The organism is Chryseolinea sp. H1M3-3, assembly GCF_029360725.1.
Classification (GTDB): domain Bacteria; phylum Bacteroidota; class Bacteroidia; order Cytophagales; family Cyclobacteriaceae; genus Chryseolinea.
Genome location: NZ_JARKMY010000018.1, coordinates 692,059 through 749,729 on the forward strand (window position 1 = coordinate 692,059; position 57,671 = coordinate 749,729).

Here is a 57,671-nt window from a genome sequence, read left to right on the forward strand (position 1 = left end):
TCTATCGAATTGGCGGTAAGCCGGCTTAAAACAAATGATGTTGTTACGTTTTGTGGCTTTATTACAGACATCACCGAACGCAAGCGTGCTGAAGAAGAAATTAAACTGTTCAGTCAAAAACTTGAGCAAATGGTGGCGGACCGAACCAAGGAATTAGAACTTGTGAATAAAGAGTTAGAGTCGTTCTCGTATTCCGTTTCGCACGATCTGCGGGCACCATTACGCGCGATTCATGGATATGTAAACATATTTGCAGAAGAGTATGCAAACAAATTTGATGACGAGGCAAAAAGGCTAACGAACATCATCATGAGTAACACCCAAAAGATGGGTCGGCTGATCGACGATTTGCTTGCGTTCTCACAGTTGGGACGTAAGGAGCTTGTAAAAACACAAACTTCGATGACGCAAATGGTGAAGAGTATCTGTGAGGAACAAAAGCGATCGGAAACCGACCGATCGATTGAATTCACTATTCATGAATTGCCCTTTGCTTTTGTTGACACCGTCACCATCCGGCAAGTTTGGGTGAATCTCATCTCGAATGCGGTTAAGTACACCCGGCACAAACCCCACGCGACTATTGAAATCGGCGCTAATGAAGAAGGTGATTACCAAGTTTACTATGTCCGGGATAACGGCGCTGGGTTCGACATGCTTTATTATGATAAGCTTTTCGGGGTTTTCCAGCGGCTTCATTCACAAAAAGAATTCGAAGGCACTGGTGTTGGCCTTGCGATCGTTCAGCGTATTGTACTCAGGCATGGTGGCAAGGTTTGGGCTGAGGCGGAGCCGAATGTCGGCGCAACATTTTATTTCTCATTACAACAATACGTTGAATAGTTATTTGCAGGCTAATGCGAACTTTTGGATTTTTTTTCTAAATGCCCTAATTTTAATGAGCCCATCTACCTAGATCACACACAACGTCATGCAATAGTGTGCATGTTGACAAACTGCGCGTGGAATTCCTCAGGGAATTGAACCAGGCAGTAGTATTATTAAACGAATGAAGTTAAATAGTTAGATGGACATTCTTGATTCCATATTAGATAACATCGATCAATCCGTTATTATCACTAATCGCGAGGGCAAATTGTTGTTTTTTAACAATGAGGCCGCTCACACGCTTAGCACATTAACCGATAAAACGCTTAAGCTGGGAGAAAATCTACTTTCCTATGTCAGTAAGGACCGTAAAAAAATCGTAAATCAGATTTTTAACGACCTGGCTACCAAAAAGCAATCCATAAAGTCGTGGGCGGAGTATACCCAATTGAATGGCCTTACGATGCACCTGGAAGTGAATTATATTCCCGTATTTGGTGAGCAGGAAGACCTCTCCTACATCAGTGTATTGGCACGGGATATTACGGCCGCTAAAATTTTTGAAAAAAAAATTCGCGCACAAGCGGCTAACGTCGAAAATTTAATCAAGAAAGCCAATGCTTTGATTATAGGCACCGATAGCCGGGGATATATAACAAATTGGAACGATCACTGTTCAATTATTACCGGCTTCGAAAGAAATGAGGTGTATGCCAAGAGGCTGACAGAAGTGGTTCTTCATGAGAGCTCCCGCCATGGATTTAATGACGTAATTACCCGGACCCTGGCGATGGAGCCGATCTCCAATTACGAAACAAAAATGAAGACAAAAAATGGTCGAACCTTAACTTGTTTGCTGAGTGCCACTCCGCAGCTCACGACCACTGGCCAGGCCGTTGGAATAACCTTTGTAGGGCAGGACATAACCGAGTTGGTTGAATATAAGCGATCTTTGGAAGACAAGATAGAGGAGCGTACTGTAGAGTTGCGCTTCGCATTGCAAAAAGAAAAAGAACTGGTAGAAATGAAGTCTCGATTTGTTTCGATTGCCTCGCACGAATTTCGGACGCCATTATCTTCCATTCAATTTGCCGCGAATTTTTTAAAACAATACAGTCATAGGATCGACGAGCCTGAGCGACATCAAAAGCTTGACAACATTGTGACGCAGGTAGAGCACATGGTTTCTTTATTGGATGACGTGCTGACCTATGGGAAAAGTGATGCGGGGAAAATCAGTCTTATCCTTTCAACGGTCAACCTGGCCGACTTCATTAACAAAATCGCTGAAGAAGCCGGTTATTCAACAAAGAATACCCATAAAATCCTGGTCGAATTTTATGATACCCCACTGGACATTGAAACCGACGAAAAATTGCTTCGAAGTATCATTTCCAATCTCCTGACGAACGCCATTAAATTTTCGCCCCACCGTGAACGCGTTTATGTGTCGATCACGGGGATGGGGAATAAGCTTAGGATCTCCGTTCGGGACGAAGGTATTGGTATACCTCCTGAAGAGATGGAGAAAGTATTTGAGCCCTTTTTACGTGGTAAAGGCGTATCGTCCATTCCCGGAACCGGTCTCGGCTTATCGATCACAAAAAAGTCAGTAGAATTGCTTGGCGGGTCTCTTAAGGTTGAAAGTGAAGTGCAAAAAGGAACTACATTTACAGTGGTAATACCTTATAAAACTTTGTAACATCATGTCAGAAAAAATTAAAGTGTTATTGGTCGATGATCATAAGTTAATTCGTGACGGATTATCATCGATGTTGCAAAAGTTACCAGATATCACCATTGCGGGCTCTGTATCGTCGGGTGAAGAAGCCATTAATGAATCAAGAAAAAACAGGCCCGATGTTATTCTCATGGATATTCTAATGGGCGGAATGAACGGTATCGAAGCCACCCGATGGATAAAAGAATTTGATCCAGCCATCAAAGTATTATTAGTAACAAAGGAAGTTAGTAAAGAGTACGTGTCGGCAGGAATAAAATCCGGTGTGGACGGTTACCTTCCCAAAGATATTACAAGTGAAACGCTGATTGAAGCGATCAGGAGTGTGTATAGCGGCAACAAATATTTTAATGACGCAATTATGAAATTGGTTTTTGAAGATTTTTATACGCAGGAAAAAGCAAAACCCAATGTAAAAAAATTGCCGAACGAACTGACGAATCGAGAGTATGAAGTTTTATGTTGGGCTGCATCCGGAAAAACAAATAAAGAAGTGGCTGAAGGTCTCTTTATCAGTGTGAAGACTGTTGAAACGCACAAGACAAAAATTCTTGAAAAATTAGGGTTACGAAACACTTCGGAACTGGTGAAGTATGCGATATCGAATAACATCATATCGCTTGACTAAGGGGTTGGCCTACGCAATATGATTGGGTAATTCCATCTCTACGCGTGAACCTTTGCCATAAGTTGAATGAATGGCTATTCTACCGTTTAGCTTGCTGATTGTTTCTTTAACTATATACAAGCCGAGTCCGGCTCCCTTGCTTTTTACAGTGCCTCTAAAAAACATATTAAATATTCGGGATTTAAACTCCTCCGGAATACCTATTCCATTATCCTCAACGGATACTATCGCTTTCTCTTTTGTAATCAGAACACTGATGTTTAAAATGCACTTTTCCTTACTTAAGTCCTTGTAGTTGATGGCATTCGAAATCAGATTATTCATGATAACGGTAAGTCTATACTCATCAGAGTAAAATGCACCATCGGCTTTGATGGTGATGTTATTCTGCATGATCTCAAAACCTTCGAGGTATTTCAGCCTTTCCAGGCTGTTTTCGACAATCCCTCTGAAATCAATTTTCTGATAAACAATTTGTTGTCTTGAATTTCTTGAGTAATCTAAAATTTCCTTTAGCGTATCATCCAGCTTTGCAATGCTATGATTCATCATGGAAAAATATTCCTGAAAGTAACTTCCCCTGTCCATATCCTCGCGGCTTGCTAAGTCCACCAGTCCCAGCACTGACATTAACGGTGCACGAAGATTGTGAGAAACACTGTAGATAAAGCTGTCCATTTCCTGGTTGACCTTCACCAACTCCTCATTTTGAACACGCAACTCGGCTTCGGCTTTTTTTCGCTGTTCCTGAAGTTCTTTTTGCTTTAGTGCATTTTGGATAGCCAACGGCAATCGCACGAGATTGGATTTTAATAAGTAATCATCTGCGCCTTCTTTCAAACATGTTACGGCAAATTCTTCCGATACCGTACCTGTGACAAGGATGAAAGGAATGGATAAGCCTTTTTGTTTACATATCTTTAACGCCTCTAAAGAATTAAACTGAGGCAAGGAATGATCCGAGAGAATAACATCTGGACTAAAACTTTTAATGGCCTCCGCGAAATCTTCTTTTGTATCCACCCGTCTGCTTTCGAAGGACATACCGGATTTGATCATCGACCGGCCAATAAGTTCAGCATCGTCTCGCTCATCTTCCAACATCAAAATTTTAAGTTTATTATTCATAACCTTTTCCTTTAAAGTGGAGCGATACGTCTAAGCCAACGTTTATAAAGATCTCAGGTCATCAATATTAAGATTTTTGAACTTTGATCTATACCTAATTCTACTGAAAAAGTCGAACAATCAACCTTTAAAGTCAACTTATTTATATAAAATTTTAAACTCATGGTAACCGTTTTTTCGTAGTACATAATCGACTCTTCAACGGTACATCCATCCGCTGAAAGGATTAACTTATTTTTTTTTACGGAGAAACCGATTTCTGCTATTGTAATTTAAAAAGCACCGTTGATTTCGTCAATTGAAATATTAAAAAGTTTCTGCACGATAGGGTCTAGCTGCTGGCGTAATCCTTTGATGTGAAAAGTAGTATGCACGTGTATAACCGATTCTTCAGGCTTTAACGCGGCAGCTGGTGATGACGTCTCCAGTTCATAAAACGGTCCTAACGGCTTAGCACCGGGCGCAGGAGGCCCATCGTTGTATGCATTTACAGCGTCTCCCCTGTACGGTTCTTTTTGTATTTCCCACAACGAATTTACATACGCTGTTGCGTTAGTCGGCTTCGTATATTTTACTACTGTTAAGATATTGTTATCAGCGTCATAACTCCCTAACCACTGAGGTGCGTTCTCGGGAGTAAGGCCAATCTTGCTCCGGTAGGCTCCATCTGCTTTAAATAATACAGCTTTTCCAACAAGCTTTAATCTGTCATCAGGAACTTGTCCAAAGTATGTATCATTCACTATGTTTCTCAACATTGTTTCTTTTCCTTGATAGGGCACGATGATTGTGGCTGCAGGAGACGGGTTAAACATTCCTAGTATCCAAATTGATAACAGGCCCGATTCCTTCGTCCACGGTTCTGATCCAATGTTTATCAGTTCATTAATTGACTCAAATGCCACCAGTGAAACATCCGTTGCGGAATCAAGTCCAAGTCTGTTCAACGCATTTTGCTTCTCGATAATTTTCACCGTACGTTTTATGCCGATGTTAAAAATCCTGCCCGTGTAATTTCGGAGTTCTGCTTCTTTTGTAAACACAGCCTCGTTTTGCGTTGATGAAGCAACGGTATACGTATCAAGATCGATGACCCGGGGAACGTGCCAGTTGTCAAGATTAAATTCAGCACCCTTATTAAAGTAGATGGAGAATTGTCCACCTTCCGGACCTAACCAAATCCGATCTTCACCTCCATAGGCGTTCATATGTTCGGATGTATCCCCTGAGATAAATAATTCTTTATTGATCCAGCCATAACTTAACCCGTCATTGCCTTCTGACGTACTGGTCATCGCGCGTCCTTGCAACGCTGCGGATACTGCTAATTTCCCATTTCCCGAAGCGTCCTGCAGGACAATTACGTCAATGTATTTTTTTAAAAATTCTACATCCTCCTGGAACGTGGATATCTTTTTCGTGCTATCGGCTGAAGCCTGATTCTCTGTGACAGTGCTCATTTTTTGAGTGCATCCCAACAGGATTGCGATTAATGCAATTGGAAAAAAAAGTATTTTCATAAGGAATAAATTATTGAGAAGTATTCCAAGTTAACGGTTACAATTTCATTGTCAAAAAATGATGAGTTGTGTTGGATTAAACGGTGGTGCTCTAAATGCGTGTTCACACAGACGTGAACCGCGCATGGGCAAGACGGGCGCATAGCTCAGAGATGTCTTGTTAAAGGGCTCACCTTGCATTGAATAACCGCACAATGAACCGTTGGGCTAAATTCTAGCTTTCAGGGTTACAAAGAAGGTTCGTCCATCAGAAGGCAAAATTCCAGGCCCTGGATAACCCGTTGCTCTCCGCGTGTAATACATGTTGTTAGTTAAATTGTTCACGCTGGTTTCAATTCCAAATTTCTTAAACGTGTAGGAAAGGGTTACATCCATCACGTAATAAGATGGTATTGTACCGCCTACGGCGGCCGAGCTTACCTCCTTTTCTGCGTTGGTGGCGTCGGAATATTGCTGAGATAAGTAGGTGTACTGAAATGAACCTTTCAGATTTTTGTAACCAACGCGCACGCCGGTTTTTAAATTTACCGAGGGCACAAACTCCACCTTCTTCCCTGTGATGCCTGGTGCCTGGCTAGACTTGTATTCAGAGCCAATGAAAGCCACGTTACCAAAAAGTATGCCCGTCCATGGTGTTTCTTTGGAATGAAGTAAACCAATCAGGTCACCCTCGCCATATGCCTCAACGCCCTGGATAACCGCATGTCCGATATTTCCTCTTCTTCTTTTATCCTGCACGAGTATTTCGCCTATGCGGTTGTCATAATTCAGATAGAACAGACTGACATCATAATTAAAAAGCGCTGTCTGTTCACTTCTAACACCAAGGTCAACAGAATATCCTTTTTCATCTTCCAGGTTTGGATCTATTTCCGCAGAGGGATTTGAAATCCGCATATCATTGAAGGTAATGGAGCGATAGTTTTGCGATATGTTGGAATAAATATCAATGAATGGCGTTGCTTTATAACTAACGCCTAAGCCTGCTAAAAGAAACTGACGCCCTTTGTTAAGCTTTTCATCGAAACGGGTTACATCTATTATATTTCCTGCCAAGTCCTTAGAAACCCAGCCATAATATCCTTCTGCAACGGTATTGATATGCTCAAAGCGAATACCTGGTGTTAATGACAATTTATCATTTATGTACAGGATGTTTTCAAGAAATACAGCTGCATTTTTATTAGGAAAACGATAATCGTATGTAATTGCTTCATCAGAAGTTATGTAGTTGAAATCTGCATTGGCGCCTTTGCTTCCAAATCCTTGCGTACTGTGATTAAAGCCATGGTAATATCTCGCCCCTACCAATAATACAGACTGGATTTTGCTGAGCTGATATCTTTTTAAGTAACGAACCTCGGCACCCCAGTTTTCAAAATCACCCTTAATCAAATCTCGTTCGCTGTTATCGTCTTCCATTGCCACGCGGTTGGGCCGGAAGCCAACAGCATAGCGGTTTGCAAACAGGCTGAATACCCGTGCATTAAACTCACTCGTAGCGTTGAACTTATGATCAATATGCAATGCAAACAAATTCCAGTTCACTTTGAACCAATTCCGTTCACGATTTGTCTGGCGTGCATTCTCAAGAAACATCCCGTCTGTCAATCCACCGGGCTGTTGCGCCAGGTATCCCATTTTTGTTACATCAATTCCGATGCTTGTATTCGGGTTTATCGCATAATTGATATTTGCGTAGAATGTATGGTTGTCGAACTGAGAATTTTTACGCCATCCGTCCCCTCTTTTATATTGAAAGAAAGTATAGTAACTGAGTTTGTTTACAGTGCCACTCACGCTTGTAAAAGCATTATAAAATCCGTAGGAACCAACGGTCTGGCTGGCTGACAACTCCAGTTTCTTGTCAGGTACAGGTTTTTTCATACTAAAGTTAATGAGCCCGCCAAACTGGGTTCCATATTGAAGCGATGCAGCCCCTCTTACAATCTGAATTTTGCCAATACCTTCTGTTGGCGGTGTGTAATAACTTTCGGGATACCCCAACGCATCGGCGCTGATGTCGTATCCATTTTGACGCACATTAAAATTAGCGGTACGATTGGGATCCAAACCACGGCCCCCGATACTTAATTGAATACCAGCGCCATCGTTTTCCCAAATGTTGAGCCCGGCCACACGTGAGTACACCTGACGTGCATTATTGGTAGCGAGATTAGCCACCAGTTTTTCGGGCACAATAACTTCTGATTTTTTTCCCTCATAGATTCCGAGGTTCTCAACGGCACGCATACGCGTAACACCAAAATTGTCTGAGGCATCGGTAATCATTACCTCTTGGAGCGTCTCGCGAAAAGGGGTTAAGTAAGAGCGTACGACCGCATCGTTATTTGATATAATGACCTCTTGGTTTGAATATTTATATCCTGGTCCTGTAAAGTGTAACGTGTATTTGCCGTTGGCCAAATCTTCGAAAACAAATCGTCCGGCTTTGTCTGTGGGTGCACTTTTAGTGCCACCATTCAAATAGACGACGCATTCATTTACCACCACGCTATCTTCTTCAGAACGGACCACACCAGACAGCCGATGCTGTGCTGCTGCACTAAATGCGATGAAGCAAAAAAACAGAATACTAGAAACCTTTGATTTCATTTTTAAAAGGTAAAATCCATGCTTTGTGATCAAATGAATCTTCTTGTTTAGCAAGATCTGTTAATGGATCAATCAAGGGCTTTCCAAGGCGACCATTGAGTACTACATACGAATCAACGTATACGGACGGCGAAGACCATCCGGAATTCGAAAAGTGATCACGCAAAATATGAGCATATTGCAAAATCATATCGGGTTGCGTTGCCATCATTTTTTCTTGCAGCGGCGTTAGAAATTCTGTGTTGTCTACCACGGCAATCTTCCCTTTTTCGTCTTTAATGGTGAACTGGGCATGCCCTGCTTTTTCCATCAGCATAACGCGCCAGGAGAACCTGTACCCTTCTTCCGTCCAAAACAATTCGTCAGGATACATCATGTAGCGAAACGGCATGAGTAACTGAATGATGAAGAATACGCTGAAGATCGAAATCAACAGCGATTGTCGCACAGGTTTGAACTTGAAATTATTGTTTGGAAACATCAACTCTTTTGTTTTTCCAAACAACGAGGCGATCAGTACAAGAATCATCTTATGGACGTCTGCGGAAAAGAAAATCAACGCTGTGGCTATCATGATGTAGGGGAACATTCCAATTGGAAAAAGAATCGCCGTAAGGACATGAAAACTGATGACGGCGCAATAAGCAAGCAATCTGGTGGAACGTTTCAACAACAAAAAGGGTATACTTAAATCATACAGACAACCCACCCAACAAAACAGGTAGGCCACCCACGTATAATTAAATATCCATCCGATAATCGGCAGGTCATTTTTAGACGGAAGCCAGATGCGCAACGGTTGGGCTTCCAACAGCCATTCGCTGTTAACTTTTGCCAGCCCAGCGAAAAAATAAATCATACAAACAAAAAGTTTGATGGAATCAATACACCATTGCGGGATGGTATTTGCTGCCAATGACTTATTCCGGTACGCGTCTGCGGAAAAATAAACATGTGCTGGTAAGAATGTCATCAACAGGCAAATCATGCTGATGAAGTAATAATGATTTAGATAAGTGCTTTTGTCGATTAGCTCGATGTATGTAAAACTTAAGAACAATGCGATACTTGAAAAGCGATAGAACAATCCAAGGGAAAACATCAAGGCTGACAACGCACAAATCGCAAAAAGAACGTAGATATATTCTCCAGGCGCAGTGACAAACTCAAACCCATAAAACGGAAAGAAATATTTTGGTTCAATGTAAAGTTCATGGATCCATCCTCTTGCCCAGAAACGAATCAAACTTACAAAAAGCAACAGTCCAAGCGCTATTCTGAAAACAGCTAGCGGCGCGGCGGACGTTGATTTCTGAAGATAATTTTTCACACGCGTTTTTTACATTCTAGTCCCCGTCGTTATCTGTATAGGTGATGGTGATGCTCATGGCAGACGACATATCCACTTTTAGATATCTCACAGCCGTTTGCATATTGGTATAGACGTCAACCATGGCTTCGTTATCAGTTCCGATTTGTTGTGATAAGTCAGGCATCAATTGGGCCAACTTGCCATTGATGGTTGTAAACTGATTGTCAATAATGGTAGATAAAAGTGTTCCGGTATTAGCATCTTTTGCATCCAAAGCATTCAAATAGGATTTAAAGGATGGCCCTTCTGTTCCACCATTAAAGCTTTTTCCATTGAAAAAATCGATCGCTGCCTGATGAGCGATTTGTGCGAGGACTCGTGAAATATCTTTTTTATAAAAGGCTTCAACTTTTTCAGGAAAAGGTGAGCCAACGATTGTTCCAATAACGCCGGCGGGAATTCCAATTTTTCCGGAACGAATGAACCGTTCATAATGTAGAACATAGGCATTTACAACAGCGCCCATAGACGATCCAATATCCAATCCGGTGCTTGCGATGAACGTATCACGGTAGGCTCCATTCCATTCTGTAATTACATTATTGATCAAGGTTTGCATTCTCAAAACAATTCTTTCAATGTATGCCAGTCTTTTAGCAGCATCAGCATCAGTGGTGTATTTTTCAACAATAGCGGCATCATCGTCACCCAAACCATTCAACAAGTAATCCAGGGCAGGAAACCCCTGGCGGGCGTATGACGAGGGCAAATCAAGGTTTGCGGATGGATCGCTGATATTGGATGTAATCCCAGTGACATCGGCAGGATAGATATTGAAAAAGTTACGAATGGTGTATTTATCGGCAGGGCCAAATTCAAACAATTCTGCTTTTTGCCATTCGGTATAAGCATCTATCCAAGCATTTCGAAATTCCTGTAGCGTTGCAACGGTTGGCGTAGCTGTAAATGCCTCTGACCGCGTAATCATTAGATCCAACCGACTGCTAAAGTTGGTATAGGAAGGCTTAATGATGTTATCCGCCCAATGGGTGAGAATTGCTTCCCGGTCTTTTGTATTGTCGACGGGTGTAGGATTATCATCATCGCCTCCACATGCTGAAAGCAAAAGTGCTAAAACAAATACAAAGAGGTGTTTAGATTTTCCGATCATTATCATAATTTAAAAATGACAAATGGATTGACGGAGTATCCATCAATCCATTCAGTGTTGCTGCTGAAAATGTTATTGTATGTTGAATTTATTTTTGATCGCATCAGCTGCAGTGTTGATTTTGTCTGCGTCGAGGTCCCAAAAACCATTGGCAGAACCTATGAGACCATTGATGAGATTATCTGAAAATGCTGCATCGACGTTGTGAATTTTGGCAAAACGCAGCGAGTATATAAAACCGATGCCCTCCCCGATCGCATGTGCGCGGGCGGCGTCCGTTGTACCCGTCTTCCATTTTCCTAAGTAGCCTAGGGCCGCGTTGGCGATGGCCTTTTCAAATTCTGTGCGGATGAAGGTAGCCTGTTCCTGTAACAGTGCGTTGTCATTATTAACAATCGCAGCCCTTCCTTTTAGGAACGCCGGGTAAATGTTTGCGTAGTTTGCTTTGTTGTATTCCCATATATAAGAGCCTGCGCCAAACTCGGTGGTCTTTCTTTCGTCATTGGTAGCACCCTCCAGGTAAATTGGATTCAGCGTTAATAAACCGTAGGCTTCATCCCAATTGTGTTCAAGCTTTGTATAATTTTCGTCGTCAACCAGCGCGTGGTTATCCGCATTTAACCCTGCATCCAATAAGATATTTCCAATGTAATCAAGTTGTAATGCACCGATGAGAGACTTCTGAATGATTTGCGCAATCTCAATTCCTCTTTCATCTACCAAATAATTGCCTAGTTTTCCCGCTACACCTTGCGAAGCTGTATTGGCAACGAAATGACTTGCTTCCTCAATTTCATCAAAGTATTCTTCAATAGTGGTTCGAACTTCTTCGGCCGCGGTGCTGGACAAAGAGGAGGCTACTACATTGCGCAGCTGGACGCTCGATGCATTGAGTTGGTCGCCATCCACATTGATTGTTGTCGTGGAGATGTCCGTGAATGGGTTTCCCACATTTGAGAACATGTTTTTCAGAACAGGCGCATCGATGTGTTCATTGGCACCAATATGAGAAGTAGAATAGTAATTGAGTGCCTGAAACATCTTATGCCGGTCGTTACCTTCCGAGAAATCCACAGTTGTGTTTCCGTCAGCATCAACAAACAAGTCTGAATAGTTTGTTTGGGGGGTAAGAACGTTATAATCAATGGCCGTACGAAGATGTGGTTTTGCATCATCATCATCACAGGCGAATAAACCAACCGCTAATAGCCCTGCAAGAACGGTCCGGGAGGAGATTAAATAGCTTTGCATTAGTAAATTAATAAGTTCGGCTGCAAAGATATTATTTAGACCGGTTCAAAATAAGCTTATTTAGACTTTTTATAAATAATTTATATAGAAGAGCTTCGGTTCAAAGCGGTTGCACGTCCTGAGACGGCCTTTAGCCGGGTAACTAATTGATAAGTAACTATTTGTATTTTTCTTTGAGGTTGTCCACGGACATTTTGATCAGCCTTTCAAGAACATCGGAATTTACATCTGCCAATCGTTTTATATAGAGGCAGCCCTTTCCAGCCTTGTGTTTGCCAAGTTCTTGTAAGAGTTCTTGCTGGGTTGAGGAGCCCGGCATTACATAAAGGGAGATATTCTGCTTGCGAGGTGAAAATCCGGTTAAGCAGGAGAAGCCTTCGTGACCACTATCATATTTATAATGATATATGCCAAATCCGACTATGCTGGTCCCCCACATTTTCGGCTTCGCCCCCGTAATCTTCTTCATCATTTTGACAAGGGCGAAACAATCATCTCTTCTGTTCTCGTCCGGAATGGTCTCCAGGAAACTTTCAACGGATACCTCAGTAGGTTTTGTTTTTTGTTCAGCCATAATATTGATCTTAATATCCTTGAATCCTCAAATAATTTCGAAAATAAATGTCCAATTCGGTGAACCTCATTTGTAAAGGGGGTAGATCAATTTAAAAAAGAAATTTATGAGAAAACTAACTGTATTCAATTTCATGACCTTAAATGGATATTTTAAGGGAGCCAATGAAGATATCACCTGGCACAGACATGGCCAGGAAGAAAGTGAATATGCTGCTGAAGGAGCGAAATCTGAAAGCATCATTCTTTTTGGACGCAAAACCTATGAAATGATGGCGAGCTATTGGCCGACACCGATGGCCATGCAAAACGCTCCGGGGGTGGCCAAGGGTATGAACAAATCCGAAAAAATTGTCTTCTCAACAACATTGAAGAAGACAGATTGGCAGAATACCCGACTGATTAAAACCGATATTATTGGTGAGGTAAAGAAGTTAAAAAAGACGTCCGGAAAAGATATGGTAGTTTTGGGAAGCGGCAGTATCGTTACACAGTTTGCACAGGCAGGAATAATTGACAACTATCAATTTATGATAGACCCTGTGGCATTGGATGACGGCGCCACGATCTTCAAAGGAATTACCACAAAGCTTGACCTTAAATTGACAGACACAAAAATTTTCAAAAGCGGTGTCGTGCTGTTGTGCTACCGACCTTTATAAAAATAAATTCAATTCATAAGAAAGACACATGGACGAATATTTAATATTGATGCGCCTTGATCTTATTACTAAAGACGCACAGCCGTCGCCTGAACAGATGCAAGCTTACATGAAGATGTATAACGACTGGGTTGGCGGCATCGCAGCACAAAACAAATTTCTGGGCGGCAAGGGCCTGGCAACCGAAGGTAAAGTGATAAGGTCAAATAATGTAATTACGGATGGGCCCTACGCAGAAACGAAGGAATCATTAGCCGGTTATATCATGATCAAGGCAAAAGATATCGACGAAGCCGTTAGTATCGCAAAAGGTTGCCCGATTTTAATGGGTGAAGGCAATACTGTGGAAGTAAGAAAAGTTGTATCTGTCCATCATAAATAATCACCTTCTCAATGAAGACTTCTTCGACAGCGTAAAAAAATATTATCATACTAAGGCCTGGAGAATCAAAGTCTCTAACTAACTAGGTACTACGTCTCAGGTTGATGTATGAAATAATGAGTGTAAAGGCTGAACGATGCACAAGGAAGAACTCATCCCTCATTTATTCCGGACGGAATACAGAAAAATTGTATCCGTTCTTGGGAAGCGTTTTGGATTTGCTCAGCTTGAAACAGCCGAAGACATTGCCAGTGATACTTTCCTTACCGCTACCCAATCGTGGGGAATTGAAGGAATTCCGGAAAATCCAACGGCTTGGCTATATAATGTAGCAAAAAACAAGGCGAAGAATTTTCTTCATCGTAAAGCATTGTTTGATACGAAAATATCGTCTGTTGTAAAAGGCCAGACAGATGGACTTTATGAATTTGAAATTGATCTTTCGCCTCAAAACATCAATGACAGTCAACTGCAAATGATGTTTGCGATATGCCACCCTGCTTTGCCACCTGAAGGACAAATCGGATTGGCTCTCCGGATTCTTTGCGGTTTTGGGATTGAAGAGATAGCAGACGCATTTCTCACGAACAAGCAAGTTATCAATAAGCGATTATTTCGGGCAAAGGAAAAATTGCGCGAGGAAAATATCAGCATTGAATTTATCGAAGCCGATATTGACGAAAGATTATGGCCAGTATTGACGACGATCTATTTACTATTTAATGAAGGCTATCATTCGCTCAGTCAAAGTAAAACCATTCGAAAGGAATTATGCCTTGAAGCCATTCGGTTATGCACCATGCTCGTGGAAAATGAGCCAACGAACAAACCACAAGTGAATGCCTTACTTTCTTTAATGTGTTTTCATACCTCCCGGTTTGATTCACGAATATCAACTTCGGGTGAGATTATTTTATATGAAGAACAGGATGCAAGTCTTTGGAACTCTGATTTTATCAGCAAGGGCGTATATTTCTTAAACCGTGCGGCTACGGGTGACAGCATTTCAAAATATCATTTAGAAGCAGGCATCGCTTACTGGAATACAAGGCAATCTGATACTGATGAAAAATGGGAAAACATTTTACAACTCTATAATAAATTACTGCAACTGGAGTATTCGCCTGTTGCTGCTTTGAACCGGACCTACGCGCTCGCAAAAGCAAGAGGTAAAAAGGCAGCGCTTGCAGAAGCTGAAAAGTTAGACTTAGTGGATAATCCATTTTATTTCGGGTTGCTGGGAGAATTATACACAGGCATTGACAATGCCAAAGCCTTATTAAGTTATCAAAAAGCGTTCGACCTGGTAAAAACTGAGTCTGGAAAAAGCGCTGTATTAAAAAAGATTGGACAACTCAACCTATAACCATTCACTTTGCAATCGCCGATTCAATTAATAGTAGATGATTATCCAAATTGATTAGTCGGCTCATCACCATTCAATCCGAAAATCTGCTGGTTCAGTCACACCAACCTCACGGTTCACTCCCGGACGTAAAGCCATACAAGGTTCCCTGTGTTTTAATAAGCGAGAATAAAACAAAACCTCAAGCTTTATGAAACATCATGGTAAAACCGTAAACAGATTATGGATTAGTTCCCGGTTGGGAATGGTCATTCTTTTTTTGACCTCCCTCACATTTTTCGCAAGTTGTGACGATGACGACAATGACAACACCCCTACAGCAGATCAGAATATTGTACAAGTTGCCCAAGGTAATTCGAATTTGTCGACCCTCGTTGCTGCATTGACAAAGTATCCTGACCTTGTTGCAACCTTAAGCGGCAATGGCAGCTTCACCGTATTTGCTCCAACCAATACAGCTTTTAATAATTTATTGTCGGCCATCGGCCAGACAAGCCTGGACGACATTCCTGAAGATGTTTTGAAGAATGTTCTTCAATATCATGTGGTCACAACGGGCGCATTAAAAGCTAGTCAGTTGATGGCTGGTGATGTAGAAACAGCAAACACAGAAGATATTGCGGTAACCACCGCCGGCGGTGTGAAGCTCAATGGTACTGTGAACGTTACAACTGCAGACGTAACGACCTTGAATGGGGTGGTTCATATTGTGGACGCCGTATTGGTACCACCATCCATTGCACCCGTCGTCGGAACCATCGTTGCTCCTGCATATTTCAATAAGGATTTCACAACACTGATTGCCGCAGTGAAAGCTGCAGACCCCAGCATACTCTCAACATTGTTAAGCAATGGGCCATCGAACAAAAAACTAACGCTCTTTGCACCTACTAATGAAGCATTTACAGCAGCGGGCATTACGACGCTACCTGATGAAGCCACATTAAATTCAGTTTTGAAGTATCATGTCATTGATGATGAAGTTTTAGCAGCAGAATTACCTTCAGGCAGTGCAGCTATCCCGACGCTAAATGGGGATTTTTATCTTAGCAACAACGGAGCGGCTGGCGTTTTTATCAACGCAAAATCTAAGGTAGTCGCAACAGACATTACCGGATCAAATGGTGTTGTGCATGTTATTAACAGAACTTTAGTACCACCCTCAAAATCGATCGCACAACTCGCGATAGATCTTTCTACGGGTGCTAATCCGGAGTTTACACAGTTGGTTGCCGCCCTTGGACGGACGGGCGGAACGGCAACGGATCTGCTGGAAGCGGCCAGCAACGGCGAGGCTAACATAACAGTTTTTGCACCGACAGATGCTTCGTTCCAACAATTGTATACTGCTTTGGGTGTAGCGGGTGTTAATGATATTCCACTGGAAACATTAAGCGCCGTCCTTCAACATCACATTGTGGGGGCTCGTGTTTTTTCGACAGATCTCACGAACGGTAACGTAGCAACTTTGAATGGCAATGTAGCAATCAGCGCAACCAATAGTACTGTGACTGATGGCAAAGGAAATGTTGCTAATCTTAGTTCCAACGCACCACTCCTGGATGTATTGGCGACAAACGGTGTCATTCATACGATAGATCGTGTATTATTACCGTAATTGAAAATAGTGTTAATTTTGTTTACCGCCCTGCCTTTGTTACTTCGGCAGGGCGTAACTTTATGTCACCTTCATTGATTCCTGGTTTTTAGTCACCATTCAATTCAATTTCGTGTTTAGCCTTCGGTACCGGTACTTGTTCATTCTTCTCCTAGCCGTTTATTCTTTCCTGAATATTCTTTTCACGGTCGGTACCAAATTGCTTGACGTTGAGATTCCCTATTTCTATTTATTTGGTCTCATCGGAGTAGAGATTTTGCTGGTTTGGGAATTAAACCGCTTCGTAGAACGGCGGCTAACTTTCCTCCATCAATTGCTTGGGAAAAAAATCCATGCTTTAATCATTCTTTTTGTTTGCAGTATGGTGAACGTGGTCATTGCCTCCATCCTTTCATTGGGCGCATTGTATGCCGTGTTACAACATGATATTGTATGGAGTACCAATCACCTTGTGCTGGTACTGGCATTTGGATTCCGTGTCAACTTATTTCTTAATTGCCTCAATGCCATTTATTACTATATGGAACGGTTGAAAAAATCTGAGCTGAAAGCCGAGCGATTGGAAAAAGTTAGCATCGAAGCTCAGTTTGAAGCTTTGCGGAATCAGATCAATCCGCATTTTCTTTTTAATTGTTTCAATGCCCTTTCAACATTGGTTTATAAGGATGCCGATACATCTGCAAAATTTATCGCGCAACTTTCAAAGGTTTACCGATACCTTTTGTATAACCAGGAGAAAAAGATCGTATCACTAAATGAAGAGCTGGAGTTTATGGATTCCTATTTATTTCTTTTAAAAATCAGGTTTGGTGATAATATCTCAATTGAAAAAAATATTTCAGCTGATGCTAATAAATTTTTCATTGCCCCCGCATCCCTTCAAATGTTAATTGAGAATGCGATCAAACACAACGTGGTTTCCACAAAAAATCCATTAAAGATTAAAATCAGTTCACAAAATGGGTCGATAGAAGTTATCAATAATATCCAGGAAAAGGCTGTGAAGGAAGATTCGACTTTTATCGGGTTAAAGAATATTAAGAAGCGTTATGAATTTTTAAGTGACACGCCTGTGGAGATTGTAAAAACTCATGAGGAATTCAGGGTTAAAATTCCTTTACTTCAATTGGAGAACTGAGAAATGAAAGCATTGATTATAGAAGATGAGGTATTGGCCGCTGAACGATTGACAACATTGTTGGCTGAATGCGATTCAAGTATCCAGGTAATAGGTCAACTCGATTCCATCCAGGACGTCATAGCATATTTTCAGTCGGGCAAAAATGCAGACATCGTATTCCTGGATATTCAATTGGCAGACGGAAAGAGCTTCGAAATTTTTGACAAGGTGAGGATTGAGGTGCCTATCATATTTACCACAGCGTTTGATCAATATGCATTGCAAGCTTTTAAGCTACATAGTATTGACTACCTTCTGAAACCTATAGAGGTAAATGATTTGCGCCATGCGATTGAAAAATTTAAAAAATTATCAGCATCCAAAATCAGCCTCAATGAATCTGAGATCAGCGCATTGAAAGATCTTTTATCCCAAAAAAGCCATAGGTATAAGCAGCGCATATTAGTTAAAGCAGGAAACAAGCTACAATACAAACCCACACATTCAGTAGCCTACTTTTTCGCCGAGGGAAAAACCGCGTACATGATTGGAAAAGATGGTCGCAAACATATGATCGATCACACACTGGAGGAACTTGAACAAATGCTTAACCCCGAATATTTTTTCAGGATCAGTCGCAAATTTATCGTGAACTTCGAGGCTGTAACGGAAATTAAAGGACTGATAAGTTCGCGCCTTGAAGTTAAGCTTAATCAAACTTTTGAACATGAACTGTTGGTAAGCCGGGAGCGTGTTCACGAATTTAAAGCCTGGTTGGACCGATAACACTAAGGTCGCTTCTTTGCAGCCCGTCCCAAATATTTAAATGCATCTACCATTAAAATTGTACCCGTAATTCCAATGGCTCCGCCTGACACTAAGAGTATCTTACCCAGGTCATCATTTTTTCTACCTAACATCAGACCTCCTGCAATGGTGACGGAATAACCAAGCGTGGCCATTCCGATACCACGTTTGAATTTGTTCTCCGCTTTTCCCAGGTTCATTTGAATGTTATTTACATCCTTGTTCAAAGCCAGTACGTCCTTTTTCAGCTGTTCGATCTCCATCGATTGTGAAGAAGGGCTCTGCTGACCGAAAAGATGATTTAGAGAAAATGTAGATAGTAAAATAATGATGAGTGCCTTCATAGATTTGATGATTACAAAATTGATTTCGTGAAGATTATTGAGGCTGAAAAAAAGCGTCATTAATGTATCGACATGATTAACTTATAAAGTAATTACTTGTTCTAAGAACGAGTGAAAAAATTCAAGTGTGGCGTATGAATAAAACACTGTTGGCTTACCTATATACTTTATTGTTGCTTTTCTCCGGTAAAGTTGTCTTTTCCCAAACTGGCGTCATTACAGGTGTTATCAAAGATCGCGACACGCAGGCAACGCTTGTGGGAGTGTCTGTTGTTTTGGAAGGCACTGAGCAAGCCGTCGGTGCGGCCTCCGAACTGGACGGGAGTTATAAAATTGTTGCCCCAACGGGAAGCTATACGATAAAAGCATCCTTTGTCGGGTATAAAGACTTAAAAAAATTTAACATTGTTCTTACTTCAGGAAATGCCAGTATTGTGAATTTTGAATTAGAGGAAGAACTGACAACCCTAAATGAAGTTGTCGTACAAGGGGGCCGGACTGCTGCGGTGGCCACACTTGAAAGTCCGCTGTCAATTCAAAAATTATCGACCGAAGAGATCCGCAGCAATCCGGGAGGTAATTTTGATATTTCAAGAGTTATTCAATCGTTGCCCGGCGTAAGTTCCAGTCCCGGTGGCGTTCGAAATGACATTATTATCCGCGGCGGCGCACCGAATGAAAACGTGTATTACCTGGATGGAATCGAAGTGCCCGTCATCAATCATTTTACCACCCAAGGCAGTTCAGGTGGTCCCCAGGGAATTTTAAATGTATCGTTCATTGAAGATGTGACACTGAGTACCAGCGCATTCAATGCCAAGTACGACAACGCACTCTCGTCTGTCTTTCAGTTTGTGCAACGCGATGGTAACAAGGAACGACTTCAAGGGAATATCCGTTTGAGCGGAACAGAACTGGCCACAACCTTTGATGGACCCATATCATCGAAAACAACCTTCTTAGCGTCAGCGCGAAGGTCGTATTTACAATACTTTTTTAAGCTGATCGACTTGCCCATCAGGCCAAGTTACTGGGATTTCCAGTTTAAGATTACCCACCAGTTGAATGCAAAGACCACACTGACAGCAATCGGACTTGGCGCCATCGACGACTTCACTTTTGCCGTACCTAAAGAAAGTACCCCGGAAAAAGAATATGTGTTACGATCCAATCCCTTGATCAACCAAAACAGCTATACAGTAGGCCTTGCGTTAAAGCGGCTTTTAACGAACGGTTATCTTAATATCGCTTTAAGTCGTAACTATTTCTCGAATCAGCTCGATAAATTTGAAGATGGTCAAAACGAGATTGAATCTCTTCGCACGCTTAAATCAACCTCTGACGAAATTGAAAATAAATTGCGCGTTGACGTTAATAAATCAGTGAACGGCTGGAAATATTCTTACGGACTAACATTTCAGTATGTTCAATTCACGAATAATCTCTTCAACAAATTCCGGAAAGAAATCACGGATGAAAATGGGAATATCATTCAACCAGGGTCAATCATTAATTTTAATACTGCCATTGACTTCATAAAATATGGTGCGTTTACACAACTGACCAAAACATTTTTTGATAACCGCTTCAGTGTTTCGGGAGGCGTTCGTACCGATTTAAATTCTTTTACTACGGATGGAGGTGATCCAGTTCAGACAATTTCACCAAGAGTATCATTTTCATATGCCGTCAACGACCAATGGAACATCAATGCATCACTCGGGCAATATTATAAAACACCGATCTACACTGTATTAGGATTTAAAGACAATCAGGGGAATTATGTCAACAAGGACAGTAAGTATATCCGATCTACCCATTATGTAGCAGGAATAGAGTATCTGCCCAATGATGGATTTCGTTTTACTGCCGAAGGTTTTTATAAAAATTATGATCATTATCCAGTATCCATCAATAGAGGGATTTCGCTTGCCAATGAAGGGGCAGAATTTGGCGCTATAGGAAACGAAGCCATCAGCAGTACTGGTAAAGGAAGGTCGTTTGGTGTTGAGCTTTTCATTCAGAAGAAGCTTACAAAAAATACGTTTTATGTCATCTCTTATACCTGGTACAAAAGCGAGTTCACCGGGGCAGATGATGAGCACATAGCCTCTGCGTGGGATAACAGAAACCTTGTATCTGGGTTGCTCGGAAAAAAATTCAAGAAAGGCTGGGAATTTGGGTTGAAATTCCGCTACGCCGGTGGGGCTCCTTATACGCCTTTTGATCTTGAAGCGTCGCAGCGCAATTACTTAAGTTTGGGAACAGGCGTACTGGATCTATCGCGTCTAAATGCTGAACGTCTTGATTCTTTTAATCAGCTCGATTTACGAATAGATAAGAAGTGGAATTATAAAAGGTTAACCCTGGATTTGTATCTCGATATCCAGAACTTATTGGTTTCGAAAACTCCTTCCGCACCAGATTATACTTTTGAGCGGAATGAAGATAGCACCTATAAAACAACTGATGGAGAACCTATAAAGGCTGATGGATCCAACGCTATTCCCATCATTTTAAAAGATGACGATCCGTTTTTTGTACCGACAATAGGCTTTATTCTGGAATTCTAAGAATTGTCCGTCTGGTAATCACGTAAATGATAAACCCTGGCGGAATTAGCGCTATATTACATTACAATGCCTTGTATTTTTAGTTGCTTCTCGTTGTTCGATTTGCATTGATTGACTCTTGCCGTGCTACTGTCGCCCTCCTGCCAGACCTCCGTAACACATAAGAAGTTTGTAAATTTTTAAACCATTTAATATGTGTTTTTCAGCCGGAGCTAGTTTTGGCGCGAGTGCCGTTTTAGGTGCATTGAGCGTTGCCACTCTTAAAAATGTTAAGGGATCAGCGCAAGTACCCTTTGCCATGATTCCGCTTATGTTCGCTGTTCAACAAGCAGCCGAAGGCATGTTATGGATTGGACTCTCAGGAACAGAACACGAATCGTGGCGCCATTTTCCAATATATATTTTTCTCATCTTTGCCCAGCTTATATGGCCCATATGGGTACCGTTATCCATCTGGCGGCTGGAGAAAGACCCGACGCGAAAAAAGATACTTGCCGGGTTATTGTCGATCGGCATTATCATCTCCGTATACCTCTTGTACTGCATGTTTGTTTATGACATTAAGGCGGAAATCCATGAAGGGCATATCCGGTATATTCTTAATTTTCCGTTAGCCTTTGCGGCCATCAGCAGTGTGTTTTATTTTATGCCAACTGTCTTGCCGCTTTTCGTTTCAAGTTTTAAAGGAATGTGGCAACTGGGTCTGGCTATATTGTCTTCCTTTATTGTCACGAAGATCTATTTTGACGAGCATTTAATTTCAGTGTGGTGCTTTTTTGCGGCGATCATCAGTATGTTGATCTTAATTGTGCTCATCCTCTCCCGACGGGAAGCAGATAGGCAACGCAACCTGGAAAATGAAAGCACGCTGTCACAATGATGTAATGCTTATTAAAGCAAAGGAGGTTCGCAAGCCGAGATTATGTCGTATAGGTTTTAAACTCAAAAGGAAGTTCTATAATCTCCGCGTACTCGTGACCCATTGCTTCCATATCATCATCGTCGTCGCGTGCGCACCATATGATTTTGGTTCCTTTAAGTTTTTCCAGCGATAAAAGAATGTCTTGTATAAGTTTGGAAGACGCTGTATTTATATATTCAAGCTTAAGCACTAGTTCCGTAATGGGGTTAGGCTCTTTCTTATACAACTCAATCCATTCAAGCGCGGGTCTAAAAAATTCAACACAATCTTCTGGTAGTGAGCGGCCCTTGATTTCAAATACACCAGTCTCTTTATTGAAGATAATTTCCGGGGTATCATCTGATCCCTCGATGTGCAATGTGTTCATATTAAATGTAGATTAAGCCTTAACTATCAATTTAAGTAATATCTCCATCAAAAACTTCAGTGAGTGTGACGGACGGATGTGAAAAGGCAGCGTTGCTCCGTTGTTGGATGTAATAATCCCAAATCGGTGATGCGCTAATTGGGCATTGTGTTGAATATAGAGATTAATATTACTTACGCTCGCTGCTGTAGATTGAGCAAGAACCCATACCAATTGTTAATTCTTATTAAACCATTGTAAATCAAGGTTATTTTCAGAAAATTTAAGAAGAAGTAATGTCCTACCTTACCTCAACAGATTGATGTTAGATTAATGGAGAAGTCACAAAAATACAAGCACCACGCCTAATCGATAATTTAAGAGTATGGTGTTTTAATCATTTCATTAATTGTATTCTACATCGCCTATACCCTGCATTTTGCCATCCATTTTAACAAGACAAAAACAAAGCTTTCTAATAATCAAATCCTCGTACAAATATTCTCATCTGGCTAATTCCATTTTTCTGGATAATGATCTTGAAGACATTGCTGCGCCCCATGCTAGATCGAACGGGAACAAAAATCGAAAAAATATCCCCGGATTTTATGAAAGTGAAATTGGCGTCTGGGGTTATGACGACTCTCGTTCTCAGGATGGTGCTGGGGATGAATGCAGTGGCGGCGATGATTGATAATTTTTTCGCTGTATTTACTTAGCAAAAGTAAAACTAATGCATTACTTTCACGTTTGTTAAGTAAATATCAAAAAAAAATGAAAGATCATTCCCTAGGTGAATTTGAAGAGCTGGTATTGCTTATGGTTGCTGCCCTTCATCATGATGCTTACGGTGTTTCCATTCTCGAAAACCTGGAGCAGCATTTGCGAAAAAAGCTGAACATCAGCGCGGTCCATGTCGCGTTGAAGCGCATGGAAGACAAGGGGTTTGTTAAGTCAAAGTTCGGAGGTATTACCGAGGAGCGCGGTGGACGGAGGAAAAAGTTTTACGTCCTAACAGCGCTGGGAAAACGCGTCCTTGATTATCAGTATTCACTCCGTACCAGTCTTTATAATCAGATCCCAAAAATTGCTTTCCATTCATGAAACCGCAGCCTCCGAAACATGCGCTAAAGTTTTTTCGCTGGTTCTGCAGAGAGGACTATCTCGAAGAACTGGAAGGAGATCTTACCGAGGTTTTTTACAAAAAGTATGCTGCATCACCTGGTAAGGCGAGACGGGAATTTACTTGGAGCATTATAAAATATTTCAGACCTGGATTTATAAAATCCTTCAAATCAACTCACAATAATTCTTTCGCGATGTATAAAAACCATCTCAAGATCAGCTGGCGAAGTCTACTGAGGCAAAAAATGTATTCTGTTATTAAAGTAGGTGGGCTAGCGCTTGGCCTTGCCGCGTGTTTTTTAATTTCATTATTCATTCTCGATGAGTTACGTTATGACAGTCATTATGCTAATTACGAACGGATCTATCGCGTTGTTGGCGTATTTAATGACAATGGAAATATGTCGAGAGAAGTATGGTTTCCTGCGCCCTTCGCTCCTGCATTGAAACAAGACTATCCAGAAGTAGAACTCTCAGGACGGTATAACGCAAGTGCACTATTTGGCGCGGGGACAGCACAAGTTCGAAAAGACGGCGACATCGAGAATTCCTTTGAAGAGGGAATTGTCTACTTCGATCAATCGCTGCTGGAAATATTTAGCTTGCCTATGGTTTATGGAGACCTAACAACTGCATTAAAAGAGCCGGGGACCATCGTGATCACGCAGCAAATAGCCGAGAAGTATTTTCCGGGAGAAGATCCCACGGGAAAACTTTTAATTGTGAATGATAAAGATACCGAACCGTATAAAATTGGCGGTGTCGTGAGCGACTTTCTTCCTACGTCGCATATTCAGTTTGATTTTCTCATCACTATGACTGGTAGAGAATTTTTTGAGGGAGAACAAAGTACGTGGGATGCTTCCAATTATCCGACGTATGTTTTATTAAGACCGGGGACCGATGCGAAAGCATTGGCGGAAAAAATGATGAAAGGCATCGTCGAGAAATACTATTTACCAGCCATGCTTGCCACCGGACAGATGAGCGAAAAAGATATCCGCGAAATGATGGGGCATGCCCACCTTGAATTGCAGCCCGTCACTGATATTTACCTAGACTCAGACGTAGGTGATTCATTGCAGCATGGCGATATGCGCTTCATCTGGCTATTCGGAACCATCGCCATATTTATTCTCATTATTGCCTGCATTAATTTTATCAATCTCTCAACAGCCAAATCTGCAAACCGGGCGAAAGAAGTAGGACTTCGAAAAGTTGTAGGCTCGTTTCGTGGCAACATCATTACCCAGTTCCTTACGGAGTCATTTCTTTTCAGCTTTCTCTCGTGTGTAATAGCGGTAGCGGTCGCCGTCTTGTTGTTGCCGTATTTTAATATGCTTTCAGGCAAGTCAATCGTCTTGCCCTGGACTGAATGGCAGCTAATGCCTATTCTTTTCATCGTCGTCCTAACGGTAGGAATACTGGCCGGCCTATATCCCGCCTTTTATTTGTCGTCCTTTAAACCGATCCAGGTACTCAAGGGTGACCTGAGCCGGGGAAGCAAAAGTTCCAGCATGCGAAGTACACTGGTTGTGTTTCAATTCACAACCTCCATAGTACTGATCGTAAGCACTTTTATTATTCATCGTCAGATGGATTATATTCTAAACAAGGAATTAGGTTTTGAAAAAGATCAGGTCCTGCTCGTGCAAGGCGCAGGTACTTTGGGCGGACAGATAAACACCTTTAAAAAAGAGTTACTGCAATTACCTCAGGTCAAATATACCTCCGTGAGCGATTATTTACCGATCAGAAATACCAAACGTAATGGGAACAGCTTCTGGAAAGAAGGACGAACAAAAGAAGACAAAGGAATTGGCGGGCAGATATGGCGTGTGGATCACGATTATATTCAAACCATGGGCATGGAGATTGTAGAAGGAAGAAATTTTAATGTCCAAATGGCCACAGATTCGCAGGCTGTTATTGTCAACCAGACGATGGCCAAAAAACTAGGCCTTCAGGTCCCTGTGGGCCAACGCATAACAAATGGCTGGGAAATTCGGAATATTATTGGTGTGGTAAAGGATTTTCATTTTGAATCGCTGAAGGAAAACATTCAACCCCTCTGTCTCGCGATCGGGAACAGTCCCGAGATTGTGTCTGTCAAGACCAGTTCAACGGATATGCATGGTACGCTGGAGGCAGTTGCAAAAGTTTGGAAAAAATTAGTTCCACATCAACCCTTCCGGTACACGTTTCTTGACCAGCGGTACGCTGCCATGTACGATGATGTTAGAAGGATGGAAAGAATCTTTACCAGCTTCGCTGTGTTTGCAATACTTGTTGCCTGCCTTGGTCTCTTTGCTCTTTCGGCATACATGGTTGAGCAACGCGGCAAAGAGATCAGTATCCGGCTCGTACTGGGGGCTTCGATGAACAGTATATTTCATTTGCTTACCGGAAACTTCATCAAGCTTGTAGTCGTGTCGTTTATTATCGCCACGCCTTTGGCCTGGTATATTATGCAGAAATGGCTGGAAGGTTATGTTTACCGGACAGCGATTGGCCTGGACGTGTTTATATTGTCGGGTGCAATAGCAATTCTCATTGCCCTCCTCACGGTAAGTTACCAATCTGTCCGGGCAGCGCTGGTGAAACCCGTGGAGAAATTGAGATCGGAATGATCACGTTATCTTTCAAAGCAGCAGGCAGCGACGTCGCCTCATGTGGGAAAACGACGTAGTGCTATTTTTATCGCATATGGCTAAAATGCGTCAGGATTTGACGCATTTATTATTAGGAGTCTCAAATGACCCTTGTTTTGATCCTGTCGAATACAACACATAACGTTTGCCTATGTTTTTTGTATAATTACCCAAGTGAGGTCATCTTCCTGAGCCCGCTTTTCAGTTCTTTTTTCTTCTTTCGAAAATTTTATCGGCCATTTCCTTTGTAACTCCGAACACCTTACCAGCGGACGCATCTTTCATAAACTGGTCGACATAACGTTGACTAAGTTGCGTATTGTCTTTGTATTTTTTTCTCAGCCTCTCAAGTCTTGCGTGCAGATCTTTTCTCACGTTGGCGTAGGCTGGATCATCGTACACATTTTTTAATTCCATTGGATCTTTTTTTCGATCGATCAATTCCCATTTATCCTCCACAAAATAATAATGGATAAGCTTGTAATCCTTGGTAACAATCGCATAGTGGCGGTTGACCATATGTTCGGCGGGATACTCATAATAGTGATAGTAGACCGCATCTCTTGTCCATTTATCCGATTGACCTGTGAGCACAGGAATAATGCTTTCACCCTGCATATCGGTAGGCGCCGGAATTCCAGCAGCCTCCAGAAACGTCTGAGCGAAATCCAGGTTTTGGACAAGCTCATCGGAACGGCTACCTGCTTTGACTTTTCCAGGCCATGCTACAAGGAGCGGCGTTTTAAAGGATTCATCATAGACAAAACGTTTGTCAAACCAACCGTGTTCTCCCAGGTAAAATCCCTGGTCGGACGTATACACGATGATTGTGTTTTCCATGAGGTTATTGGCTTCAAGGTAGTCCAGCAACCGTCCGACATTTTCGTCAACGGCTTTGATTGTACCGAGGTAGTCTTGCATATAGCGTTGATACTTCCAACGCATTTTATCCCCATCGGTCATGCTTGGATAAGCCTTTTTAAAATCTTCGTTGACCTTGCTGTAGACCTTTTTAAAATTTTCTGCCTGCGTAGGATTCAATCGGCTGAACTCATATTTATATCGTTCTTTGTCAAATCCGATTTCGGGGATTCCAAGCTCATCCATTACCTCGGGAAAAACTTTATTATCGCCAGCCCAACTCATGTGCTTGCGTATATTCATTTCCGCCTCAGCAACGGGAGAAGTTCTGCCTGAATAATCATCAAACAGTGTTGCCGGCTCCGGAAATTTTTTGTTGGTAAATTCCTCTAAATGACGCTCTGCCATTAACCACGAACGATGCGGCGCTTTGTGTAAATACATTAGCATAAACGGCTGATCAGCATTCCGCTCTTTTTTGAGCCAATCTAACGTCATATCCGTAACGATGTCGGTGACATACCCTTCAACCCGGATGTTTCCCTGATGCTTCGTAATAAAATCAGGATTGTAATACGCGCCCTGCCCGGGAAGAATTTTAAACTGATCAAATCCTTTGGGATTGTTTCCAAAATGCAGTTTACCAAACATCGCGGTTTGATAACCTGCCCGCTGAAGCAGTTGTGGGAACGTGATGTTTGTTGTATCAAAGTGAAAATGATTGTCGATTTTTCCGTTAAGATGGGAATGCTTTCCTGTAAGGATAGTTGCACGCGAAGGCGCACATATGGAATTCGTTACACTTGCATTGGTAAAAAGCATACCCATGCTGGCTATTCTATCGATGTTGGGTGTTTGGATCAATCGTTTATCGTATGCCGATATAGCCTGATATGCATGATCATCCGACATGATAAAAATAATATTCGGTCGTTTGGAATTTTGGGTTGCCTGAGAGAATACGCTTTCGATTTGCATCAGAAGCAAAGTGCACAGCGCGACAAAATATTTGACCATGGGGCGTTGGATTGTGTTCAAAAATCAAAATACAGTATTTCCCGATAAAAATTTAAGCAAACCTTCTCAAATCTTTGTTGAGGGCAAGTTATCATCTGAAGGGTTTGATTTCAATAGGCTGCTTCGAAGTCTGTTATCCGGGTGTCTGCGTTTGTTGGCGACGCGTATACTTCGCGAAACGCTAGTTGGGATCTATCAAACTGAAGTTTTTATTTATAAGCGTCTGCATTCAAAGCCTGTTATCCGAGAGCCTGCGGTTGTTGGTGGAGCTCACGCAAGGGGCTCTTCACAACACCAACAACGGCTGGGCGAGTGCTACTTCGAAGTCGGGTTATCCAGATGTCTGCAGTTATTAGTGACGCATACGCTTCGCGCAACAGCGTAGTTGGATCTATTAAATCGAAGTTTCTATTTTTAAGCGTCTGCATTCAAAACCTGTTATCGAGAGCCTGCGGTTGTTGGGGGAGCTCACGCAAGGGGCTCTTCACAACACCAACAACGGCTGGGCGAGTGCTACTTCGAAGTCGGGTTATCCAGATGTCTGCAGTTATTAGTGACGCATACGCTTCGCGCAACAACGTAGTTGGATCTATTAAATCGAAGTTTTTATTTTTAGCGTCTGCATTCAAAGCCTGTTATCCGAGAGCCTGCGGTTGTTGGTGGAGCTCGCGCACCAGGCTCCCGCAACACCAACAACGGCGGGCGCATCGCTTAACAGGGAAGTGTAAGGACAACTATATGGAATAGTAAATCAATACGACTTATCCATGGATTTTTCGAATATTGTTTCGTTACCAGGTCGATTGATCGCCGTAGCAATGATTTTGATTCCCGAGAACGCAGGTAGCGGCTGGGTGGTAACGTATGTCCATTCTTTGGTCCCGGGCTGATATTCAGCATCTCCAGCGTCGATGATACGGTCACCGTCCATGACAGTGATGGTGACCCGAATTGTTTTCAGGTTGTCGAAGACCACCACGGAAATTGTACTTCCGACAGACCCGGCAAATGCGGTTATCCTTACATCTAAAATTTTGGGAGGTATGAGATAGTCGCTTACAGCCTCGGATAATGCACTGCTGAACGGTTTATCGCCAGCCATCTGCTGATATGCAGCCTTTGCTACAGGGTCTTGCATTTTTACTTTCGCATATTCGGTAGCACGACCAAAGCGTTCGCGGTGTGCTATTTGTTTTACAGACAAGACCTGCTCGCTTGTTGACCTTCTTGTTGCTATGGTGACGCCACGTACCACACGAAATACGATTTTCTTTCCAAACTTGCCGCTCATGCCTTCGGTCAAGTCGTTTTCTTTAATAATAGCCATGATAAAATAAAATTTAAGGTTAAGTAATTGATTTGGTATCGCCTCCCGATAGCCGCGGTGTTTCGTAGAAGTGATCCCCAAAAGTATAGCAGCAGGCCGAAACCTATTTTCGGGCTAATTTTTTTCTTAACTATCCCTTCCTTTTTTTAGACTGCCATAATTACAGGTTTGTGAACAAAACCTGACTCTAGCTAAGGGGTAGCTAAGGGTTAGCTCTACTGTCTGTAAACTGACAGGTGGGTTTAGCTAGGTAGGTATTTTGTTCGGGCCACTGGATGGAAGAGATTACTGGCTACGTCGTTGCCTATTATGCATGTTTTATACAATTGGTTAAAGATCCTTCCATCTTAGATTTACGATCAAACCCCTTTTTGATGATCGTTTCGGTAAGGCTAGCTCAAGTATTTTTTGCCATCAGTCTAATATCATGGGCACTTCAGCATTTTATCTTAGGCGAATTTGTTACGGGCAGGCCGCCCCTGTGGCCGGAGGCATTACCCGGCAAATTGCTCTTTGCTTATGCTTGCGGAATTATTTTGCTGGTTGCCGGAATCTCCATCCTTACTCACTGGAAACCTATACTTACCGTAACGTGTGCTGGCATGATAATTTTAGTGTGGGCGGCTTTGAGAAATATCTATGCGTTAATTATCAGCCTTGATTATGGTATTATACTCACGAATACAAACAAAGCGTTAACAATCGGATTTGGTGCGCTACTGGTCGCGTCTACGTTCAGAGATACTGAACCCACAGTGACTAAATCCTTGCTTCAAAGGATCATTGACCGGTTAGCACCTTTGTCGAAGTATTTTATCGGATTGTTTTTACTCGTAAGCGGTATTCAACATTTCCTGTTCGCATCCTTTGTAAAGTTTCTTGTTCCTGCGTGGATTCCCTTTCCGGAGTTCTGGACATACCTGGCTGGGGTGGCCTTAATTGCAGGCGGACTTGGCATCATCACTAATATTCAGCGAAAACTTGCCGCTACGTTATCCGGCTATATGATTTTCATATGGCTGATCGTTCTTCATATTCCACGTGCATTGGGAGCAGAGGGAAATGCGAACGAAGTTACCGCTGTTTTTGAGGCCTTGGCGACGAGTTCGCTTTTGTTTATCATAGCGATGACATCGAATCGGGAGCAAAAGGATGAGGATCTCAGTTCACGTTAGCCTAGGCGGCTAGTACTGATCCTATGGACGGCAAGTTTTACGTTCCTGGATGATCCACACCTCACGGTTTTTGGCCAGCTCGCTTTTTAGGTAATCCGATGGGCCATTGTTTCCACGAATTAATGACTGTTCAAACCACTTTCATATCTCCTGTTCCACTGCTGAAGACAAATTTATCTACGATTTTAGCATCGGTAAATACAGCATTCGCCTTGTCTATTCCTGCCTTCACTGAAATGGTTGTTATCGGTATCGCTTCTTGCATTGGGCGATATTGCTTCGCCGTATCGACGAGCTGATATCCCAATATGTTGTCGAGAAAAACCTCTAATGCTCTTGCGAAAAAATAAACCGGCGTCGTAAAGTTCTTGCCAGAATCTGTGGTGATCACCGTCTTTTTCTTATTGGCAATATTACCGATGGATTGCTGAGAAGAACATGAAGCAATAAGAAAGGCAGTGGCAGCGTATCGTTTATGATTTATCAGCTTAGTGAGTTCCTTATTCCTGATGACGTGGGCCAGGTACTTATTGTCTTTAGTCACCTTGACCCGGCAAGGATTTAACGGTGCCTCTATCAGTTTATTTGTGCGCTTATCAACCAGTGGAATTGTATGCCCGATATAGATCACCAGAGCGTTTTTTGAAAATAATGATGCAGTAAGATCCTTTGTTGCTTTTTTTATATTGCTCCCATCGATGATTACGTGAAGATTGATGCCGAGCATTTCCCATCTGTTTAAAATTGAGTCCTTCACATTTTTTCCGGTAATATACCACTCAATAAAATCGTCGGTTGACTTTCCCGAAGTGATATCGTAGGTACCGAGGTACATATGTAAAAACACATCCGTAATCAGGTTGCTGGCCGGTTGTCCCTGGCCAGTACTTGTTGAACCAGCTTGTTTCGAATAAAGCGGTGCTGGTTTCTGGCTGTTGGTGTAACCACCACCGGGGCTTTGCCCCTGTGCATAGCCGATATCATTTCCCATACGCTACGTCAAGGGATATTCGGGAAGTTTATCAGTCTCATTACGAAGGTAAACCAATTTGGTAGGGATAACGATCTCCCACGGCGTACCGACAAACAGCGCACCTACGGCGTGTTTTAAATTTTGAGTACTCGTCCCTTCGTAATTTCTTTCTACTGTTATATTCCAGGAAGAAGTATTTGTTGCTATAGCCTGTTCGATGCGTACGATGCGATAGATTTCATAGTCAACCAAAATCTCACGGTTGATATCATTTTCGAGGTTCAAGGAATGTATCTCATTGTTAACCAAGTCCCAATAAAAAGTGCTATCGGTTAGTTTAAAAATGTTACTGCCACTTGTAACTTCAATCAAACCAGGTCTGTCTGTGTAATCACATTGCTTCGCTTCCTTTAATTCCTGAATCATGGAAACATATTCGTCATCACCGGACACGGGCGGCATTCCGCTTGAACCCCAAATCTGTCCGGTCTTCAGAAACCAGCTGAAGATTTCTTCCATACCGCGACGCACAGGAACCTGCAGTCTTGCTGCACCGGCCATTAAAAATTTATCAAACAACGGATCGCCTGAGTCTTCGTCTATCAGCTCGGGCCATTTACACTTCCGGGCCCACATACTGTGATAAAACAAATAGGTGAGATAATTCCATTCAAATACCTGTTCGAAAAATTGAATGACAGGCGCATCCTTTTCCAGTTTTTCAAAATTGATCTCCGGATATCCGCAAGGGGACACCCGTTCCATCATCGAACCCATACCATTAAAATAATTGCACATCAGGATGGCAATTACATGGCGTTTTAATTCGTTCCTTTCAATTTCACGGTTCAGAAAGGGATTCCTTCCCTTTATCTGGACCAACGGACTCACCTCACTGTTTGCTGCTTTGAATGCTTCCAGTTTACGATTGTAATCGGCAGCAATCAGGTTATATATTTTCGCCTGCCATTTTTCAAATGCCTCGTCTGTAAGTTTACATTTTAGACTGGCAGTTCCACTCAATGAAAATCCTAACGTGGTAAAGCCGGACAGAGAAAGTGTTACCGCGCCTTGCTCGCCGTTCATAGCAACTGTGCCCGAAGCCGGCCAATTAAAATTAGGTTGACCTCCACCCTGCGAGCGTTCATTCATGAAACGGTGGAATATTAAATCTTTTCCGACGTGTACAGATATTGCTGCTTCGTCGTAAGGGTCGGTACCCTTTGGATGTCCGGTTGAACACAAAATATTATAATCCAGCGCTACAACCTTATATCCATTTGGCACTTCGGGAGACCGAAAATCGTGCGATGAGAATCCAGCAGTTTTCCCCGCATCAGTTTCACTAACGTTTTGACTAAACGCAAATTGAATATAGATCACTTCTTCCGGCGGCTGGATTTCTTCTGTGGTAGCGATGGCGTATTGATTCAAAAAGTCTCCATAGTTAATTCTCGAAATTGCAAGCGGCGTAATAGCCGGCTTTTCGGGTTCATTTTTCTTCTTATCCTGGTCCTTTTTCAGTTGAAACAGTTTTTTAAAAGTTGCAGCGGGCTCGGGAACTATTAAGTCAAACATCATGTGTTTGCTTAGATTGAAAACCTGGGCATGTGTTACCTTGTTGACCCAGTAGTACATTCCAGCCCGATGAGTCGATCCGGCCTGGGTGTTGTCTATGCTATGTTTGTTGACTTCCTCCAGTTCGTTAATGATTTTGCTGATTTGAAGGCGTCTGACCTTTTCTTGTATTTTAGAAACAGAACGATCAATAATTTCTTTTGAATAAGCGCGGGCTATATTTTCTGATTGTGACTTTGCAAAGTCACCTGTAACATTTGCATGTGGATTAATGGTAACAGCCTCGCCATATTTGATTGTCGCTGTCACGCCTGCATCAACATTCACTTTCGAGTCAATGGTGTTTTTAACTTCCGATTGCAATGAAAATTTCTCGCCCACCTGGTGGTCTCTTTCCTCAACCGTAATCGTTTCATTTTCTGATTCAAGTGTATCTTCTGTCCGGTAGAAATTTCTGTGTCTCCGTACCTTTTTTTCACCTGCAAGAATATTTTCAATGTTAGCGATGTCACCAGCTTCGTACCTGGCAAGTTGTTCCTTTACGATAAACAAATCGGCTACATAAGTACGAATGCATATACAATGTCCGTTGGGCGATTGGCACGATTCATTGCATTTGCACTCACAGAGCCGGGCTCCGGCCGCATCGTTGGAAACAGGCGGCTTAGAAATCACAGACCTTGATTTGTCAGGGTTGTTTTCACAACATCTGGATCGTAGTACACCCGTTGGCAGTAATATGGGTAAAACTAATATTTCATTTAAAAGCCTTTCGCCACCTTTAACGCCCCACCCATCCGAAGTGAACGTGATGCAATGTTGATAGACATGACATGTGCGGATGAGGCGTTGATAATCCAACGAATAATTCGAAGGCAGGTCGTTATTGTAGATCGACCAAAGCAAACTGTCTGCTATCCTCCGCCACTCTTTAAGGAGATCAGGTTCCTCGTCTTCCTTGATGCCTTTAACAAATGCTTCAAAATCTATCCACTTGATGGGACGCGCTTTAAATCCGAACCACTCATATAAAGCCAGAAGAATTGGGTGCACCTCACGTGTGCCGTAAATGAAATGCTTTGACTTGTCAAGGCGTTGGAAGATGGCGGCATATGCTGTTTTACCGCATTCAATCTTTTTCAATTCATGTGACAAGTCAGACAAACTGTTGTCGGGGTACAATGGGATACCAACTTTAAACTTTTGTTCCGCGGGAAGTTTTTGAGCTTGTCTTAATTGCTGGAACCGGGTAATTTCTTCCATATACAAATTTTTATGTGCGGTTAAATTATTATTACTAAAGTTGAGCTGGAGGATGTTTACGCGACCTATACAGTAACATGCTTACACCCTTAGTAACGACAACAAAAAGCCCACCCGTGCTAACTTTAAAAAAAGCTGCAACGGATGGGCTCCGTCGCTAAGGTAGAGAATTTAATTTATTTAGGAACTCCCGATGATTAGGGATGTCTTCTGAAACAACAGACCGATTCAAACAGGATTTTGGTTAGTCTGTGTTCGATGTTCTTGATCGATACTTAAAAACTGCATATCGAATATTGACACCCGAACAAGGAATGATGAGCGATCGCAAGTATCCTATACGTTGCAAAAGCACCATCAGTACACATCTGCCAGTGCCAAGGTCGTAAGCATCATCACAATAGACACGGCATACCGGATGCCACCAAACGCTCAAGGCAAAGCAAACGCCATGATGGACCCTGCAGGATTTTCTTTGTCGCCAGCCACTGAGATTGCGACATATTGTTTGCCGTCGCTAAAGTAAGTACTTGGTGTAGCGTTAGCGACGGCAGGCAGGGTAGTTTCCCACAACAGCTCACCGCTGTCTTTATCGTATGCACGAAATTTCTTGTCGTGCGTACCACCGATAAATACAAGTCCACCGGCAGTGACGATAGGGCCACCATAACCTTCGGAGCCCGTCTCAGGCGCACCCTTTTCCTGCAGCTCCGGATGGTTCCCTATAACAACTTTCCACCGATATTCGCCGGTATTCAAGTCGATGGCATTCAACGCACCCCATGGCGGCTTAATCGCAGGTCGACCTTCAACATCATTGAAATGACTAAAGGCGGTAACATTCAAATAAACTGAAGTTGTATCCGCTGCTTTCTCAGGATTGTCACTAACGGCCAGCCTATTCGTATGGACCTCAAACAGGTCAGCTTCTTTTCGTGATGGACGTTGCGAGGTGATATCAAAAAGGTACGCAATGATAGATTCCTCATTTCCGTTGATCAAATTTTCAAATGCCGGCATTCGGCCGCTGCCTTGTTTAATTTTTGATAGTGTAGCCTCCTTTGTCAGTTTGTCTTTAATGTTTTGCAATGAAGGATAATCTGGTTCATTTCCGCGACGATCACGCCCGTGGCATCCGGCACAATGCTTCATGTAAATTGCTTTGCCCTGGTTGAAAGGCGATTGTGCCGAAATATTTTTTTCAGGACTAACTTTTTGCAAATGATCGATTTCGGGAGAGTCGGTTGACTTCACATAAAATGTTCCTGATGCGGGATCGAAGGCACCACCGCCCCAATTGGAGCCGCCGCGTGTTCCGGGAATCATTAATGTACCACGAAGATCGGGTGGCGTAAATAATCCTTCATAGCGCAGCGACCGGAATTTTTTTACGAGAGAATCATGCGCCACAGTCGTATAGCTGGTCAAATCATTTTCAGTCATGTGTTGACGTGAATACGGTGCAGGCTTCAAAGGAAATGGCTGCGTAGGCCACGCTTGCTCCCCAGGTACATATGAAGGGGGCACTTTTCGTTCTTCAATTGGAAATAACGGTATGCCTGTATCACGATTCAGAACAAACAGAAATCCGGTTTTCGTTGTCTGTGCGACTGCGTCGATCTTTTTCCCCTCCTGTTCGACCGTCACGAGATTGGGAGGCGCCGGGAGATCATAATCCCAGAGATCGTGATGGACAGTTTGAAAATGCCATTTGTAAGTGCCCGTTCTTGCATCCAATGCTACAACGGAGTTACCATAAAGATTTTGGCCAATGCGGTCGCCTCCATAAAAATCATAAGAGGGTGAACCGAGCGCTAAAAATACCATACCCCGTTTTTCATCGAGACTCATACCCGCCCAGTCGTTTACCCCACCGACATATTTCCAAGCATCTTCTGGCCAGGTTTCATATCCCGGCTCCCCGGGATGAGGTATGGTATGAAAAGTCCATTCCAGTTTTCCCGTCAATATGTTATAGGCACGAATATACCCCGGTTCAGCTCCATACAGTTCTGAAACTTCTGCGCCGAGTATCAATAAATTTTCAAAAACAACTCCCGGAGAAGTTGGTATTACAGAAATTTTAGTGGGATCACCACGCAATCCGACGTTCATGCTGACCTTGCCGCCTGTTCCGAATGTCTTGATCAATTCTCCCGTCAACGCATTTTGTGCAAAAAGATTATCACCGGCGGTGTAGAGTATGCGTTTGTCATCACCATTTTCCCAATAAGCAACGCTACGGTATACGCCGCCTCCTTCTCCCCCATCAAACGGATCAAACGACCACATTTTTTCACCCGTCGAAGCGTTGATGGCATACAATCTATGCCGGGCCGATGTGGCGTACATTACACCGTCAATGATGATAGGATTGCATTCGCTATTGGAGATTCTTTCTTTACTGCGGGCGTCGTTGGGATAGAAGGTCCACGCTGGCTGTAAATTTTTTACATTGCTTTTGTTAATCTCCTCCAGCGGCGAATAGCTTGTGCTTGCCGCGTCCGCTTTATACATGCTCCAGGTTCTGGTCTTTTGATCAGATCTGCAACCTGCCGCTGCGAATAAAACGATATAAAAAACTACTGAACCGTATTTCCCTAGAAGAAAATTCATTTCATAACTATTTTAACAATATGACTTTTACTTGTCCCGCAGCATGATTGGTGCGTACCTTAACAAAAGAGATGGTACTAAACCAATCCGATAAAGTTTTTCATGACGCGCAAAGTTGTCAAGGAATTAAGATAAGTTAAATTTTGTTTTCTTTTGTCTGTTGCTTCAACAGTTTTATGAATGGAGCGTGGCGATGAAAACACACACACGCTGCTGATTTTTTTGCTTACTTCGTCATCATTTAAGCAATGACAATTTAAGATTAGGAGAGGTTAATGAAATACGTTACGGAAATTTTTCAATTATCGGCGACAGATTTGTCCAACCACCTCGGTTGTCATCATCTCACCCAGCTTAATCGCCTGGTCGCACAGGAAAAAATCAAAAAGCCTGCATGGTATGATCCTTCGCTTGAGATTCTCATCCAACGTGGTCAGGAGCATGAGGCAGCTTACGTCCAGCATTTGATTCGTAAAGGATTAAGTGTTGTCACGCTGCGTGGGCAGTCGTTAACGGCGACGACCGATGCGATGCAGAAAGGTGCTGATGTTATTGTGCAGGCAAGACTTGATCATGAGCAGTGGATGGGCTATGCTGATATACTACTGAAAGTACCTGGTGCAAGTAAATTTGGAAACTGGGCTTACGAAGTTCAAGACACGAAGTTGGCGCAAAACACAAAAGCTGCTACGATTCTACAGCTGTGTCTATATACCGAACTGTTGTCTGAACTTCAAGGAAACTTTCCTGAAAAAATGCATGTGGTGAAACCAGGAGAAAATTTTCCAAGTGAAGAATACAGATACGCTGAGTTTCAGGCATACTACAGGCAGGTAAAGAAAAATTTTGAGCGTATTATGAATGGTCCTGGAGCTACAACGTATCCGGATCCAGTGGAACATTGCAGTATTTGTGCATGGTGGCAGGTGTGCGATAGAAAACGGCATAGCGATGATCACCTGTCTCTGGTTGCGGGGATTCGTTCTCTTCACATGGTTGAATTGCAGAGGCAACAGATCACTACACTGGAACAATTCGCAAACGTGGAGCGCCTTGAGAAACCCGAGCGCGGAAACAAGGAAACATTTTTGCGTAAGCAATCGCAGGCAAAAATTCAGCTAAAAGGAAGGCAGCAAAATCAGTTGTTATTTGAACATTTGCCGGAAGAAGCAGGGCGCGGATTGCATCGCCTTCCCGAGCCAAATGCAGGTGACATTTATTTTGACATTGAAGGTGATGCATTTTATGAAGAAGCCGGATTAGAATATCTGTTTGGCTATGCGTATCATGACAATGGGGCGTTGGTTTATAAAAAAATATGGGCCTCAAATCGCGGCGAAGAAAAAAAAGCGTTTAGTGAATTTATGCAGTTTGTTGCTGCAAGATGGAAGCGATATCCACGCATGTATGTCTATCATTTTGCGCCATATGAGCCAACAGCAATCAAAAGATTGGCGCGAGTGCATGCATTGTTTGAAAAGGAAACGGATGTTTTGCTTCGCGCGGAACGTTTTGTTGACATACACGCCGTTTTCAAAGAGGCATTGCTAGCCAGCGTCGAAACATACTCACTGAAGGAACTGGAAAAATTTACCGGGTATACCCGTAATGTAGTATTGCACGAAGCGAGCAGCGCACGAAAGTTGGTGGAGATTGCGCTTGAACTTCATGCCTTCGACACATTGTCACCTGCAACAATTAAGACAGTTGAAGATTACAATGAAGATGATTGTCTGGCCACAGAAGCATTGCATCGTTGGCTCGAAAAAATACGACAAGATCTTATACAATCCGGAAAGCAGTTTCAACGACCAGAATTAAAAACCGGCGAGGCGAATGAAAATACACAGCAACTGGATACCCGATCCGCTGCGTTGTACGAGGCACTAACGAAGAGACTACCGGAAGATCGGTTAGCATGGGATGAGGAGCATGAAGCCAGGTGGTTGCTGGCGCACCAGTTGGATTACTTCCGCCGGGAAGACAAGAGCGCATGGTGGGAATTTTTCCGGGTCCATGAACTCGAATATGAAGCGCTGCTCGACGAACGGAAAGCAATCGCCGGCCTTCGATTTGTTGAAGAACTACCAAAGGGAAAACGGGAAAAGAATCCAACCCATCGCTATACATTTCCTCCTCAGGAGGTAAATATAGATGAGGATGATGAACTGATTGAAGTAAAGGGTGAAAAGATCGGAACCGTGAAAGCCATCTCGCTTGAAAATTATACCATTGATATTAAGAAAACTGAAAAGAGCATTGGCTTGCATCCTGCGTCCGTACATGTATTAGACGTCATTCGAGCCGGATCGCTTGAAACATCACTGATGGATCTGGCAGCAGCAATTGACGAAGAAGGATTGGGACGAACGTGGCCTTATTATGCTGCAAAGGATCTGTTGATGCGAAGGAAACCAAAAATGCTGGATGGGCACGATGGTGCATATTTGCTGCAAAACGAAGACCTGGTTCATGGTGCAATCCGACTTGCGTTAAGTCTTAACAGAAGTTACCTGGCTATCCAGGGCCCTCCTGGTACAGGCAAGACCTATACAGGAGCAAGTATGATTTTCGAGCTGGCAAAGGCAGGTAAAAAGATCGGCGTAACCGCTGTAAGTCACAAGGTAATTCGAAATCTGGCTATGGCTACCCTTAGGTTGGCAGGAGAGCGAAGTGTGAAGATAAACTTTGTACACAAAGTGAATGAAAAAAGTGATGAGGTGACCGAGGGCATTGTGGAAGTCGACAAATCAGATAAGGCACTTCAGGCTTTAAAAGAGGGGAAAATTGTTTGTGGAACGGCGTGGCTATGGGCGGAAGATAGTTCACGTGAATCGCTGGATTATTTATTTGTAGATGAGGCCGGTCAAATGTCGCTGTCGCACGTTTTAGCAGCATCAAGGGCGACGCAAAACCTCATCTTATTGGGCGATCCACAGCAACTTGAACAACCGCAGAAAGGGTCGCATCCGGAAGGGAGTGATGTTGCTGCATTGAGCTACATTCTCGAAGGCCATCCAACGATGCCGGAAGGGAAAGGATTGTTTTTGGGAGTCACGAGGAGGCTGCATCCTGCGATTTGCCGGTTTACGTCTGAAATTTTTTACGAAGACAGACTGACTTCGCTTGCAGGCCTGGAGAACCAAATCATCAGCGGAGATACAACTTTTGATGGCGCGGGACTTTTTTACATCTCGGTAAGTCACAGCGGTAATCAAAATAAATCACCTGAAGAAATAAAGGTGATTACATCGGTAGTGGAAAATCTTCTTCGATCAGGAAAGTGGACGGACAATACGGGTGTGACAAGACCCCTTCACAAAAAAGATATTCTGATTGTTGCACCATTCAACGCACAAGTAAGCGCACTTCGCGAAAAATTACCGGACATAGAAATTGGTACGGTGGACAAATTTCAGGGACAAGAAGCACCGGTAGTGATTTACTCCATGACATGCTCCACGCCAGAAGATGCGCCACGCGGTATGGCTTTTTTATATAGTCCAAACCGTTTGAATGTAGCGACCAGTCGCGCGAAAAGCATTTGCATATTAATTGCGTCACCACAATTGTTAGCGCCAGATTGTCGAACAATCGATCAAATGCGCTGGGCGAATGCATTGTGCCGGTATAGAGAAATGGCGACGGAGGTTAAAATTTAATGGAAAATTTTATCTCCAATTTAGTATATTAGTTTCATGAAAATTAAGCCTGAAAATGCGTACTTAATTGAATGGGCTATTTATTGTGCTCTTTTTATAGGCTGGTTAATTCACAGGGTTATTATGTATTGAGCAATTTCTTTATTCTCACACTTGTCGTTTCCATAAAACGCTGTCAGTGCACAAGCATCTCTACTTCCTTCTACGCAACGTCATGAATTCGTCTACAATGACCACACTCTGAAATCAAAGCCAAAATGTTAACCTATCCAGGAGTTCATTCTCAAATTGACCGGCGGTGCTCCTGGTGTACATCCTAATAGATTTCTGGCCTTCGGTGCCGTGCATAATGAACATTGAATGGCAGGATGTCGTCAACTGTCCACCCCTTGATGCATAGCCACAGCCAAAGTTGTCCCCACAAGAGTCATCGGTGATTCTATACGCAATGTTTGTATCACCAGGCACATAATCATGTGTTCCATAATAGCTAACCAACTCTGACTTGGTATCGATCTTTGGTTGCCAAGTACAAGGGTCGAATGTAGCCGGATCTTCTCCAGGGTTACTGATATATGAAGTCCTTTCCAGTGTCTCCCGATAAAACAAACCATCCGAATAAAACTCAAACCATTCGTACGCGATAGAGTAGAACAACGAGATTGGTATTTCGACATCATAGTATGGCTGTTGGTTGGCATCATACTTAGGGCAGTACGTATTTAAACAGCAATCCTTAAACGTGAAGTTATTCGGATACGTCTCGCCGCGGGCATTAAGATTTACCAACGAATCTTTCATATTTAGAATCACGGACCATTCCCAATGCCATGAATGCTCTAAAATATTGCAGCTATCAACCGAAGGATTTTCCACCGTTAGAATTCGTTCAATGATATCGATCGGTTGCCCATTATCATCGTACGCGGTTATCTCTATCGGTACTTCGACTGCACCTGAGGAAATCTCCTCTTCAATTTTCTCCGGATCAATCTCGAAGATTATCACGGATACTGTATCGCTTTTTTCTTCAGTATCAATGCGAACATCATAGTAAAAGGAAGAACCTTTTGCAGCAAAGAATATTCCCTTTACAGGTCTGGACTCAGGATGCGAAATGCGAATAAGGTCCTTTATTCCCGGTATCGTGTAGATCGTATCCTTGCTACTGGTCTTAATCAACGAAGTATTTGCTACGGTCGGCACACTTCCTATCACTTTGGTGACTTCCGTAAATGAAAATGCCTCAAGCACTGCATCGGCATCTTCCGGCGAAAATTCTTCTTCGGTTTCCTCTTCTTCTTTGGGCGTCACTTCGTCCTCAGCAGGATCAGAACAGCAAAACAGAAACAACAATGCCAGCACAGAGAGTCGTGCAGCACCCAGCCAACACATAGAGGTTTTCATATATTTTTTTACACTAAAGTAGCCCGAGTTACATGGCTGTCACACTCTCGCTAAGTGACTGGCGGCATTCGTTAAGTAGATGGCGGAAAAGGGTAAGTGATTATTTGGTGAGGCTACAGGCGGTTCAATAAGGACAAGAATTCATCCTTTCGTCGTCTTGAAATATCCACATGATGATCATCCGTAAGAATTACATACCCACCTTCTCCCCTAACGTAGCGTTTCACATGACGGAGGTTGATAAGGAAGGAATTGTGCACCCGGCAAAATCCTGATTCTGATAAAAGATCTTCAAAATCTTTCAAAACCCGGGTGACAAGTTTTGTCTTCCGGTTGGTAAGATAGATCATCGTATAGCAACTGTCTGCTTTACAAAAGACGATGTCTCTTACATCAAAAAAATCGATGCCTTCGGCGCTGGGAACAGCTACCCGATCAATACTGCCTGATTTATGTTGGGCGTTGTGTAGTGCTGACTGAACAGAAAAATTATTTTGACTCTTCCGTTCTTTCACGCGTGTTATCGCTCTGACAAGCTCGTCCACATCTACCGGTTTAAGAAGATAATCCAGTGCACTAAATTTTATCGCTTTGATGGCATACCGGTCGAACGCGGAGACAAATATCACATCAAAGGAAACAGAAGATAATTTCTCCAATAATTCGAATCCAGACATACCGGGCATCTGAACGTCCAGAAACACTAAATCAGGTTTTGATTGTTTGATTGCTTCCAAGCCCTCCAAAGGATTTGAGCAGGCACAACTTACAGAAATTTCCGGGCAATACTTTTCGATAGCTTCCTTCAAATCTTCAAGCCCGTCTTTTTCATCATCGATAAGAATTGCGTTAATCATGTGTTATAAAATTTATGACAGTGGAATGCAGATTTCAATACGTGTACCCGTGGCGACATTAAAAGTGTCATTCAGATCAACAATTTTCACCAAATCCTGTAAACGTTCTTTGCCAATCAGTCTTAGTCTCTCCTCCGTAATTTTGATACCTATTGATTTCGTTTTATCGGAATTATTTTCTTTAAACGCTTCAGACATTACTCTACCCACTCCGTTATCTTCGATGGTACACAATAAGGCCTCATTGTATTCTTTAACCGCAATTTTTATCCGACCCTGCTCATCGACGTTCTTGTGCATCAATCCATGCCAGATTGCATTCTCCACGAAAGGCTGCAGAACCATTGGTGGAAGAAATGTGTTTTCCTTTTCAATTTTTTCATCAACAAAAATTTCGTATCCAATCTTGCCTTTGAAACGTAATTCCTCCAGTTGAATGTAAGCTTCAATCAAAGCCAATTCATTCTGCAGCGATACGCGATTAGCCTCACCGTTCTCCAAGATCAACCTCACCAATTTTGAAAACTTCTTCAGGTATAATGAAGCGTTCTCATTTTCTCGCTTCACAATCATGCGATTGATCGAGTTAAGGCAATTGAACAAAAAGTGCGGATTGATCTGTGAACGAAGCGCCTTCATCTCCAATTCAGTCAATTGTTGCTTGAGGTTTACTTCTTTGATTTCATTATTTTTTTTCGTTAGCAACAAACGCTGTCGAAAAATGTAAATAGTAAGGGTTGACAGGATAAACAGAATTACAAAGCCAGCGATAAAAATCTTCGTAATTATCGATTGACGTTGTGCTGCCATTTGTTGTATTTCCTTCTCTTTGGCGAGCAGTGTAATTTGTTTTTCCTTCTCCGAAACGTCGTATCGTATCTCGAGTTCATTTACTTTTTTGATTGTCTCTTCGTTCAAGATGCTATCTTTAAAAATCTCATACTGTTTAAAGTGCGCCAATGCCTTCTGAGGATTACCAACACGCTCATACAGGGTAGCCAAATTGCTATGTACATCGCGTTGCATAGGCTTTGATCCGATTTGGCGAGTTAATTCAAGGGCTCTTAAAAGATAGGGTTTTGCCTCCTCAAATTTTTTCAATTGAAGATAACCCCGGCCCACACCAATCAAGCTGCGTGATAAATCTTCCGGGCGGGAAAGTTTTTCACGAATTGCCAACGCCTCCTGATGATAAATTAACGCACTATCATATTGTTTCATTTTATCAAAAAGATAGGCAAGATTTGCCAGGGAGAAAGCAATGCCCGATGTCTTTCCGGTAGCCCTATCAATCTCTAATGCCTGCAGATAATATTTTTTTGCTTCGCCAAAATTTTCAAGCATTGAATGTGTGTTGCCGAGGTTTACAAGCACATCTGTTTTGTCACTCAGGGCGTTAAGCGAATCAAAAATTATTAAAGCCTGGCTGAAGGTCCGAATTGCGTCTTGATATGCCGCTGTCTCTTTCAATATAATCCCGATAACATTTAAAGTATAACCAACACTGTAGTAATTACTGTCGGCTTCTTCAACGGCGAGACTCCTATAATATGCGGCCAGGCTTTTTTCATAATTTCCATAATGTGATTGGACGACACCAATTAGATAAAGCGCTCCGGCCACCCGTGACGAATCTCCCTTATGCTCATAGTAGAGAAGATATTTGTTAAGGTGACTTAAGGCCTTAGGGTAGTCAGTCTTTAAACGGGCTATTATTCCATGATAGTAATGCGCTCTTATGATACCTGTGCTATCCTTGAGTTCTGTTGCCAATAACTGCACACTATCTGCGTAGTAGGCGGCTGAATCCGGTAGGTCTCTTTTTAAGTAATCCCAGCAAATTTTGCTATAGATGTTAACTTTTTCAGACTCCGCTGACGTTGCCTTCAAAAGATTCAACAAACTATCCAAATTCGATTGAGCACTTAAAGACAACGTGGACCCCATCATCAACAATAAAGCTATCAATCGAGGCATAACGTAACTATTTAATCGCAATGATTAAGTCACCCATTTATCAAATAAAATATTCTCGCACCCCTCTATCGAATACAATACACTTTCAATTTATCACTTTTCGCTTGGAAAATATAGGCGCAAAATGAGCTAAAAGAAAGAACTTTTAATAGGGATAGATTTAGCCCGGCGTCATGCGCCAACTACGCCGTTGATGAAGTTTTTTGCATACTAAAATTGTAAGGACGTATACATGAATCCCTTCCTTTATGGCAATACGCTAAAGTTTTGCTAAATATTCTTTTGCCTTTCCAAGATGTTCATCATCCAACTGCACAAAGGGTCGTCCGATGCCTGTTGTAAGCAATTGGGAAATGCTTTGTAATGTTTGGTCCCAGCCTTGTTCACAAACCGCCCAACATTCTACTGTTGGGTTTAATCCGATATGCGTATGTTTAAGTATGGTAACAGCGTCACCAGGCTCAATTTCCCAGATGATGGTGTTGCCAACCCATTCAGCCTTGTTTTTGAGGGGTACCATTCCAGGTGGAACTTCGATGTGTTGATCTATGCATAGCCATTCAATCTTCCTATCCATAACTACTTCAATTATTCTCATGGTTTTGAAAGTAGTACCAAAGCGAACTGTGAATTCATCACCGTTGCTTTTAGATAACCCTGCAAAATCCTTTGACCACCAGTCCGGTATACGCTCAGTGACTGCCTCAAATACTTCACGGGGTGGAGCGGCTACAATGATCGACTTTTGATAATTGGAGTTTTTCATTTCTTCTTGTTTTAATAGTAAAACCTAATTTTGTAACTGTTCGGTTACAAATATATAAGTAACCGATCAGTTACGCAATGTCTTTACAGATATTTTTTTTGATAATTGGAACTGCTTAATGTTAACATTTACCGATATGCATATAAGTAACCGTTGAAGGTTGGTACATATATAGTACCGTCATACCCGATGGTTATGCCTACAGAGAAAAAAGGAAGTCCTGGTAAATGTTCGCGATCAAGTTCTTGTCCTGACCGTACATCGATAATTACTAAATCATATTTCAATTGCCCAACTTTAACTGTGGCGTAAGCCAGGTTGTTTGCAGTTTGTGTAACAATTCCTCGATTTTGCAAAGAGTCGTTCCGCCAAAGTAATTCAGCTGATGTTCCTTTGTCTCTTATGGCCAAAAGGCCTGCATTTTTGCCGCCTGCCGGGATGATCAATCCTTTTGGTGATGTGGACTGGCTACCACCCGGTTCATACCCGATATTGAATGACCAAATATTTTCTCCGGAGCCGGCGTCAAGTGCGTGAATTGAAACATCATTGTCGTTTACGTAAACTTTTGAACCGTCAATGGAGAGGTCAGGGCTTGACGCGCTACCTCCTGACAAAGATTGATTTGTCCACAATGCTGTAACAGAAGGCACCGGGTCTTCCGCGTATACCATAGCCGTTAATGATGCCTGAGCCGTTCCTGGCGCCCAAAAAGTAAAAAAGAATCTTCCGGAATGTAGATCAAACGCCAGAGTGTTTGCGCAGGGACATTTTTCCGAGCCACGCATACAGGCTATCGGATCAAAATCAGAAAGTGTTGAATCATTTGGTATCAGGCTAACGGGCTGCATAACAGTCTCACCCGTTTCGCGATCCAATACATATATTCTTCCGATATGCGTAATAAAGATCAACCGACCGGTTTGGGTAAACTGCGCGGATAACGGAAAACCAATGATGGGGGTTTTCCATAACAATGTTCCTGTATCGCTAAAGGCGTTCATGGCGCTATCATCGGCAATAAAAATTCTGCCTTCGTTATCCAATAAAGCAGATGACGCGACAGCGTATTGGTTTACCTCATCAGTACACCAGATAATTTCTCCTGTATTGGCATCCAATGAATACAGATGACAACCATCGGCACTTGTGGTAATATAGACATGCCCTTTTGCATCTGATGTCGGTCCCAAATTTATCGTTCCATCAAATTTCTTTTGCCAAGCCAAAGACACTTTGCCTGGTCCCGTTTCATTAGAATAATCTGAATTCCTGGCGTCGGCGTGAACCGCTGACCATCCCAACCCATAGACGTTCGTCGAATCGTTTTGAAATGAATTAGAATCGTGGCAATTAATATTGAATAGGGCTATACTGATCACCAGTAATTTTTGAACAAGCCATTTCCAGGTAGTCTCTTTAATTATTTTCCTTCCCTCATTTCCGTAGCTGCGTGTTTTTAATCTTCTCGTAATCCTTTTCGGGAGTTCATCAAAGTACCCTTTAGGTGCGATAAAAATAGTGGTGATATCTAACTTTTTCATTTCCATATTTTATTTGCATAAACATGGAGCGAAGAAATAATGATAGTCGTTTGTAGGTAGTACAAAGTAGTGCGACGCTGAATAAATCAACATTGAAACGTCATTATACGCCAGAGAAGTTAATATTCATGGTCATAAGTGTAGCTCGAAAGTCTTAGGAAAGTACTTCACATTAGCGCAAGAGAACCCAGATGAGTCCGTGCGCAGAATAACTCTGATGGATTTTTCAACGGTAAAAAATGAAGGTTCTTGAGTAATGCCGATTACCTCAAGCTTTGTAATCGTTTGGGTTGTTGGTTCGCCAAACGCGGGAGCTGTTCTCAGGATTTCAGCATCGGCTTAAAGCTAGCAACTACCAGTGACAAGGCTGCTGCCCACGTTGACCCATTATTAGTTCGGCATGTAACGGGAGGGAATTTTCAGTTGATCAGATTCGCGGTCCCATATAATGGAATTTACTTTCCATTTCCCATCAACGTAAATCAGTTGTATCAAATTTATGCCCTTTCGAGTCGCTTCTTTATCCTTAAATGAAAACCTTATCTCATACGTACTTAATCGTTGCGCAACCTTTCCGAATATATCCGTCTCACTAAAAATTTCCTTTTCGTCCACCGCCTTCACGCCTTGTTTAGCGATGTTATTCCGGACACCTTCAATGTATTGTGCGACAGTCCATATCTGTGGAGCGGTACCGAAATTTGCAATCAGCCTGGAGTCGGCAGCGAAGAATGTTTCGATCTTGGCGGCATCTTTCCACTCACCGTCATCAAATGAAAGTCCTTTGTACAAATGCTGAACGACCGAATCAATTTTTTTGAGGTCGGTATTTTGTTGCGCATGGGTTGTACAGCACAAAGCGAGCAATGACAAAGTCAACATCAATTTCTGATTCGTCATATATACTTATGATTTAGATAAGGTTGTAATATCATTTTTTCCGTCCGCCTTTGTGGATTTGTACTTGATTGTGCAACGCAGCCTGGCGGAACGTAAATATTCGCGAGCTGATTTTAATTACAAGATAAAGCAGAAGTGAAAAAAATCAAACTCCCTGAATCCCGGCGGAATTAACTGTACATAAATCTCGTTGGTCAAAGCCCACCAGAAACAAATAGCCTGCTAGTTGTTTAATGACTTATAATAAGCGCAAACATCTTTCATCACGCATTCAGCGTGCTTTGGGTTCGTCGGACGGCAAGTTTCGCGCCCTAGAAAAGAGATCGCCATGCCGGCTTCTCCCCAGTCCTTGGGATCGAGCACATCCATCATTTGTTTTTCGATTTTCTTGGGGTCAGTACCGGTAGCAATGCCGAGGCGGGGAGCTACCCGAACGACGTGGAGGTCCACAATAATACCCGCTGCTTGCACGCCAGATTCGCGCATAATGACATTGGCAGACTTGCGGCCAATGCCGGGAAGCGCGGTCAGTTCTTCCATGGTCAGTGGAATATTTTTGTCGTCTTTAACCTGAGCTGCGAGACTCATTAGCCACTTCGACTTGTTACCGAAGTTTCGGACTTTACCAAGCAACGCATGCAAGTCACCCTCCTTCGCCCTTGCGAGCGATTTGACGTCTGGAAATGCTTTAAAAAAATCAGGAGCAACTTTATTGATGTGTGCATCAGAATCCTGCGCTGCCAGGATCACCATTACCACCAGTTGGTAGGTGTTACCATAGTCTAGAGGAAACTTTTTCCCTTTGTATTTTTTGATAAGGGGTTGAATATCCTTTTGCCAATTTCTGTCCGCCATATGCTTTTGTATTGAATGGGCATGAAAGATACGGAGCTTAGCATTGCGTGACAACCGGAATTTTCATATCGCCGCAGCGAAGGAGGATCATTATATCAATTCGCTGAAACCGGCTGATCTGAAGTTAACCGCAGCAGGTGTGTTGGCCATGCGGGTTGTGGTATTTAATTATATTCGTAAAAGTTTAACTTTTATGCGACGCATATTATTTTTCATGATCCTCGTTGGCTTTGCCGTTTCCCTTCAGCGATGTGATATTGAGGGAACATGTGGTACTTACCGCCTTATTACGCAGATTGATCTTCATCAAACCAACGGTGGGAATGCGACATTCATTTATCATCCTGATGGATCACTTCAGAAGGTATCAGGTCGTTATCAGCGCGATGACAACTTTTTTTATGATGCCAGTGGGCGATTGATCCGGGCAGAGGTAGGCAGCGAGAACGGTGGAACATTTTTGTTTGCGTATGATGCGAAGGGACGCGTGATTTCAATGCGCCAGGAAGCGGACTTTATTGATTCAACTGTTTTTGTGTATGACGATAGCGACAGGGTGGTCAAAACCATTTTCTATAAGGTCAATCCGGAAATTTTTTACTACTACGATATTGAATACCCGGATGCAAGCACCGTAAAGAAAACCGTTTACTTACGGGATCCGGACACAAAGGAGTTTAGATTAGGTTATGTTGATACTTATACGATGGATAATCATCCGAGACCTCACCCGCAAGAGTACTATCTCTACCAGTTTCCAATAGAAGAATTTTTTCTTCCGCATAATCCGATTTCCATTCAAAGTACGTATGCAGGTGGCAAGGTGATCACGAAATCGTTCACGTATAATGCAGCCGGTTATCCCGTTTCGGAAGATGACTTGTTTACCTATGTCTATGGTTGTGAATGATAATGGATATTAGTCTTGCACAAACGGTATGCGTAGGAACCGATAAGAAGTGAGAGGTGCCAATCGCTATTGATAGATAAAAGTATATCCACCACGTTGGTATGACATTAGTTAACTGATCTATAAAACCGCCTTTCGAGTAAGTCATTCACGAAATGAATATGATAAATATAGCGACTTCATTTACTGTCCGCAATCAGACATTATCATGCGCATCCGGACGCGTGGGTTAGAAGGAAATGCGCATGGCGCGTATTCAAGTGATTAATCTATATGGCAGATTTCTTGTATTAGGAACCAAAACCTAAGCCATGATTAAACATTTCTTCAAGATTGCTTTGAGAAATTTAGAACGTCACAAAGCATATTCCCTGATCAACGTCATTTGCCTGGGACTGGGAACTACTTGTGCGATCTTGATATTTACTTTCGTCAGGTATCATACTACGTTTGATAACTTTCATACCAAAAAAGGTCGGATATATCGTATTACCACTGAATTTCACCAGGATGTGATAGCCCGGGAGCCGAACGTCCCCCAACCTATCGGAAAAGCATTTAACGAAGATTATTCCTTTGCCGAAAAAGTAGGCATGATATACAGCACTTCTGATCTGCTTGTGACGCTGCCGTCTTCCGAAGACAATAAGAGATCTAAGGAGAACGTAGCTTTCACGCAACGGGAGTTTTTTGATATACTCGATTTCCCATTAATACAAGGCGACAAAAGTACAATCCTCACCGAGCCGAACACGGCAGTTGTTACGCAGCGGATTGCAAGGAAATATTTTGGCGATCAAAACCCGGTTGATAAACTCATCCGCGTAAATAACAAATGGGACTTTAGAATTACCGGAGTCTTACAAGACCTGCCCATCAATACCCATCGACGGGATGAAATTTATTTATCATACAGCAACCTGAAAGATCACAATTCATGGTTGGCCGGCGATAGTTGGAGAGGTGTTGCCGGAGGAATGCATTGTTTTGTTTTGCTTAAACCTAATGTTTTACCCTCGGACGTAGATCAAGCTTTCGCTACGCTCTCAAAAAAATATTATAATGAACGGGATGCAAAAGTATTTCAGTTCAAGCTCCAACATATAGCAGACATACATTTGAATCCCGCGTTGGAGGGCTATGTAGCTAAGAAAAATTTATTGGCTTTGTCGCTGATCGGCGTTTTTTTACTTATAACGGCTTGTGTGAATTTTGTCAATCTGGCTACTGCGCAGGCACTCGGCCGGTCTAAAGAAATTGGCGTTAGAAAGGTATTGGGAAGCAGGCAAAAACAACTCTTCTGGCAGTTTATCGCCGAGACAGCATTGATCACAGTTATGGCATTGGTGTTAGCACTTGCCTTAGCTCAATTGGCACTCCCTTATTTAAATCAGCTCTTCGACGTACAACTTCAGCTCAACATCTTCCACGACGTTTACATGGTTGCCTTTTTACCTATCCTGCTTGTTGTCGTAATCTTGCTTTCCGGGTGTTATCCTGGATTAATACTCGCAGGATTTCAACCTGTTCTGGCGTTGAAAGGGAGGCTATCACAAAAACACGTCGGAGGTATCTCCATGAGGAAAGGACTGGTCGTTACGCAATTTGCAATCTCACAGTTGCTCATCATTGGTACCATTGTAATCGCAAATCAGATGCGTTACTCGCGGCAGGCAGATTTAGGTTTCCAGAAAGATGCTATCGTAATGTTGCCAGTGCCTGAAAGAGAAGCCACAAAAATAAGTACCCTTAACACCGAAATGTCCAGGATAGCCGGGGTGGAAAAGGTTGCCTTTTGCAGCGACGCGCCAGCATCGACCGGGTGGGCAAGTGTGACTGTTCGGTTTGACTCGCGTACCGCAGAAGAGGATTTTGATATTTCTGTGAAAGCAGGTAACGACCAATACCTTTCGACGTTTGAACTGCAACTAATTGCAGGAAGAAACTTGCAGCCTTCTGATACTGTTCGGGAATTTCTCTTGAATGAGACTGCTGTAAAAAAACTTGGTATACGCTCACCCCAAGAAGCGGTTGGAAAAAAAATGCAAATTGGCCTCAGCAACAGCAAAGGAACTGTGGTTGGTGTGGTGAAAGATTTTCATAATAATTCCTTCCATGAAGCGATCGATCCGCTTTGTATCACCACCTCCAACGATTGGTATTTCACTTGCGCCATAAAAATAACTGCTGCAAATGTTTCGCATACCATAAGCGTTGTTGAAGACGTTTGGAAGAAAACTTTTCCTGATCAGGTGTATGAATATAATTTCCTCGATGAACAAATTGCCCAATTCTATGAACTCGACAACATGATGCTGAAACTTATCCAGGCCTTTGCCAGTATTGCCATTCTCATCTGTTGTCTTGGATTATATGGATTGGTTTCTTTTATGGTTGTTCGGAAAACAAAGGAGGTGGGTGTCCGGAAGGTGCTAGGTGCCAGTGTTGAGAACATCGCATGGTTATTCGGCAAAGAATTTATTCGTCTTTTACTCCTGGCTTTTGTAATTGCCGCGCCCTTTGCATGGTGGATCATGAATAATTGGCTGGATACGTTCGCCTATCGGATTCAGATCGGAGCGGGAATTTTTATCCTGGCAATATTGATCACATTTGCTGTGGCCGTGGTTGCTGTTGGATACAAGTCTATGGTTGCAGCGCTGATGAACCCGATACAATCGCTACGAAGCGAGTGACGATATGATGAAAATTATGTTCTACTTTTTTGGAATAGAGGCTAACTATCCCTATTCGGAAACAAAGTTGTTTGCTCATATCTGCATTCGAGGGTTACTATAGGATTTCCACATATCCCTCTGTGCCGTGGACACGAATTTGCTGACCGTCTTTTATCAGCTTGGTAGCATTTTCTACTCCGACAACTGCCGGCAAGCCATATTCACGTGCGATAACGGCGCCATGAGTCATCAATCCGCCAACTTCCGTAACCAGACCCTTTGCCGAAACAAACAACGGTGTCCAACTTGGATCGGTAAAAGAAGTGATTAAAATATCACCAGTTTCTAAATTGGCATCTTCCATCTTCAGGATTACCCGTGCCCGTCCCTCCATCACTCCTGCTGAAACTGGCAAACCTACCAATGCTCCAGCCGGGACGTTATCCCGGTTGTATTTACCCGTTACAATTTCCCCATCGGACGTAATCACTCGTGGGGGAGTTATTTTTTCGTAATTCTTGTAAGCATCTTTTCGCTTGCCAATGATCTGGTAATCGAGTTCATTCGTGCGTACAACTTCACGAAGTTCTTCGAAAGTGAGGTAGTAAATATCTTCTTTTTCGTGAATAACCTGGCGTTGCGTTAGTCGTTCAGCCTCCTTTAGTAATGCCTGTTTGTAAACGAAGTAACGACTTACGATGCCATATTTTGGATACTCGCGATAACCGCTGAAATTCCTGACCTGGTCGATCATTCGTTTTGTTTCTTTGACTTTTTCTTCACCATCCGGCAATTCTTTTAATCTATCCAATAGTTCTTTTTCTTTTTTCAAGGACTCCCGTCGCCCCTGGTCAAATCTACGTTGACTAGCCCCGGGCTCAAAGTTTTTGATATTGCTGAGAATTATGGGGACAAGTGTAATCGGTCTTTCACTCCAACGCGTTTTTGTTATATCGATTTCTCCCACACACCGCATTCCGTATTTATTTAAATATGCATTGATCGCATCTTTGGCCTCCTGCCCGCCTTTTAGTTTCACCAAGTCATTCAGAAAATTATTATTATCATTCTGCAGGTTTTGCAAGTAGTCGATTACTTCCGCGTAAGGCCGGATCACATCCGCAACATCCAACAGTGCCAGACCCATTTCAGAAGTAATATTGTTAGGCACAGACTGAGCAAGTACGTCGGCGGCATTCGTCTCATCCAGCCACGCTTTCATTTTTTCATTGATCCATATGGCAGCATCGATGGTGCGAAAGATTATTCCCATGCTTTGCGGATCAGCTATAAGTTTCTTTAACTCCTGCGTGTTTTCAACGATGAAATCCAATAGATCGGTACCAGATTTCGATTGAATGTCTTGTTTGAGAGCTTGCAGCGCATTTTGATACCTGCTGATGCACGACGCAGCAATGGCTGGATCGTTCCCTGTATCTAACGGATCGCTGGCTACTGTGGCGCTAAAAGGCGAATTTGCTTTACCACTGCCAGTACCTGATACGTTATTCTCAACCGGAATAGGTTTTATAAAATCCTCTCGCCCCACGATAGTCAGGAGGGCGTCTTTCACAAGCGGGTCAAATTTTCCCAATCGTTCTATTACCATGTGCCTGGCAGGTGTAGCCAGCATAGGTGTGACATCGGCAAATAATCTTCCAGCCGATACCCGCATCGTTGCGTTGGTTATCAAGTTATAAAAGGACAATCCCAATGGCTTTATGGGGTCCGTCATCATTTGTTGATGTCCGACGGATAGGTAAATGTGATTTTCCTGATCATTCAATTCAGCCTGGTCCCACATGGTTATTCGTCGGGGGATGGGAAATAAAGTTGTAATGGGTCGACTTTGAACGACATAAATCTGGGAGCTATTGGCTCCATCATCGGCCAGACACCATTCAATGTCCTGCGGCTGGCCAAAATGTTTTTCGATTTTTCGCCCTATGCTTTCAAGTTGCAATATCTCTTCGTCTGTTAAGGTTTGTATGTTCTGTTTCCCTGGCTCAATTTTCTGTTCTTTTGTACCGCCATCCTTTGATGCATAAATGGCAAGCCTCTTGGTGGAGATTGTCTTATCGATAATTTCACCATTTCGAACTTTATAAACGTCTGGGTTGACGAGGCCGGACACCAATGCCTCACCAAGTCCCGGGCTGGCCTCGATAGACAAAATTTTTCTGTTACCCGTGATCGGGTCGGCAGTAAATAAAATACCTGCTGCGCGTGGGAAAATCAATTTCTGCACAACAACCGAAAGGTAAACCTGTCTATGGTCGAAGCCATTTTTCATCCGGTAGATTACCGCCCGCTCGGTAAATAGTGATGCCCAACATTTGCTGACGTGTTGAAGAATCGCTTTCCTTCCAGAAATATTCAGATAGGTATCCTGTTGGCCGGCGAAAGATGTACTTGGCAAATCCTCTGCGGTGGCGCTTGATCGAACTGCAAAAGTATTTTCTTCACCAAATTTCACTATGTGCTGCGTTATCTCATCCGCGATGCTATCAGGTATTACGACACCTTCGATCACGTCGCGAATTCTTGCACTCGTTTCGCTAATGCGCTTCCTGTCATCAACGCTCAGCGTAGTCAACTGGACTAGCAAGGAGCCAAACTCTTTATTCTTTTCCGTGACTTCCTTAAATGCTTCAGTGGTGACACAAAAACCATCAGGAACTTGAATCTGACTGCTATCGCGTCCTGCTATTCTGAATAGCTCTCCTAAGTTGGCACCCTTGCCGCCAACTTTCGCAACCTGTGCGCTACCTATTTCCTGTAACTCTAAAACGTATGAATTTTTCTTGTTCATTCCCTCCCCTTTCCGATTATCTGTTATCGAGTTTATTTGCTGTCTCATTCATTATTCCAATTGATTTTGTGAGATAAATTCTGACAATCTCAATCTCTTTTTCCGTGAATGAAGCGGTAAGTTTTTCCGACATGCTTCGGAAATCTTTATAAAGAGGTTCAAAAAGTGCCATGATGCTTTTGATGTTGGGTTCGATGATTACCTTTCGTCTGTCGTCTTTGTCAAACCTCCGTTTCACCAGCTTTTTCTTTTCAAATCGGTCGATTAAGCCTGTGATCGCACCGGTGGTCAGTCCTGTCAAATTCGAAAGCTCACCTGCAGTCATTTGGCCTCTTTCAATGAGAAATCCCAGGTACCTATGATCCGTGCCCGAAAACCCAGCTCTTCGCGCAACAGCTTCGTGCATCTGGATAGAGGAATAAGCATATTCTTGTACCAGTTTCCTTATTTGCTTAATGGTCTCGCTATCCATATTATCTTGATAATTAAATATCTTAGACACTAAGATATTTAGCGTTACCGGATTTGCAAAGTATTTTTTTGGTAAAAACGAAGATCACTCACAAACCAGAGGATATGCTGTTGGAAAAGATGGAATTCAAATTTATGTGCGTTATTGTCCGAAATGATACACGCATCCACAAAGAAGGTAATGTTTAATACGAAGTCTAAGGCATTCGAAATCCATTTCCTAACGTCAGCCCATCTGAGTCAGTCTAATACAGTTCATTCTTGCAAAAAGCCATTCACCTGCCGAATTAGTTGAATCACCGTCATCGTGGTTTTTTCTAGCCTGATTTTTAAATCGCGGAGTTTCAGATTCAGATATCCCATCCGTTGTCATTTGATCTTTATATCTTTTCGAACACCGTTGCAGGAATCGTTCGCAGTGATTAATCATTACATCACCTATGATTATTGTTTGAGATTGAGAACCTTTGCGTTGTGGATTGAAAACGCTTTGACACGTGTCAATGAGATAATCAATCCATTACAGTCAGCATCCAAAAGAACCTTATTGGGCTACCGGATGTACTGGCAGAATTTTTTAAACTACTTCGGCCCTGGAGCCATTTTTTATATAGGAAACAATGAACTGGACAACAATATACATTACGGGAAGACCGAAATTTCAAGCGGAAGTGCGTAAGAAGCTATCGCATTCGAGCCTTGATTTCATCCCTGGCTACATCGACACCAATACGCCTACCGTTAGCAATGATCTTTACTGGCTAAATGATCAAACCAGCATTCGTGAAATGAAAGAGGCTATCGGAAGCAAACTCGTATGGAAATACAGGTTGAAATTTTACACAAGTCTGGAGGATTTTCTTCAATCGAATGATAACGCCGCCAATGCGGCTGCACTAACCCAGGATGATCTTGACCTCATAGCCCACATGCGTGAAGTAGCTTGATCGAAAGGGCACCAAGCCTATTCGTCACTTGGTCGCTTACTCAGCAGCGGTAACGGTTATCCAATGCATAAATGGTCCTTGCTTTAAGGCGGTTAAATATACCAAGCTGTCCATACCTACGGGTATCAACCACCTATATGAATACCACCGCCCCTGCGCATGTTCATCGGGTTGAGTTGCTTATTCAGGGAATAAGTAAAACTGATGATAAAATAACGCCCCAGAGAATTGACGGTCGTTTGCTCAATATAGTTCAAGTCGGCAGTCTGTTTTACACCTAATGCCTGATCGAGGAGATTGTTCACAGACAGTTTTATTTCACCAGCCTTGCTTTTTAGAATAAACCTAGAAAACGCTAAATTCAAAAGAGGGATAGCCTCATGAAAATTCG

At 42.6% G+C, this 57,671-nt stretch carries 44 protein-coding genes (2 of these 44 only partly in view); 20 read left to right on the top strand and 24 right to left on the bottom strand.

Translation table 11 applies throughout. The features are described 5' to 3' along the window. From P2W71_RS26945 to P2W71_RS26955, 3 genes are all read left to right on the top strand, one after another. On the top strand, positions 1-843 hold the final stretch of the coding sequence (locus tag P2W71_RS26945) for a PAS domain S-box protein (RefSeq protein WP_276374552.1). It extends 990 nt beyond the left edge of the window; the window shows 843 of its 1,833 coding nt (coding positions 991-1,833); the start codon falls outside the window, past its left edge; the stop codon is at positions 841-843. Positions 844-1,027: 184 nt separating this feature from the next. Continuing rightward, positions 1,028-2,530: a PAS domain-containing sensor histidine kinase gene (locus tag P2W71_RS26950; RefSeq protein WP_276374554.1), complete on the top strand. Its 1,503-nt coding sequence runs from the start codon at positions 1,028-1,030 to the stop codon at positions 2,528-2,530. 4 nt (positions 2,531-2,534) lie between these two features. Continuing rightward, positions 2,535-3,197, top strand: a complete 663-nt coding sequence (locus tag P2W71_RS26955; protein WP_276374555.1) for a response regulator transcription factor — start codon at positions 2,535-2,537, stop codon at positions 3,195-3,197. Between the two features lie 9 nt (positions 3,198-3,206). Here the strand turns inward: P2W71_RS26955 and P2W71_RS26960 are convergent, their stop codons facing one another. The 7 genes from P2W71_RS26960 to P2W71_RS26990 all read right to left on the bottom strand — a co-directional run bounded on the left by P2W71_RS26960 (position 3,207) and on the right by P2W71_RS26990 (position 12,769). After that, entirely contained in the window at positions 3,207-4,325 is a 1,119-nt protein-coding gene (locus P2W71_RS26960) for a hybrid sensor histidine kinase/response regulator (protein ID WP_276374556.1), read from the bottom strand. Positions 4,326-4,597: 272 nt separating this feature from the next. Further along, positions 4,598-5,845, bottom strand: a complete 1,248-nt coding sequence (locus P2W71_RS26965) for a DUF6786 family protein (RefSeq protein WP_276374557.1) — start codon at positions 5,843-5,845, stop codon at positions 4,598-4,600. 207 nt (positions 5,846-6,052) lie between these two features. Then, on the bottom strand, positions 6,053-8,461 hold the full coding sequence (locus P2W71_RS26970; protein WP_276374558.1) for a TonB-dependent receptor: 2,409 nt from the start codon (positions 8,459-8,461) through the stop codon (positions 6,053-6,055). After that, complete coding sequence (locus P2W71_RS26975; RefSeq protein ID WP_276374559.1) at positions 8,442-9,791, bottom strand: HTTM domain-containing protein; 1,350 nt, start codon at positions 9,789-9,791, stop codon at positions 8,442-8,444. Before P2W71_RS26975 ends, P2W71_RS26970 begins: the two co-directional genes overlap by 20 nt. Before the next feature lie 16 nt (positions 9,792-9,807). Next, positions 9,808-10,944, bottom strand: a complete 1,137-nt coding sequence (locus P2W71_RS26980) for an imelysin family protein (RefSeq protein WP_276374560.1) — start codon at positions 10,942-10,944, stop codon at positions 9,808-9,810. Positions 10,945-11,016: 72 nt separating this feature from the next. Beyond that, on the bottom strand, positions 11,017-12,195 hold the full coding sequence (locus P2W71_RS26985; RefSeq protein WP_276374562.1) for a DUF4856 domain-containing protein: 1,179 nt from the start codon (positions 12,193-12,195) through the stop codon (positions 11,017-11,019). 157 nt (positions 12,196-12,352) lie between these two features. Beyond that, positions 12,353-12,769: a DUF1801 domain-containing protein gene (locus tag P2W71_RS26990; RefSeq protein WP_276374563.1), complete on the bottom strand. Its 417-nt coding sequence runs from the start codon at positions 12,767-12,769 to the stop codon at positions 12,353-12,355. Between the two features lie 106 nt (positions 12,770-12,875). Between P2W71_RS26990 and P2W71_RS26995 the strand changes: the two genes are divergently transcribed. The 6 genes from P2W71_RS26995 (at position 12,876) to P2W71_RS27020 (ending at position 18,702) form a co-directional block, all read left to right on the top strand. Next, a complete protein-coding gene (locus P2W71_RS26995) occupies positions 12,876-13,430 on the top strand; it encodes a dihydrofolate reductase family protein (protein ID WP_276374564.1) in 555 nt (184 codons plus the stop codon). 28 nt (positions 13,431-13,458) lie between these two features. Continuing rightward, positions 13,459-13,812, top strand: coding sequence for a YciI family protein (locus tag P2W71_RS27000; RefSeq protein ID WP_276374565.1), 354 nt, complete (start codon positions 13,459-13,461; stop codon positions 13,810-13,812). Positions 13,813-13,948: 136 nt separating this feature from the next. Continuing rightward, positions 13,949-15,178, top strand: coding sequence for a DUF6596 domain-containing protein (locus tag P2W71_RS27005; RefSeq protein ID WP_276374566.1), 1,230 nt, complete (start codon positions 13,949-13,951; stop codon positions 15,176-15,178). 190 nt (positions 15,179-15,368) lie between these two features. Continuing rightward, positions 15,369-16,796, top strand: a complete 1,428-nt coding sequence (locus P2W71_RS27010; protein ID WP_276374567.1) for a fasciclin domain-containing protein — start codon at positions 15,369-15,371, stop codon at positions 16,794-16,796. Positions 16,797-16,908: 112 nt separating this feature from the next. Then, positions 16,909-17,934, top strand: coding sequence for a histidine kinase (locus P2W71_RS27015; protein WP_276374568.1), 1,026 nt, complete (start codon positions 16,909-16,911; stop codon positions 17,932-17,934). Between the two features lie 3 nt (positions 17,935-17,937). After that, positions 17,938-18,702: a LytTR family DNA-binding domain-containing protein gene (locus P2W71_RS27020; protein WP_276374570.1), complete on the top strand. Its 765-nt coding sequence runs from the start codon at positions 17,938-17,940 to the stop codon at positions 18,700-18,702. A 2-nt stretch (positions 18,703-18,704) separates the two neighbouring features. Here P2W71_RS27020 and P2W71_RS27025 read toward each other — a convergent pair whose 3' ends face one another. Next, positions 18,705-19,067 carry a hypothetical protein gene (locus tag P2W71_RS27025; RefSeq protein WP_276374571.1) on the bottom strand — a complete coding sequence of 121 codons (363 nt, stop codon included), beginning with the start codon at positions 19,065-19,067 and terminating at the stop codon, positions 18,705-18,707. A 134-nt stretch (positions 19,068-19,201) separates the two neighbouring features. On the opposite strand from P2W71_RS27025, the gene P2W71_RS27030 reads away from it, so the two are divergent. Together P2W71_RS27030 and P2W71_RS27035 are read left to right on the top strand one after the other, a co-directional pair. Continuing rightward, entirely contained in the window at positions 19,202-21,640 is a 2,439-nt protein-coding gene (locus P2W71_RS27030; RefSeq protein WP_276374572.1) for a TonB-dependent receptor, read from the top strand. Positions 21,641-21,833: 193 nt separating this feature from the next. Then, positions 21,834-22,520 (top strand): DUF6629 family protein, encoded by a 687-nt coding sequence (locus tag P2W71_RS27035; protein ID WP_276374573.1) that lies wholly within the window; start codon positions 21,834-21,836, stop codon positions 22,518-22,520. Between the two features lie 40 nt (positions 22,521-22,560). Here P2W71_RS27035 and P2W71_RS27040 read toward each other — a convergent pair whose 3' ends face one another. Next, positions 22,561-22,929, bottom strand: coding sequence for a DUF1987 domain-containing protein (locus P2W71_RS27040; protein ID WP_276374574.1), 369 nt, complete (start codon positions 22,927-22,929; stop codon positions 22,561-22,563). 418 nt (positions 22,930-23,347) lie between these two features. Between P2W71_RS27040 and P2W71_RS27045 the strand changes: the two genes are divergently transcribed. The 3 genes from P2W71_RS27045 to P2W71_RS27055 all read left to right on the top strand — a co-directional run bounded on the left by P2W71_RS27045 (position 23,348) and on the right by P2W71_RS27055 (position 26,663). Further along, complete coding sequence (locus P2W71_RS27045; protein WP_276374575.1) at positions 23,348-23,602, top strand: hypothetical protein; 255 nt, start codon at positions 23,348-23,350, stop codon at positions 23,600-23,602. Positions 23,603-23,682: 80 nt separating this feature from the next. Next, a complete protein-coding gene (locus tag P2W71_RS27050; protein WP_276374576.1) occupies positions 23,683-24,012 on the top strand; it encodes a helix-turn-helix transcriptional regulator in 330 nt (109 codons plus the stop codon). Continuing rightward, complete coding sequence (locus P2W71_RS27055) at positions 24,009-26,663, top strand: ABC transporter permease (RefSeq protein ID WP_276374578.1); 2,655 nt, start codon at positions 24,009-24,011, stop codon at positions 26,661-26,663. Before P2W71_RS27050 ends, P2W71_RS27055 begins: the two co-directional genes overlap by 4 nt. 222 nt (positions 26,664-26,885) lie before the next feature. Here P2W71_RS27055 and P2W71_RS27060 read toward each other — a convergent pair whose 3' ends face one another. Further along, positions 26,886-28,523 carry a sulfatase gene (locus P2W71_RS27060; RefSeq protein WP_276374664.1) on the bottom strand — a complete coding sequence of 546 codons (1,638 nt, stop codon included), beginning with the start codon at positions 28,521-28,523 and terminating at the stop codon, positions 26,886-26,888. Between the two features lie 37 nt (positions 28,524-28,560). Between P2W71_RS27060 and P2W71_RS27065 the strand changes: the two genes are divergently transcribed. Beyond that, positions 28,561-28,947 carry a hypothetical protein gene (locus tag P2W71_RS27065; protein WP_276374579.1) on the top strand — a complete coding sequence of 129 codons (387 nt, stop codon included), beginning with the start codon at positions 28,561-28,563 and terminating at the stop codon, positions 28,945-28,947. A gap of 366 nt (positions 28,948-29,313) precedes the next feature. Here the strand turns inward: P2W71_RS27065 and P2W71_RS27070 are convergent, their stop codons facing one another. Next, entirely contained in the window at positions 29,314-29,889 is a 576-nt protein-coding gene (locus tag P2W71_RS27070) for a hypothetical protein (protein WP_276374580.1), read from the bottom strand. Positions 29,890-30,164: 275 nt separating this feature from the next. On the opposite strand from P2W71_RS27070, the gene P2W71_RS27075 reads away from it, so the two are divergent. Further along, on the top strand, positions 30,165-31,064 hold the full coding sequence (locus P2W71_RS27075; RefSeq protein ID WP_276374581.1) for a DoxX family membrane protein: 900 nt from the start codon (positions 30,165-30,167) through the stop codon (positions 31,062-31,064). Positions 31,065-31,194: 130 nt separating this feature from the next. Here the strand turns inward: P2W71_RS27075 and P2W71_RS27080 are convergent, their stop codons facing one another. The 3 genes from P2W71_RS27080 to P2W71_RS27090 all read right to left on the bottom strand — a co-directional run bounded on the left by P2W71_RS27080 (position 31,195) and on the right by P2W71_RS27090 (position 37,494). Further along, positions 31,195-32,055, bottom strand: a complete 861-nt coding sequence (locus P2W71_RS27080) for a hypothetical protein (RefSeq protein WP_276374582.1) — start codon at positions 32,053-32,055, stop codon at positions 31,195-31,197. Between the two features lie 3 nt (positions 32,056-32,058). After that, the gene (locus P2W71_RS27085; protein ID WP_276374584.1) at positions 32,059-34,878 is read right to left on the bottom strand and encodes a hypothetical protein; all 2,820 of its coding nucleotides are present in this window, start codon (positions 34,876-34,878) and stop codon (positions 32,059-32,061) included. Between the two features lie 432 nt (positions 34,879-35,310). Next, positions 35,311-37,494, bottom strand: a complete 2,184-nt coding sequence (locus tag P2W71_RS27090) for a PQQ-binding-like beta-propeller repeat protein (RefSeq protein ID WP_276374585.1) — start codon at positions 37,492-37,494, stop codon at positions 35,311-35,313. 275 nt (positions 37,495-37,769) lie between these two features. Here P2W71_RS27090 and P2W71_RS27095 point away from each other — a divergent pair, with 275 nt between their 5' ends. After that, complete coding sequence (locus P2W71_RS27095) at positions 37,770-41,156, top strand: TM0106 family RecB-like putative nuclease (protein WP_276374586.1); 3,387 nt, start codon at positions 37,770-37,772, stop codon at positions 41,154-41,156. Positions 41,157-41,402: 246 nt separating this feature from the next. Here the strand turns inward: P2W71_RS27095 and P2W71_RS27100 are convergent, their stop codons facing one another. The 7 genes from P2W71_RS27100 to nth form a co-directional block, all read right to left on the bottom strand. Next, positions 41,403-42,563: a hypothetical protein gene (locus P2W71_RS27100; protein ID WP_276374587.1), complete on the bottom strand. Its 1,161-nt coding sequence runs from the start codon at positions 42,561-42,563 to the stop codon at positions 41,403-41,405. Positions 42,564-42,676: 113 nt separating this feature from the next. Beyond that, positions 42,677-43,420, bottom strand: a complete 744-nt coding sequence (locus P2W71_RS27105) for a LytTR family DNA-binding domain-containing protein (protein WP_276374589.1) — start codon at positions 43,418-43,420, stop codon at positions 42,677-42,679. A 12-nt stretch (positions 43,421-43,432) separates the two neighbouring features. Continuing rightward, on the bottom strand, positions 43,433-45,397 hold the full coding sequence (locus tag P2W71_RS27110; RefSeq protein ID WP_276374590.1) for a tetratricopeptide repeat protein: 1,965 nt from the start codon (positions 45,395-45,397) through the stop codon (positions 43,433-43,435). Positions 45,398-45,656: 259 nt separating this feature from the next. Beyond that, positions 45,657-46,163 carry an SRPBCC domain-containing protein gene (locus P2W71_RS27115; RefSeq protein WP_276374591.1) on the bottom strand — a complete coding sequence of 169 codons (507 nt, stop codon included), beginning with the start codon at positions 46,161-46,163 and terminating at the stop codon, positions 45,657-45,659. Positions 46,164-46,291: 128 nt separating this feature from the next. Continuing rightward, positions 46,292-47,707 carry a PQQ-binding-like beta-propeller repeat protein gene (locus P2W71_RS27120; RefSeq protein WP_276374592.1) on the bottom strand — a complete coding sequence of 472 codons (1,416 nt, stop codon included), beginning with the start codon at positions 47,705-47,707 and terminating at the stop codon, positions 46,292-46,294. Between the two features lie 390 nt (positions 47,708-48,097). Then, positions 48,098-48,607, bottom strand: a complete 510-nt coding sequence (locus P2W71_RS27125; RefSeq protein WP_276374593.1) for a hypothetical protein — start codon at positions 48,605-48,607, stop codon at positions 48,098-48,100. 222 nt (positions 48,608-48,829) lie between these two features. Beyond that, positions 48,830-49,462: an endonuclease III gene (nth, locus tag P2W71_RS27130; RefSeq protein WP_276374595.1), complete on the bottom strand. Its 633-nt coding sequence runs from the start codon at positions 49,460-49,462 to the stop codon at positions 48,830-48,832. A gap of 193 nt (positions 49,463-49,655) precedes the next feature. Between nth and P2W71_RS27135 the strand changes: the two genes are divergently transcribed. Both P2W71_RS27135 and P2W71_RS27140 read left to right on the top strand, forming a co-directional pair. Further along, positions 49,656-50,372 carry a hypothetical protein gene (locus P2W71_RS27135; protein WP_276374597.1) on the top strand — a complete coding sequence of 239 codons (717 nt, stop codon included), beginning with the start codon at positions 49,656-49,658 and terminating at the stop codon, positions 50,370-50,372. Between the two features lie 311 nt (positions 50,373-50,683). Then, on the top strand, positions 50,684-53,068 hold the full coding sequence (locus P2W71_RS27140; RefSeq protein WP_276374600.1) for an ABC transporter permease: 2,385 nt from the start codon (positions 50,684-50,686) through the stop codon (positions 53,066-53,068). A gap of 97 nt (positions 53,069-53,165) precedes the next feature. Here the strand turns inward: P2W71_RS27140 and ppsA are convergent, their stop codons facing one another. Then, complete coding sequence (gene ppsA, locus P2W71_RS27145; protein ID WP_276374603.1) at positions 53,166-55,910, bottom strand: phosphoenolpyruvate synthase; 2,745 nt, start codon at positions 55,908-55,910, stop codon at positions 53,166-53,168. Then, entirely contained in the window at positions 55,879-56,364 is a 486-nt protein-coding gene (locus P2W71_RS27150) for a helix-turn-helix domain-containing protein (RefSeq protein WP_346659978.1), read from the bottom strand. The genes ppsA and P2W71_RS27150 overlap by 32 nt, the downstream gene beginning before the upstream one ends. A 589-nt stretch (positions 56,365-56,953) precedes the next feature. Between P2W71_RS27150 and P2W71_RS27155 the strand changes: the two genes are divergently transcribed. Further along, positions 56,954-57,280 (top strand): hypothetical protein, encoded by a 327-nt coding sequence (locus P2W71_RS27155; protein WP_276374605.1) that lies wholly within the window; start codon positions 56,954-56,956, stop codon positions 57,278-57,280. Positions 57,281-57,405: 125 nt separating this feature from the next. Here P2W71_RS27155 and P2W71_RS27160 read toward each other — a convergent pair whose 3' ends face one another. Continuing rightward, positions 57,406-57,671: the 3' portion of an outer membrane beta-barrel protein gene (locus tag P2W71_RS27160; protein WP_276374607.1), read on the bottom strand. Its footprint extends 2,512 nt past the window's final position; 266 of the gene's 2,778 nt are visible here — the last part of the coding sequence; its start codon lies off the right edge, out of view — the gene reads right to left on this strand; it ends in the stop codon at positions 57,406-57,408.

Coding starts and splice junctions, on each gene's coding strand:
- P2W71_RS27085 (WP_276374584.1), bottom strand. CDS start 34,878: ATGGAAGAAATTACCCGGTTCCAGCAATTAAGACAAGCTCAAAAACTT.
- P2W71_RS26955 (WP_276374555.1), top strand. CDS start 2,535: ATGTCAGAAAAAATTAAAGTGTTATTGGTCGATGATCATAAGTTAATT.
- P2W71_RS27055 (WP_276374578.1), top strand. CDS start 24,009: ATGAAACCGCAGCCTCCGAAACATGCGCTAAAGTTTTTTCGCTGGTTC.
- P2W71_RS27020 (WP_276374570.1), top strand. CDS start 17,938: ATGAAAGCATTGATTATAGAAGATGAGGTATTGGCCGCTGAACGATTG.
- P2W71_RS27135 (WP_276374597.1), top strand. CDS start 49,656: ATGCGACGCATATTATTTTTCATGATCCTCGTTGGCTTTGCCGTTTCC.
- nth (WP_276374595.1), bottom strand. CDS start 49,462: ATGGCGGACAGAAATTGGCAAAAGGATATTCAACCCCTTATCAAAAAA.
- P2W71_RS27115 (WP_276374591.1), bottom strand. CDS start 46,163: ATGAAAAACTCCAATTATCAAAAGTCGATCATTGTAGCCGCTCCACCC.
- P2W71_RS27140 (WP_276374600.1), top strand. CDS start 50,684: ATGATTAAACATTTCTTCAAGATTGCTTTGAGAAATTTAGAACGTCAC.
- P2W71_RS27025 (WP_276374571.1), bottom strand. CDS start 19,067: ATGAAGGCACTCATCATTATTTTACTATCTACATTTTCTCTAAATCAT.
- P2W71_RS26950 (WP_276374554.1), top strand. CDS start 1,028: ATGGACATTCTTGATTCCATATTAGATAACATCGATCAATCCGTTATT.
- P2W71_RS27120 (WP_276374592.1), bottom strand. CDS start 47,707: ATGAAAAAGTTAGATATCACCACTATTTTTATCGCACCTAAAGGGTAC.
- P2W71_RS27105 (WP_276374589.1), bottom strand. CDS start 43,420: ATGATTAACGCAATTCTTATCGATGATGAAAAAGACGGGCTTGAAGAT.
- P2W71_RS27010 (WP_276374567.1), top strand. CDS start 15,369: ATGAAACATCATGGTAAAACCGTAAACAGATTATGGATTAGTTCCCGG.
- P2W71_RS27110 (WP_276374590.1), bottom strand. CDS start 45,397: ATGCCTCGATTGATAGCTTTATTGTTGATGATGGGGTCCACGTTGTCT.
- P2W71_RS26960 (WP_276374556.1), bottom strand. CDS start 4,325: ATGAATAATAAACTTAAAATTTTGATGTTGGAAGATGAGCGAGACGAT.
- P2W71_RS27095 (WP_276374586.1), top strand. CDS start 37,770: ATGAAATACGTTACGGAAATTTTTCAATTATCGGCGACAGATTTGTCC.
- P2W71_RS27100 (WP_276374587.1), bottom strand. CDS start 42,563: ATGAAAACCTCTATGTGTTGGCTGGGTGCTGCACGACTCTCTGTGCTG.
- P2W71_RS27050 (WP_276374576.1), top strand. CDS start 23,683: ATGAAAGATCATTCCCTAGGTGAATTTGAAGAGCTGGTATTGCTTATG.
- P2W71_RS27075 (WP_276374581.1), top strand. CDS start 30,165: ATGGAAGAGATTACTGGCTACGTCGTTGCCTATTATGCATGTTTTATA.
- P2W71_RS26965 (WP_276374557.1), bottom strand. CDS start 5,845: ATGAAAATACTTTTTTTTCCAATTGCATTAATCGCAATCCTGTTGGGA.
- P2W71_RS27090 (WP_276374585.1), bottom strand. CDS start 37,494: ATGAATTTTCTTCTAGGGAAATACGGTTCAGTAGTTTTTTATATCGTT.
- P2W71_RS27125 (WP_276374593.1), bottom strand. CDS start 48,607: ATGACGAATCAGAAATTGATGTTGACTTTGTCATTGCTCGCTTTGTGC.
- ppsA (WP_276374603.1), bottom strand. CDS start 55,910: ATGAGACAGCAAATAAACTCGATAACAGATAATCGGAAAGGGGAGGGA.
- P2W71_RS27000 (WP_276374565.1), top strand. CDS start 13,459: ATGGACGAATATTTAATATTGATGCGCCTTGATCTTATTACTAAAGAC.
- P2W71_RS27060 (WP_276374664.1), bottom strand. CDS start 28,523: ATGCAAATCGAAAGCGTATTCTCTCAGGCAACCCAAAATTCCAAACGA.
- P2W71_RS27035 (WP_276374573.1), top strand. CDS start 21,834: ATGTGTTTTTCAGCCGGAGCTAGTTTTGGCGCGAGTGCCGTTTTAGGT.
- P2W71_RS26980 (WP_276374560.1), bottom strand. CDS start 10,944: ATGATCGGAAAATCTAAACACCTCTTTGTATTTGTTTTAGCACTTTTG.
- P2W71_RS26985 (WP_276374562.1), bottom strand. CDS start 12,195: ATGCAAAGCTATTTAATCTCCTCCCGGACCGTTCTTGCAGGGCTATTA.
- P2W71_RS26970 (WP_276374558.1), bottom strand. CDS start 8,461: ATGAAATCAAAGGTTTCTAGTATTCTGTTTTTTTGCTTCATCGCATTT.
- P2W71_RS26990 (WP_276374563.1), bottom strand. CDS start 12,769: ATGGCTGAACAAAAAACAAAACCTACTGAGGTATCCGTTGAAAGTTTC.
- P2W71_RS27005 (WP_276374566.1), top strand. CDS start 13,949: ATGCACAAGGAAGAACTCATCCCTCATTTATTCCGGACGGAATACAGA.
- P2W71_RS27040 (WP_276374574.1), bottom strand. CDS start 22,929: ATGAACACATTGCACATCGAGGGATCAGATGATACCCCGGAAATTATC.
- P2W71_RS27080 (WP_276374582.1), bottom strand. CDS start 32,055: ATGGGAAATGATATCGGCTATGCACAGGGGCAAAGCCCCGGTGGTGGT.
- P2W71_RS27065 (WP_276374579.1), top strand. CDS start 28,561: ATGGGGCGTTGGATTGTGTTCAAAAATCAAAATACAGTATTTCCCGAT.
- P2W71_RS27030 (WP_276374572.1), top strand. CDS start 19,202: ATGAATAAAACACTGTTGGCTTACCTATATACTTTATTGTTGCTTTTC.
- P2W71_RS27070 (WP_276374580.1), bottom strand. CDS start 29,889: ATGGCTATTATTAAAGAAAACGACTTGACCGAAGGCATGAGCGGCAAG.
- P2W71_RS26995 (WP_276374564.1), top strand. CDS start 12,876: ATGAGAAAACTAACTGTATTCAATTTCATGACCTTAAATGGATATTTT.
- P2W71_RS27155 (WP_276374605.1), top strand. CDS start 56,954: ATGAACTGGACAACAATATACATTACGGGAAGACCGAAATTTCAAGCG.